The sequence below is a fragment of the Bacteroides sp. 3_1_13 genome, assembly GCF_001185845.1.
GTDB classification, from domain to species: domain Bacteria; phylum Bacteroidota; class Bacteroidia; order Bacteroidales; family Bacteroidaceae; genus Bacteroides; species Bacteroides xylanisolvens.
Genome location: NZ_KQ236955.1, coordinates 548,507 through 606,177 on the forward strand (window position 1 = coordinate 548,507; position 57,671 = coordinate 606,177).

The window sequence follows — 57,671 nt, forward strand, 5'->3', positions numbered from 1 at the left end:
TAATATATCTTGTCGAAGCTGACGCCCATCTTTTTATAGGTTTCGTCGAATCCGGCGTATACCCAGTTGTTCATCATTTCCCACAATCCGCGTACTTCCGGATCGCCAGCTTCCCACTTCACCAACATTTCACGGGCTTCCTGCATCAAAGGAGATGCTGCCTCGGCTTTCGCCTTAGCCTCATCTTCACTCATTCCTTGTGCTGTAAATCCGGCCATCAGTTCTGCCAGTTCCGCTTTATAATGTTTGTCGAAAGAGACATAATAATCGCCTACCAAATGGTCGCCTTTCTTTCCGGAAGTTTCCGGAGTTTCGCCGTTTCCATATTTCTTCCATGCCAGCATGGATTTACAGATATGGATACCACGGTCGTTTACGATATTAGTCTTTACTACCTTGTTGCCGTTGGCAGCTACAATGTTAGCCAATGCGTTACCTAAAAGGTTGTTACGCACGTGTCCCAAGTGAAGTGGTTTATTTGTATTCGGAGAAGAATACTCGATCATTACCAACGGAGAAGTTTCGGTAGCTTTTACCAGACCATATTGCTCGTCAGCCTGAATCTCATTGAGCAGTTCAATCCAGGTAGCCGATGCGATAGTCAGGTTCAGGAAACCTTTTATCACATTAAAGGCAGCTACAGCCGGTTCATTGGCTTTCAGATATTCACCGATCTCCTGTGCCGTCTGTTCCGGTCCTTTTCTCGACATCTTCAGAAAAGGGAACACGACCAGTGTCAAATGTCCTTCAAATTCTTTCTTCGTTTTTTGCATCTGCACCATTTTTTCAGGGACTTCCTGACCGTAGAGTGCTTTCAGTCCGCTGATAACGGACGCTACAAGTTTATCTTCTATCTTCATAATCAAGTTATTTCTTGCGCGCAAAGATACAAAAAAAGGAGACGCATCGCGTCTCCTCTCCTAATTTCTTTCAACTATCTATCTTATTCAACAGCTGCAGATAATTCAGCACCAGCTTTAAATTTAGCTACTTTCTTAGCAGGAATAGTAATAGTTGCCTTTGTAGAAGGGTTAATACCAGTTCTTTCAGCTCTTTCGCTTACAGAGAAAGTACCAAAACCTACGAGAGATACTTTGTCACCAGCTTTCATAGCATTAGTAACTGAAGTGATGAAAGCATCAAGTGCTTTTTTTGCATCGGCTTTGCTCATTTGAGCTTCAGCAGCCATTGCACTAATAAGATCAGACTTATTCATAATACGTAAAATGATTAATTAATATATTTGTTACACAAAAGATTATCCCACAATGGATTGATTCCACAAATATAGCCGAACAAAACAACATATCAAATAAAAACATAAAAAAAACGCAGCAAATTATTGAAAAAGAGCTAATAGGAAGCGTTTTTCATGCTTTAAAACAGAATTTATTCGTACTTTTGCGTCTATTATCTAAATATTCAGAAATTAAAATGATGCCAACTGTAACTAAAAACCTGATAATTATCAATGTACTAGTATTTTTCGGGACAATCGTAGCCCAACGTTACGGCCTGGATTTAACAAATTATCTGGGATTACATTTTTTCCTCGCAAGTGACTTTAATCCGGCACAGCTTATCACTTATATGTTCATGCACGGCGGATTCAGCCACATTTTCTTTAATATGTTTGCAGTTTTCATGTTCGGACCGATTCTCGAACAAACCTGGGGACCCAAACGTTTTCTCTTCTACTATATTCTCTGTGGTATCGGTGCGGGACTTATCCAGGAAGGAGTGCAATATATTCAATATGTGATAGAACTTAGCCAACATACACAAGTGAATTTGATCGGATATGGCGTTATCCCTATGGAGCAATATCTGAACATGATGACCACCGTAGGTGCCTCGGGAGCCGTTTACGCCATTTTGCTGGCATTTGGTATGCTGTTTCCTAACAATCGGTTGTTCATCTTTCCGCTGCCTTTCCCTATCAAAGCGAAGTTCTTCGTGATAGGATATGCCGCAATTGAATTATGGGCAGGGCTTGCCAATAGCGCCGGAGATAATGTTGCTCACTTTGCTCACCTGGGAGGAATGCTATTCGGATTGATCCTGATTTTATATTGGAGAAAAAAAAGCAATAACAATGGGACATATTATAGCTGATTTAAAGGAGACATTCAGAAGAGGAAATATTTTCATCCAACTGATTTATATCAACGTAGGCATCTTTCTGATCGGCACGTTGATTAACGTTTTCCTACGACTTTTTGAGGTAAATACCCCCGATATATTCGGTATATTTGCCTTACCGGCATCCTTTATCGGATTTATTCATCAACCGTGGTCGCTATTTACTTATATGTTTATGCATGCCGGTATCCTGCATATTTTATTCAATATGCTCTGGCTGTATTGGTTCGGAAGTTTGTTTCTCTACTTTTTCTCGGCCAAACATTTAAGAGGGCTATATGTATTGGGAGGTATCTGCGGAGGTTTACTGTATATGATCGCCTACAATGTATTTCCTTTATTCAGTTCGCAAGTGGTAGGCTCAACATTGGTAGGAGCTTCGGCTTCCGTATTAGCCATCGTAACCGCTACGGCTTATCGTGAGCCTAATTACAGGGTGCAACTTTTTCTTTTCGGCGCTATCCGTCTCAAATACCTGGCACTGGTTGTCATCGGAATCGATGTATTATCCATCACTTCAAGTAATGCCGGAGGACATATCGCCCACCTAGGCGGTGCTCTTGCTGGACTTTGGTTTGCTGCCAGCCTAAATAAAGGAACTGATTTGACTTCCTGGATCAACTGGATTCTGGATGGTTTCATCTCCTTGTTTCAGAAGAAAACATGGAAACGGAAACCGAAAATGAAGGTACACTATGGAAACAGTGCCACCGGTCGCGAGAAGGATTATGATTACAATGCCCACAAAAAAGCACAGTCTGATGAAGTGGACCGTATTTTGGAAAAACTAAAAAAATCCGGTTATGACAGTCTGACAACTGAAGAAAAGAAAAGCTTGTTCGACGCAAGCAAAAGATAAAAGAATGGAACATATTGGCAAATTTGTCGCATATCTGATACTTGCTGTCAACGCTCTCTTCGTGGGAACGTTGATATTAAGTGCTTATAGCCCTTACCTTAACCCGAAAATAAACCCACTTGCTTCCAGCTTGGGACTTGCATTTCCGATATTCCTGACGATTAATCTGATTTTTATCGGCTTCTGGGCATTCGTCAACTACCGCTATGCGCTCTTGCCCGCCATCGGTTTTCTGATTTGTATTCCGCAAATACGGACTTATATTCCTTTTAACTCCACCACTAAAACCATACCGGAAGGAAGCATCAAAATCCTATCCTATAACGTAATGAGTTTCAACAATCTGGAGAAGAAAGATGGAAAGAACCCTATATTATCTTATCTTGTAAATAGCAACGCCGATATTATCTGTCTGCAAGAATATAACACCGCTACCAACAAGAAATACCTGACGGAACAGGATATTAAAAAAGCATTGAAAGCCTATCCTTACCAATCCGTCCACCAACAAGGGAAAGGAGATGTGCAACTTGCCTGTTTCTCCAAGTTCCCCATTCTCTCGATACATCCCATCGAATATGAAAGTAATTATAACGGTTCCATGAAATATGTACTGAATGTAAATAACGACACTCTTACATTAATCAACAACCACCTGGAATCCAACAAACTCACCAAAGAAGACAGAGGGATGTATGAGGATATGATTAAAGACCCGAATGCCAAGAAAGTAAAAACCGGACTTAGGCAATTAATCAGAAAACTGGCGGAAGCATCGGCTATCCGGGCTTCACAAGCTGATTCTGTGGCTAAAGCCATTGCAGCATGTAAATATCCGACAACTATCGTATGCGGCGATTTCAACGACGGTTCTATCTCGTATACACATCGCATCCTGACTCAAAAACTAGACGATGCATTCACACAGTCCGGTAAAGGATTGGGCATTTCCTACAATCAGAACAAGTTCTATTTCCGCATAGACAATATCTTGATCAGCCCCAACCTGAAAGCCTACAATTGCACGGTAGACCGGTCTATCAAAGCATCAGACCACTACCCGATCTGGTGCTATATCAGTAAACGATGAGAACTGAAAACTCTAATAAAAAACACTTATGATGATTAAAAAGACACTAACCATTTTAGCAGTAAGTTGTATGATGTACTCCTGTGCTACGAAAACAGAAAGCAATCCTTTCTTTACAGAGTTTCAAACCCAGTACGGTGTTCCTTCTTTCGACAAGATTAAATTGGAGCACTATGAACCCGCCTTCCTGAAAGGGATAGAAGAGCAGAATCAAAACATCGAAGCTATCATCGAAAGTCCGGAAATTCCGACATTTGAAAATACAATTGTAGCTTTGGATAACAGCGCACCTATCCTGGACCGTGTGAGCGCCATTTTCTTCAATATGACAGATGCGGAAACGACTGACTCACTAACCGCACTTTCCATCAAACTGGCACCGGTTCTTTCGGAACATGATGATAATATCTCTCTGAACGAGAAACTGTTTAAGCGCGTGAACGACGTCTATCAAAAGAAGGATTCGCTGAACCTGACATCGGAACAAGAACGTCTGCTGGACAAGACTTATAAAAGATTTGTCCGTTCCGGAGCAAACCTTAATGCCGAAGACCAAACCCGCCTCCGCGAAATCAACAAGGAACTTTCTACACTCGGCATTACTTTCAGCAACAATATACTGAATGAGAATAATGCTTTCAAACTCTTCGTTGACAAAGAAGAAGATCTGGCAGGATTGCCCGAATGGTTCCGCCAAAGCGCCGCTGAAGAAGCAAAAGCAGCCGGACAACCCGGAAAATGGCTATTCACCCTGCATAATGCCAGCCGCCTGCCTTTCCTGCAATATTCAGAAAATCGCCCGCTTCGGGAACAAATATACAAAGCTTACATCAACCGCGGTAACAACAACGACGAAAACGATAACAAGGAAAATATCCGTAAGATCGTTTCTCTCCGCCTGGAAAAAGCTAAATTATTAGGTTTCGACTGCTATGCAAACTTCGTTCTCGACGAAACGATGGCAAAGAACGCCAGCAACGTAATGAGCCTTCTAAACAACCTTTGGAGCTATGCACTGCCAAAAGCAAAAGCGGAAGCTACCGAACTTCAGAAATTAATGGATAAGGAAGGCAAAGGAGAAAAACTGGAAGCATGGGATTGGTGGTATTATACCGAGAAACTACGGAAAGAAAAATACAACCTGTCCGAAGAAGATACAAAACCTTACTTCAAGCTGGAGAATGTGCGCAATGGCGCTTTCACTGTAGCCAACAAGCTATATGGTATCACTCTTACCAAGCTCGAAGGTGTCCCTACCTACCATCCTGATGTGGAAGTCTTTGAAGTGAAAGACGCAGACGGTTCGCAACTCGGTATCTTCTACGTCGATTATTTCCCACGCTCCGGAAAAAGTGGCGGCGCATGGATGAGCAACTACCGCGAACAACAAGGAGATACCCGTCCGTTAGTATGCAATGTTTGCAGCTTTACCAAACCGGTAGGCGATACTCCCTCTCTATTGACAATGGATGAAGTAGAAACTTTGTTCCACGAATTTGGCCACGCTCTGCATGGACTGCTGACAAAATGTGAATACAAAGGAACATCAGGCACTAATGTAGTACGCGATTTTGTAGAACTTCCTTCTCAAATCAATGAACACTGGGCTACTGAACCGGAAGTACTGAAAATCTATGCCAAACATTATCAGACAGGAGAAGTGATACCCGACGAAATCATCGAAAAGATACTGCAACAGAAGACTTTCAATCAGGGCTTCATGACTACCGAATTACTGGCTGCCGCCATCCTCGACATGAACCTGCACACCGTAACAGATGTAAAGAATATAGACATGCTTGCATTCGAAAAAGAAGCCATGGACAAGCTCGGTCTCATCCCCGAAATAGCACCGCGTTATCGCGTGACTTACTTCAATCATATCATTGGTGGTTACGCAGCCGGATACTACAGCTACCTATGGGCCAATGTACTGGATAATGATGCTTTTGAAGCCTTTAAAGAACATGGTATCTTTGATAAAAACACCGCCGACCTCTTCCGTCACAACGTATTGGAGAAGGGCGACAGCGAAGACCCGATGGTGCTTTACCGGAATTTCCGTGGAGCGGAACCAAGCTTGGAACCGCTACTGAAAAACAGAGGAATGAAATAATTCAGTAAAAAAGCCCTTAAACATCAAATATTTGAGGGCTTATTACACATGAATGTGAAAAAAAAACTATATTTGCAGCCTTGTATACGGCAAAAAGAACTTGTGTACGACAGAATTTAACTGAAAATTAAATTAAAAAAGTAATCATCATAAATTAAAAGTAAAATGCAAAACAAAGGATTTGTAAAGGTTTTTGCGGTATTACTCACGCTGGTATGCGTGTTCTACCTCTCCTTCTCCTTCGTAACACGCCATTATACCAACAAGGCGAAAGAAATTGCGAACGGCGACCCGAAAGTGGAACAAGACTACCTCGACTCTCTCTCTAACGAGAAAGTAATGCTGTGGAACTGGACACTGAAACAATGTCGTGAGATGGAGATTAGTTTAGGTTTGGACCTGAAGGGTGGTATGAACGTTATCCTCGAAGTTTCCGTACCTGATGTTATCAAAGCATTGGCAGACAACAAGCCTGACGAAGCTTTCAACAACGCATTGGCGACAGCTGCAAAACAGGCTGTCAACAGTCAGGATGATGTTATCACCCTGTTCATCAGAGAATACCACAAAATTGCTCCGGACGCAAAACTTTCCGAACTTTTCGCAACACAACAGTTGAAAGATAAAGTTAACCAGAAATCATCAGATGCAGAAGTTGAAAAAGTGCTGAGAGCAGAAGTAAAAGCTGCTGTTGAAAACTCATTCAACGTTCTTCGTACCCGTATCGACCGTTTTGGTGTTGTTCAACCGAACATCCAAAGTCTGGAAGACAAAATGGGACGTATCATGGTGGAACTTCCGGGTATCAAAGAGCCGGAACGTGTGAGAAAACTTCTCCAAGGTTCTGCCAATCTGGAGTTCTGGGAAACTTATACAGCTAGAGAAGTTCTCCCTGCCATGCAATCTGCAGACGCCAAATTGCGTGTTATTTTAGCTGAAGGAACAACAGCTGATACAGATACTATTGAAGCAGTCCTTACCGAAGCCACTCCGGTTGAGAAAAAAACTGTAAGTGCTGCCGACAGCCTTGCAGCTGCCCTGAAAGGTGACGTAACTGCTGAAGATAAGTCTGCCGCAAATATGGAAGAAATCAAAAAGCAATATCCTTTGCTGTCCATACTTCAGTTGAATTCTAGCGGACAAGGTCCCGTTATTGGTTATGCCAACTACAAAGATACTGCTGACATCAACAAATATCTGGCTATGCCGGAAATCAAAGCTGATCTTCCAAAAGACCTTCGCCTGAAATGGGGTGTTTCTCCTTCTGAATTTGACAAGAAAGGACAGACTTTCGAATTATATGCTATCAAGTCTACCGAACGTAACGGCAAAGCTCCGTTGGAAGGTGACGTAGTAACTGATGCGAAAGATGAATTCGACCAATACAGCAAACCGGCTGTAAGCATGACAATGAACTCTGACGGTGCACGCCGCTGGGCTCAGTTGACTAAGCAGAACATTGGCCGTTCCATTGCTATCGTTCTTGATAACTATGTATATTCTGCACCAAACGTAAACTCTGAAATTACAGGTGGACGTTCACAGATTACAGGTCATTTCACTCCTGAACAAGCAAAAGACTTAGCAAACGTATTGAAATCAGGTAAGATGCCGGCTCCGGCTCACATCGTACAGGAAGATATCGTTGGTCCGTCACTGGGTCAAGAATCAATCAATGCGGGTATTTTCTCATTCGTTGTAGCCCTGATTCTGTTGATGATTTACATGTGCTCTATGTACGGTTTCATCCCAGGTATGGTTGCTAACTGCGCGTTAATCCTCAACTTCTTCTTCACGCTAGGTATTCTTTCATCCTTCCAGGCTGCACTGACAATGTCCGGTATAGCCGGTATGGTATTGTCACTTGGTATGGCTGTGGATGCGAACGTACTTATCTATGAACGTACAAAAGAAGAGCTTCGTGCAGGTAAGGGTGTGAAAAAAGCACTTGCCGACGGTTATTCAAATGCATTCTCGGCTATCTTCGACTCTAACTTAACATCTATCATCACAGGTATCATCCTGTTTAACTTTGGTACCGGTCCGATTCGTGGTTTTGCTACGACATTGATTATCGGTATCTTGGTATCCTTCTTTACCGCAGTGTTCATTACTCGTATCGTTTATGAACACTTCATGAACAAAGACAAGTGGTTGAACTTGACATTCACAACCAAGATTTCAAAGAATCTGATGACCAATACACATTTCGATTTTATGGGTACAAACAAAAAGTCCCTTATTATCGTCAGTGCAATCATCGTTGTTTGTATCGGTTCATTTGCCATCCGTGGTTTGAGTCAGAGTATCGACTTCACTGGTGGACGTAACTTTAAGGTACAATTTGAGAATCCTGTAGAACCGGAACAAGTTCGTGAATTGATCTCTAGCAAATTTGGCGACGCCAACGTAAGCGTTATTGCTATCGGTACAGACAAAAAGACCGTACGTATCAGTACAAACTACCGTATCGAAGATGAAGGCAACAATGTAGACTCTGAAATCGAATCATATCTATATGAAACCTTGAAGCCGGTATTGACTCAAAATATCACATTGGAAACTTTCATCGACCGTGACAATCACACAGGTGGTAGTATCGTAAGCTCACAGAAAGTAGGTCCGAGTATCGCAGATGACATCAAGACAGGCGCTATCTACTCTGTAGTATTGGCACTGCTCGCCATCGGTTTGTATATCTTGCTCCGTTTCCGCAACATTGCTTACAGTATCGGTTCTATCGTAGCTTTGAGTTGCGACACCATTATGATTATCGGTGCCTACTCACTATTCTGGGGTATCCTGCCATTCTCTTTGGAAATCGACCAGACATTTATTGGTGCTATCCTGACAGCTATCGGTTACTCTATCAATGATAAGGTGGTAATCTTCGACCGTGTACGTGAGTTCTTCGGTTTATATCCGAAACGTGACAAACGAGTATTGTTCAACGACTCTCTGAACACAACGCTGGCTCGTACCATCAATACATCATTGAGTACATTGATCGTATTGCTGTGTATCTTCATCCTTGGTGGTGATTCAATCCGCAGCTTTGCATTCGCAATGATCCTGGGTGTTGTTATCGGTACATTATCTTCACTGTTTATTGCATCTCCAATTGCATACAACATGATGAAGAACAAAAAAGTCGTAGTACCAGCTACGGAAGAATAATAAACTCCACAAATAGAAAAGCCTCTTCCGAACATTCGGTAGAGGCTTTTTCTATTGATTATTAAAACAAATAGAAGCTATAAGACGTTCATCTTAAAAGAAGCTATTGTTACACTTAAAACTTGATACAATATGAAAGCAAAACAATACCACTCTCATAGATTCTTCTGTAGTAGCCCCGAGGGGAATCGAACCCCTATCTAAAGTTTAGGAAACTTCTATTCTATCCGTTGAACTACAAGGCCGCTTCAAATTTGCTTGCAAAGATAACGGTTTCTGTCGATTTAACAAGAATAAAAATGCAGGTTCCTTTCAGATATTTCAAATAATTGGCGTCAATAGGACAATAAAGTAGGATTTATTTTGATAATTCGATTAACTTTCCGACCTTTGCGCTCACAAATTGAAAGTAAAATCAGTTTTCAAATTAAATATAGTAATTAAAGTTATGGCAGACGAAATGATGGTTAAAGAATTGGAGGAAGTAGTAGTACGTTTCTCCGGCGACTCCGGCGACGGTATGCAGCTGGCCGGCAACATCTTCTCGAACGTGTCGGCTACAGTGGGAAATGACATCTGTACATTCCCTGACTATCCGGCAGACATCCGCGCCCCGCAAGGTTCGCTAACCGGTGTTTCCGGTTTCCAGGTCCACATCGGCGCCGGACAAGTTTACACTCCCGGAGACCGTTGCCACGTATTGGTGGCTATGAACCCTTCCGCACTGAAAACACAAATCAAATTCTGTAAACCGCAAGGACTTATCATCACCGACTCCGACTCATTCGAAGCCAGAGATTTGGAAAAGGCACAATTTAAAACCAACAATCCCTTTGAAGAATTAGGAATAAAACAGGAAGTATTGGAAGTTCCTATCTCTTCCATGTGCAAAGAGAGCCTGAAAGACTCCGGATTGGATAACAAATCAATTCTCCGTTGCAAAAACATGTTTGCACTCGGATTGGTTTGCTGGTTGTTCAACCGTAACCTTGCTGCTGCTGAAAAAATGCTGCGCGAGAAATTCGCCAAGAAACCCGAAATAGCAGAAGCTAATATTAAGGTATTGAACGATGGCTTCAACTACGGAGCAAACACTCATGCTTCTGTCTCTACTTATAAGATTGAAAGCAAAGCTCCGAAATCAAAAGGACTTTATACAGATATCAACGGTAATAAAGCAACCGCTTACGGACTGATTGCCGCAGCTGAAAAAGCAGGTCTGGGGCTCTACTTGGGTTCTTATCCTATCACTCCGGCTACTGATATTCTGCACGAATTAGCCAAGCATAAATCATTGGGAGTCAAAACTGTACAGTGCGAAGATGAAATAGCCGGTTGTGCTTCTGCAGTTGGTGCTGCTTTTGCCGGTGCTTTGGCAGTGACTACGACTTCCGGCCCCGGTGTTTGCCTGAAGAGTGAGGCGATGAACCTTGCTGTAATCGGTGAACTTCCATTGGTGATTGTCAATGTACAGCGTGGCGGTCCGTCTACCGGTCTTCCTACTAAATCAGAACAGACCGACTTATTACAGGCCCTTTACGGACGCAACGGCGAAAGCCCGATGCCTGTAATCGCCGCAACATCGCCGACCAACTGTTTCGACGCCGCTTATATGGCATGCAAGATTGCCTTGGAACACATGACTCCGGTTGTATTGCTGACTGATGCTTTCGTAGCTAACGGTTCTGCCGCATGGAAACTCCCTAATCTGGATGAATATCCTGCCATCAATCCTCCGTATGTGACCCCGGATATGGCCGGCAACTGGACTCCTTACCAACGTAATCCGGAAACAGGCGTACGCTACTGGGCTACTCCGGGAACTGAAGGATTTATGCACCGCATCGGTGGTCTTGAAAAGAGCAACGAAACAGGCGCTATCTCTACCGAACCCGAAAACCACAATAAGATGGTTCATCTGCGTCAGGCCAAAGTGGATAAAATTGCAGACTATATCCCCGAACTCGAAGTGTTGGGTGACGAGGACGCAGACTTATTGATTGTTGGCTGGGGCGGCACTTACGGACATCTTCGTCTGGCTATGGACTATATGCGCGAACATGGAAAGAAAGTGGCTTTCGCTCACTTCCAGTACATCAACCCGCTGCCGAAGAACACAGCCGATGTATTGCATAAATACAAGAAAATCGTGGTAGCTGAACAGAATCTGGGACAATTCGCAGGTTATTTGCGCATGAAAGTGCCCGGATTGAACATCAGCCAGTTCAACCAAGTGAAAGGACAGCCTTTCGTTACGAGAGAATTGATAGATGCATTCACTAAATTATTGGAGGAATAAAAGATGAGCGATAAAGTATATACCGTACAAGATTATAAATCAGGTCAGCCACGCTGGTGTCCGGGATGCGGTGACCACGCTTTCCTGAATTCACTGCACAAAGCCATGGCCGAATTGGGAACAGCTCCGCACGATATTGCCGTAATATCGGGTATCGGTTGTTCTTCCCGTCTGCCTTATTATGTAAATACATACGGTTTCCACACCATCCACGGACGTGCAGCCGCTGTTGCAACAGGAGCCAAAGTAGCTAATCCTAATTTGACTATCTGGCAGATTTCCGGTGACGGTGACGGTTTGGCAATTGGTGGTAACCACTTCATCCATGCATTACGCCGTAACGTCGACCTGAATATGATTCTTCTGAACAACCGTATCTACGGTTTGACAAAGGGACAATATTCACCGACTTCAGAACGCGGACTTGTCACCAAATCATCTCCTTACGGAACAGTGGAAGACCCGTTCCATCCGGCAGAGCTGGCTTTTGGCGCCCGCGGACGTTTCTTTGCACGCTGCATTGCAGTAGATGGTGCCGCTTCTGTAGAAGTGTTGAAAGCAGCAGCCAATCACAAAGGTGCTTCTGTTGTAGAAGTTCTACAAAACTGCGTGATCTTCAACGACGGAACTCACGCCAGCGTTGCCACCAAAGAAGGACGTGCCAAGAATGCTATCTATCTGGAACATGGCAAACCTATGTTATTTGGTGAAAACAAGGAGTTCGGATTGATGCAGGAAGGCTTCGGGCTGAAGGCAGTGAAACTGGGTGAGAACGGTATCACAGAAAAGGATATCCTTATCCACGACGCACACTGCCAAGATAATACGCTTCAACTGAAACTGGCTTTGATGGAAGGTCCCGACTTCCCGATTGCACTCGGTGTAATCCGTGATGTAGACGCTCCGACTTACAACGATGCTGTCGTTGAACAAATCGAAGAAATCAAAGGCAAGAAGAAATATCACAATTTCCAGGAGCTGTTGATGACTAATGAGACTTGGGAAGTGAAGTAATTCACTGCTCATCAATAATATAAAAGCTGGAGGAAGGATAAAACAATCCCTTTCTCCAGCTTTCATTATAAATACACCTCAAGTTTACTTAAAGGTCATCTTCAGTCATCCCACAGCATACTGGGCGTCACCCCACAAGCCGTGATTTGTTTCATGCCATGAAACCATTTGTTTCTCACCGAGAAACGAAATGTTTCAAGCAGGGAAACAAAGTGTTTCACGCCGAGAAACAAACAGTTCCAAACAGGGTTGGAACTAAACGGCTGCAATGAAATCAAAAGCGCTCCATTATCTCCATACACATACGCCCGTTATGGTAAGGACATTTCCAAAATCCGGCTTTATCATCCTCACGGTTGACAGTCCCATCAGCCGAAAGGCTCCAGTACCATTCACCGAAGCAAGCCGAGCCATGTACTTGAGTTACTCAAGCCTCCTACATCATTTCACTGAGTTTGAAGTATGATTAAAACATTTCATTAAATCTATAAAAGTTTGAAGTATAATTAAAACTTTTAGGCGTATGAACTTCCCTCGAATCCTTAAAAAAAGAAAAGGTTATATTGACCGAATAAAACCTTTTATGCAAAAATCTGTAATCAAGGTGTTAACAGGGCAACGCCGTGTAGGCAAAAGTTTCCTCCTTTACCAGCTTATTGAAGAAATTTTAGCAGAAGAACCGGATGCGAATATTATCTATGTCAATCTTGAAGATTTTACATTCAGTTCTCAACAAACAGCAGAAGATTTACACCCGTACATCATTTCTCATAGCAAAGAAAAAGTTAAGAATTATATCTTTATCGATGAAATACAAGATATTCCCGGGTTTGAAAAAGTCATCCGTTCGCTCCTACTCAATGAAGATAATGATATATACATTACAGGTAGTAACGCCAAGATGCTTTCAGGAGAACTCGCCACCTATTTAAGTGGCAGATATATCGAATTCAAAATATATAGTCTCTCCTATTCTGAGTTTCTTGAATTCCACGGATTAACTGAAAGTGAAACGAGTTACGAATTATATAGCCGTTATGGCGGACTTCCCTATTTATTAAATCTCCCTCTCGAAGATGAAACGGTCAATGAATATTTGAAGAGTGTATAGTCCACGATTGTATTTCGTGATGTTGTCAGTAGATACAAGTTACGCAATACTTTGTTCCTTGAGAAACTGATTCAATTTTTATCCGAAAACATAGGCAATCTCTTTTCGGCAAAGAATATCAGTGATTATTTAAAATCACAACATACCACCATATCAGTTAACCAAATACAAAGCTATACGGAATATTTAAACAATGCTTTCCTGATCCACCGGGTAGAGCGGTATGATTTGATTGGAAAACGTGTATTTGAGATAGGAGAGAAATATTATTTCGAAAATATGGGGATCCGGAACATTGTCATCGGATATCGCATTACAGACAAAGCTAAAATATTGGAAAATCTAGTGTATAACCACCTTTTATACAAAGGTTACGATATTAAGGTTGGTTATTACGGAGATAAGGAAATTGACCTTATCGGAGAAAAGAATGGAGAAAAACTATATATACAGGTCGCTTTAAAAATAGATAGCGACAAGACAGCAGAAAGAGAATTTGGAAACCTGCTAAAGATACAGGACAACTATCCCAAAATAGTGGTAACAGAAGATACATTCAGCGGAAACAGCTACGAGGGCATACGTCATTGTCCCATACGCCAGTTCTTAATGGAGTAAACCATACGATATACGAAAAATAAATGCAGTACACCATTAGGTTACCACGAGCAATCAAATCGCCTTTGGTGTGCTGCATTTACATTTGAGTCAAGTCATCTATAATACCATGGGGTTTGCTGCAAGACAGGCGGCAATGTCCATTGTTAGTTAGTAATAGACAGCTCGGTTACCTTATACGGATGCTTTACTGCTGCATGGGCAGCTTTCTGGGCAACAGCTTTCCTCGCCTCATCCAACCCTTCCGGGGCATAAGGATTCCCGACTACATTGTGTTTGAAGATGCGTTCGAACCAGGTACAGGCAGCGGTATAACGTCCAATCTTCACATCCAGATGATAGCCGTCCCGATTCAGGTGGTCGCCGATGAAAGAGGTGCGCGCATTTTGTATGGCAGTGCCCGAAGGGATGACAATCTTTATCTTATTCGCCTTAGCCGCTTTCTTCACTGCATCGGCAATAGCCTGATACATGGTCAGTTGATTGCAGTTGTAGTTTTTAAATCCACTATGCTTGGAAGTAGACGCATACGCCCAGGTTTGGTGCAGCATCAGCTTTGTTTTTTTTGGAAGGCGTACTTTTACATATTCTATGAGCTCGGGAAGAGAGGCTTCATACGTCTCATACATTCCCGAAAAAGGACTTGCCTGTTGCAGGCTGACGTAATCCCAGTCTTCATCTGCCAGCACCGCTTCCAAAGACATCTTGCCCTTTTCCCGTTTCTTTCCATCCGTACCGATTTTCCGGTAGGCATAGGCAGGAGCATTGTCACGGGCATTTTTCACATGACGTTCCAGGGAACAGCCGCCGATAAACATATTGCCGATGATGGTTGAAATGCCTTCGGCTTCTGCAAGTTCATGCAGATATTGCTCCACGGCATCCTGCGAGAAGCTGTTGCCGATGGCAAGTATCCTGACCGTTTTTTGCTGTGCATACGTTCCTCCGGCAAGAAGGAGCAGTATGCACATACAAATCACTACATTTCTATATTGCTTCATTATATTCAAATATAACTAAACTTATCGGTTATTTCTCTTTTTCATGTAATAATCTCTCATCAGATACCACGCTTTCTTACGCATACCCTGGTCGGATATGAGTCCTTTGCGGTTCCAGCCATCCTGATTGGTGGGGTGGAAACGGAATGGGGAACGGAAGTCGAACAGAATCCAGGGAGAAACGCCACGCAGGTTCGGGATATTGTCGAACATACGGATATTGTCTCTGTACAAGCGTGCCTGGTATTCTTCACTCCAAGAGCTGACTACGTTCTCATCACCAGACTGACCGTACAATGCTTCGCCGCCAAATTCCGAGATAATCAACGGTTTGTCCGTCACGACTTCCCATATAGCGTCTTTCGGTTCCACAGGCCACGGATGATACCAGCCCATATATTTATTGATAGCTACGACGTCCAGTTGGGAAGTAAAAGAATCTTCCATTACAAAACGCTGTTTTTCGCTATTGAAGTGCACAAGGTCGAAAGCGGCAACATACAGGCGGGTAGTGTCCAGCTGCTTTCCCGTTTCGAGCAAGGAAGTAAGGAATTCATTCCGTTCTTTGGAAGGCTGTGTTTCATTGGCAACACCCCAATAACCTACCGCGCAACGGTTTTGATCGCGCTTAATCATTTCAGAAAGCATCCTCTGCGCTTTCTTACGGGTATCATCGTCTGTAAAGTCAATGCCTTGCCAAATGGGAATCTCCTGCCAGAGAAGGAAGCCCATCTTTTCCGCCAGGCGTACCGTGTACTCATTCTGCGGATAATGAGCCAGGCGAATCATGTTCACGCCAAGCGCTTTCGCTTCATTCAGCAACATGGCTGCATCGGCTTCCGAGAAAGCACGCCCCATACGTTGCGGGATTTCTTCGTGGAAAGAGATACAGCACATAAATGTCGGCTTCCCGTTCAGGTAAATGTCAGTTCCTTTCACGGTGATATTGCGGAAGCCTATTTGCTCTTCCACACGGTCGATACTTGAAGAGACGGTCACGCCATAGAGTTTCGGTTCTTCAGGCGACCAGCGTTGCAGCTTCTTCGCATTCAACACGGTTTCCGCCTTTCCTTCCGCATCGGTGGTGAGCTCCGCGTTGATTTTGAGTTCGGGGATGGCAACTGTTACTTTCTCACCTGCTTTTTTATCAGAAAGACGCACACGGGCAATTATCCGGTCGGGAGCATTTTTATCCAGTTGGATAAAATAATCTTCTATAAATGTCCGGGGAGTTTTCACCAGCAGCACATCTCTTGTGATGCCGCCATAGTTCCACCAGTCGAATGCCATAGCGGGAATGGCGTCTTTGGTACGGCGGTTGTTCACTTCTACCGCCAGGAAGTTGTCACCGTCTTTCAACAGGTCTGTCACTTCCACTTGGAAAGGAGTAAAACCGCCTTCGTGCTCTGCTATCTCTTTTCCGTTCAGGTAGACTTTGCAACGATAGCTGACAGCACCGAAATAAAGAAACTGGCGTTTGTCTGCCAAGCGTTTGGCATCAAAGTGACGGGCATACCATACAGTGCCTTCGTAATACTTCAATTCGGGCGATTGAGAGTTCCAGTCACCCGGAACATTAAGACGCAACCCGCCTTCAAACGCGTATTCATAGAAATCGATATTTCCTTCCGGTTGCCGGTTCTCATAGATTTTCATCCGTTGCCCCTGGTCGTACAGGTCGATGATAGCATTCCATTTACCATTCAGCGAATGGATGTTGCGACCATATACATTCGTTATCAGCTCCTGTGCCGCAACGCTTCCAGCAAAAACGATTAGCAACAATAGACATAGACTTAATTTCTCACCTGTTTTCATTTAAGTATGTTGTTATAATTAGTGTATATAATAAGTTCAGGCACGGATTATACGGATCTCACGGTTTTTAGAATAGAATAGGTAAAACAACAGTGTTAATCCGTGTAATCCGTGCTATTTCGATTTATTTTTCAGGAAATTCATTACCCAGTTCCAGGCTGCGCTCCACTGTTCGGCATAGGCATAATGAGCGGTCGTCTCAGCTACAAACAGCTCTTTCGGAGCATTAATCACGTTGTAAGCGGAGTAAGTGGTAGTAGGCGGACAAACCATATCATTATAACCAAAAGTATAGAATCCCGGAACTTTGACCTGCCGGGCAAAGTTCACCACATCAAAATACTGAACGGTTTGAATCTTTTCCGGCGTCCGGTTCTTCGCATCCTTAAACAAATGCGGCCAACCGCCTGCACGACCGTGGGTATAACCCGCCATATCACACAAGGCTGGATAGAAAGAAACCAATCCCTTGACACGAGCATCCAGTCCGGCAATTACAATGGAAAGCGCACCGCCCTGACTTCCACCGAAGGTTGCCAGGTTACCGTTAAATTCGGGAAGTGTGTAAATGAAATCAATGGCTCTCACACAGCCTGTATAAACCCGTTTGTAATAGTACTTGTCCCGATTGTCCATATTGAACGAGTGGTAATTCTTCAAAGCACCGTTATAAAGCCGATGATACACATCTCCCGTCAGGTTGACCGGAATGCCGTGGATACCGATTTCCAAAATGATAAAACCTTTTCCGGCACGTTCGGCTTCTCCGTTATAGGCACGGATACCTGCCCCCGGCACTTTCAGAATCGCCGGATATTTCCCGGAAGCCTTCGGAACACAAAGGATGCCGTACATACGGGACGCATAGTCATTGTTCGCGAAGGAAACATGATATACGTTCACCTTATCTGTGCACCTTTCCGGCAGTAAAGTCATTATCGGTTCCAGTGCCCACTTTTCTGCGGCTTCTTTGGTACTTTTCCAAAATTCCAGAAAGTCGGCGGGCAACGGAGTGGTCGGTTGCAATTTCTCAGGAGAGAAGCCGACGGTAGCCACGCCTTCATACTCACGCCCTTGGCAAGTGACGAAAGCGCGGCAACGCAGGAATCCTTCTTTTTTCATAGTCCCTGCGTTAATTTCAAGCTTTTCATTCTTCAAAGGCTGTTTGCCTGTCTGATGAGGTTTCATCATGTCTTCCGAAATCTCATAGCGCACTTCCAGATTATCCTGCGGGATATTGCATTTCAATACCACTACTTTGAATTTCACTTTTTCTCCCGGTTTATACAGCCAATTGGTGTGGTCGGGAGTGACCTGCACTTGAACCAGTCTTTCCTGTGGCTGCCCCCATGCAACTATCTGCATGGAGACAAATGCTATCAGGAGAAGAAGAAAACGTACACTTTTTATCATAGTTCCCTATTTTATTTCATTTGTCATTGCTATATTAATATTCCATTTATCAGCTATTAATACCCATTGTCTCAACTATTAATACCTATCCGCCCAACTATTAATACCTGACAACTCAACTATTAACATCCAACAGCAGAGATATTAATGCTCTTCTCCACACATCATAATACTCTGCGAATCAGAAGTTAACACATCATTCGTGATTAGCGTAAAATGCAGATAGCCGCCTTTTTATGGTTTTACTTCGTATTGATAGAGTGCGAAAGAGTTCTTGTCATTTAGCTCGAAACTTACTCTACCCTGTGCGCCGACTTTTGCGGCAAACTTTTTGCCACTTCCCATTACAGGGGTAAAAGTAACTTTCTTACCCTCAGGAAGCCAAGTGTCAATAGTCCCCCTGGCTTGCTCATTATCTTCGCGGTAAACCACAAGATAGCCTTGCGTGCCGGAGACGGTCGATTGGAATCCTGTCCACGAGCGTCCCGAAGGTTCTTCACCAATAGGCAGTATGACGCCTTGATGAAACCGGAGTTGCAAAGGTTGGTATTTCTTGAGCAGAGATGCCGTAATATAAGCCTCTTCGGGCAGGTTCGAAGCCTCCATCCAAGCCAACGGCTGTGCCGCCAAGGTGATGGCAAAGAGGTAATCGAAACTGTAACGAGCGGGGGCAAAAGGGTCGGCAACGTCATACTTGTCGGCATTGCGCCATTTATTAAGGAACTCTATCTGCATCTTCTCCGCCGGTACATAGCGGGACAGCATCCAGAGGTTGCGTAAGGTGCGATAAGGGTAATAGTTGCCCCAATCGGTATAGCGGTTTTCCAGAAAGATGTTGCCGTACTCGTTCATATAGTGATACCCGCCGCGACGACCGGCAGTGGCATCGAGGTTGAAAATCACTTCATAGTTGGTTTGCTCCAACACGGTATCAAACAGTCGGCGTAGATTCTGTTCGGCTGTCTTGGTAGGTATCTGCAGGCCGTCTATCTTAAAACAGCAGATGCCGTACTTCTTATAAAGTCCGATAATGGCTTGCGCATCTTTTTGCCAATCGGCAAAATCATTCTGTATGCTGGGATTGAACCATAATCCGATGCGAATACCCAATTTCTTGCCTTTCTCTACAATAGGTTTCAGCCCATGAGGGAACTTTGTAGGGTTGGGCGTCCAGTAATCGCCACTTTTCCAGATATCCTTAAAACTACCTCCGGCGGTCTTTGAGTTAGGGCTTTTTCCGCTCTGCCAGCCATCGTCCAGTTGAAAGAGGGTGATGCCCATGCGTGCGGCACGGTCTAGTTCTGCCAGACAGAAAGCCTCATCTATTTTGGCATCCTGGCTACGGTCGCCCCAGGTATTGAGCATAATCATCTCATCCTGTACGGCGGTGTGGTGGCGCAGTTGTTTCTGATAGAGGCGCAAGGCAGTAAGCGCTTCTTGCTCGCCGCCGGTATAGATACCAGTAACGCATCCATAAACGCGGGTCCAGCTATCCGGCTTTACATCATGAGACGCAATGCCCAGCCCCACTACCATAAAATCGCTAAAGTCCGCCACGAAGTCAGAACCCGGATAATGTAATTGAGTACTGCTGCTAGGAGCCTCTTTCAAAAAAAAGAAGCCTTGACGCGTAACTACGTCATGAGCAAAAAGCAAATTACCACGATACGTATTGCGACGGTAAGGAAGCCAGGTACGCCCGGTCACCAGATTGTCGTTCCAATCGGTGTAGTCGAAAAACTCTATTGTGCGGGCACTCCAATGATTGCCGGATAGTTGCAACCTGTCGAGCGTGGGAGTTTTCACCCCCGTAGCCATATCGGCCGTGTGCTCTATATTTTTACGGTCGGCATTAGAGCGGTTATCCTCCTTATTCTGATAAAGTTCCACTTGCCCTTTCAGATAGGTATCGCAAGCAATGGCGGGACAGTCTGCATAAATGCGATAGCGACGCTCTATATTCAGCGAACCGATAGTGCAAGCCACGGTAGCCTGCAGATAACTGGCGTGGATGCCATTCGTCGGTATCTCGTTCACGGTGAATGTGGCGTCCGTAGGGATACCTTTCACAATCGAGAAATCGGGTTGTTTGCCCTGTACCGGAATGTTTTTTCCGTGTTGCTTGTCAGTAAGGCTGATGGTAACAGGCGCACCGTTATTCCACAGCATGACGCGTTCCATATAGTTATTGCCCATACGTAGCGTGTCACCTTTCAGAAAAGCGTAATACTGTTGTCCTCCCCAAAGCGGCAAGGTACATATTGCCGATAGAAATATCGTAATAATATTTTTTTTGCTCATAGTTTGTCTACGGTTTGATGTAAGCTCCCGGAACTTCCAACAATTTGTTGGGTTCGTTGAAGCGTTGGTTATCGGGCACATCGCGTTTGCCCAGACCCGCTTGCATAAGTTGCTTCAGTTCCGACAGGTGATGATGATAGATGTCGCGCGGTTCTACACGATGCTTGTGGCAGAGTCCGGCTGCCATACCTACTACTTCACCCATCATGCCGGTAGTACGCATCACACGTACCGTACCCAAGGCTACATGGGTGCAGCTCATATTGCGGCCTGCCATAAAGAGGTTGTCCACATTGCGCGAATAGAGACAGCGATAGGGAACGGCATAAGGATGAATCCAACGATGCACCGTGGCCGACTTGAATTCATTGCCGGGAAAGCGGACACTGTTCACGCTGTCGGGGAAGTGAAGGTCGATGCTCCAAGTGGTGGTAAACGAAGCATCCTCGTGCGCCACATTCTTGTCTATATCGTCCTGTGACAGTACGTAGTCGCCCAAGAGACGGCGTGATTCACGTTTGCCTGAAACATACGCCACCCAGTCGAGGGAACGGTTGGCATACTTCTTATGGTCTTTATAGTGATTTTTCAGATAGCTCCAGTTGGAATATATCACCAAAAGTCCATAGTCGCGTACACGTTCAGCTTCGCTGACTTGATTACGGTTCATACCCGTTTCCCATTTCCACTCGCCCATGGTTACAGGCTCACAGTTTTCAGCGTCAAAGCGCACGCCATATTCAAAATGAGGAAATGAGGTTTTCTTCTTCATATCCTTACTATACCATTGTATAGAAGCCCCCATCACCAATGAGTCGGGTTGCTCGGGAGCAAGGCTCTCGCCATATTCATCGCGACCTTCACGCCCCATAGCCCAATCGGCACCGGCTAAATAGCCTATGGTAGCATCACCTGTGCAGTCGCTAAAGAGAGGAGCGGTAAGTTCAGTTTGTTCGCCCGTCTCGATGTGCTGGATAGTGACTGACGCAATGCGGTCTCCTTGCATCTTCACGGCTACCGCACGCTGAGAAACATAAAGAGTAATGTTCTTTTCGGCATCTATAAAGTCTTCCTTCTTCCGGTCTTCATAGTAGTCACCCGGTTGGGCATTGCCGGAGCGTTCATGACCGAATTCACGTATCATACGCCCCAATCCCTGATTAGGCCCCATTTCGATGATACCGCCGAGATGTACACGAATCTCTGACGAGTTATTGCCGCCCAATACAGGACGGTCGTTCACTAGTGCTACCTTACAACCTAATCGGGCAGCAGATGCGGCAGCACACATTCCGGCTATTCCCCCTCCTACTACCACAAAGTCGTATTGATGAGCGGGCACCGTCTGTTGTTGTCGCAAGCGGGCACGAAGTGCGGCTGTCTCTGCCGCATCCCAGGTAGCGGGCTGCGTGTTCGCATCGGTCGTTAGGTAAATGGCATCGCAACGACCGTCGAAACCGGTGAGGTCTTTCAGCGCAAGGGTGGTAGTCCCCGCTTTCAATACTGCCTTTCCGGCAAATTGCCATTGCCAGGAATTACCTGTATGTCCTAATGTAGCTTTCAGCAATTTGCCGCCTAAAGCCAGGCGGAACTTTCCGGGGCCCTCGGCATCGGTCCAAGGTGAAGTCCAGTTGTAAGTACGGGCATATACGTAGTAAGTGCCCGCCTGGGGAATGTTGATTTCTGCCGTAGCATCCGCCACAGGGATGCCCATGCCATGTGCCATGAGATAGGGCGAACCCATCTGATCCATGAACTGCTGGTCGAGCACCCAGCCGCCTCGCTGGCTGAAACTTTCAGCTTCGATGAGCAGTTCTTCGGCTACAGCCACAAGGCTACAGGCTACGGCTATGCATGTCAATAAGAATTTTTTCATCACAGTACAGCGTTTTTATGATTATTGTCTACTATCTTCACAGAGGGAACAGATTATCTCGCCATTTTATAAATTTCATTGCCTGCCATCAAAAAAGCACCAACTCCATAAACCTCCGTCATGTCACGAGTCACTTTCTTCGGGTCGGCACCGATTTGCTGCACATAACCCAGTTTCCCATTCGGTTCCACAGCCGAGACTAATGCATTCCAGCCTTTTATCATTACAGGAAGATAAATTTCCTTATCCAATAAACCTTCGTTTATTCCATAAGCAATGGAATAGACAATGAAAGTAGTGCAACTCGTTTCCGGTGATGGATAAGAGGCAGGATCCAAGAGACTGGCATGCCAAAAACCGTCCGGATGCTGCAATCCGGCAACACGTGTAGCCAGTTTTACAAATAATTCCTCATAGAATTTGCGGTTCTTATCTTTCTTGGGCAGTTCCTTTAATATTTCAACCAGACCACCAAGCACCCAACCGTTGCCACGTCCCCAAAAGACTTTCTTGCCATTGGCTTCGCGCTTATCAAAATAACGCCAGTCACGGTAGAACAAGTTTTCTTCTTTATCGAACAGGTAATCATAAGTCGCTTTATACTCACGATTCATAAATTTGATATATTTTTTCTCTCCGGTCAGCATATACAGTTTGGCATATACAGGGGGAGCCATAAAGAGAGCATCACACCAAGTCCAACGTTCCAAGGTCTTTAAGTCTCCCTCCACCAGCTTGAAACTGCCTTCGGACGGATGATTGACAATCCATTCCGTACGGGCGAGCGTAGGGATAATCATTGCTTCGTCTTTGTACTTGCGGTATAAATCCAAAAAGGACTGTGATACAGCGATGTCATCAGCATGGTAAAACCGTTTGTCCGGCTGCCAACAATTCCGCCGCCCGATACGAGTCAGCCACTTATAATATGTATCATCATTGTCTTCTTTTTCAGCCAATTCCGCCCAATCCACCATGCCGACATAAAGAGCACCTTGCGGCCAGTTCAAGTCGTCATGTTCAGGAGCGGGGTGTGGATTGGCAATCTGCCAATCCGCCACCTTTCGCATAATAGACTTTATTTCTGCTTTTTGAAAAGGAATCTCTGTTGCCATTATAAAAACGGAACATAACAGAGACGCTCCCAATAAAAGTGTTTTTTTCATTCTATATTTATTTGTTTATCATTCGGTCATTACAGTTCAACTGTAGCCTTTAAAGGCAATTGACTGGAAGCAGGCCCGACTAAGATCTCAAAGTCTCCTTTTTCCACTACAAAGCGGTGTTGATTCATATCGTAAAAAGAGAATGCATCCTCATCCAGCACAACAGAAACCCGCTTCTTCTCCCCTTTCTTCAAGAATACCTTTTCATATCCTTTCAGTTCTTTCAACGGACGGGGAACAGAAGACTGTATATCATGCACATACACCTGTGCCACTTCCGAAGCATCCATCTTACCTGTATTCTCTATATCAAAGCTAACGGTAACCTGATGCTCACCCGTTTTCTCTGCAGCCATATTACTATAAGCGAAAGTAGTATAGGACAAACCGTAGCCAAACGGATAGAAAGGTTCTTTTCCCGAACGGTCGTATCCACGATAACCGACAAAGACACCTTCGGAATAGTCTACACGCTTAATCTCCGCCTTTAAGTTCTCGTAATAACTGCCGTGCACCGGATTATCTTCCCATTTCCGCTCGATAGAAATCGGTAGCTTTCCACTTGGAGAAATCTTACCGGTCAGGATTTCAGCAATTGCCTGACCGCCTTCCTGTCCCGGATACCAGGCCATAAGAATCGCTTTTGCGGCATCATACCAGTTGGTGAAATCCACACCGCCACCAGCGTTCAGTACAACCACAACATTGGGATGCATGGACGCAATCTTCTTGATAAACAATTCCTGATAGCGAAGCAAGGCAAACGGACGGTCAAAGCCTTCGCCTTCGGTATTACTATTGAAACCTGTGCAGAACACAACATTATCCACCTTTGCCAATCCTTGACGAAGTTTCGCCTCATTAAGGCTATAAGCATTAAAACGAATGATGGCCGAAGAAATATTATCAAAGAATTCAATCCGGAAACGGTACTCCTTACCACCCTCAACCGGCAGTTCAACTTCACGGCTAGAGTATGAATGATTTCCCCAATCTCCTGTAATATGCTTGTCATTCACAAACAGACGATAACCGTCATCACCACCGATATGAAGTTTCAACTGACCGTCAGTTTGTGGCATGTAGCAGGCTGTCCAACGGACAGAGAATCCATCTGTCGGAAAGCCGTCCAAAGGTGCTCCATATCCCCAGTCATAATCAACAGAGGATTCCGTGCGTATTACTTCAGGCTGGCCCGAAAGAGTCTTGTTTTTAAAGTATTCAGCTTTGAAGCCTTTCATCTGACGATTAGCATCAGTATAAAACTCATGGACAATATCTTCATAAATCACATCATCCGTCAATAGTAACAGATTCTTTTTCTTCAATTCCTTCAAGCCTTGAGCCACTGAGACGGTAGAAAAAGGAGTGACAAACCCACTGCCACCACCGGTAGGAATCAAATTTGCATTAGGCCCCATCACGGCTGTCTTCCCTTTCAGCGGGAGCAAGTTTCCTTCATTCTTCAACAGGACTACACCCTCGCGCGCCAGTTCTAAAGCTGTCTGGCGGGAGAAAGGATTATCCTCTGCGATGTTGCTGTCTTTCTGTTCCTTATCCAGCATACCATAAGCAATCAGAGTTTGCAGGATGTGTTGTACTTTCAGGTTGATGGTTTCTTCTGTCACTGTGCCAGTCTTGATAGCAGGCAACAGATTCTCCAAATTCATAAAACGTCCTTTCGGCATTTCGAGGTCAAGTCCGGCGTTAGCAGCGCCTACGGCGGAATATACAGAAGTCCAGTCCGACATCAGAATACCTTTGAAGCCCCAAAGATTGCGCAAGACATCAATATTCAGCCATTTATGTTCGGTGGCATGGACACCGTTCAACAAATTGTAGCTGTTCATTACGGCGCCGACATTGGCTTCCTGTACAGCTTTTCGGAAAGCCGGGAAATAGATTTCCTGCAAAGTACGTTCGTCTATGTCAGAGCTGGCATGATGGCGGCTCCATTCCTGGTTGTTGGCAGCAAAGTGTTTGATTGTAGCAATGACTCCTTCCGATTGTACTCCCAGGATATATTGTTTCGCCGTTTCACCTGTCAAGTAAGGGTCTTCACCGAAGTATTCAAAGTTACGGCCGCACAACGGAGCACGATAGATATTCACGCCCGGGCCCAACAGGATATTAACTCCTCTTGCCTTGGCGTCCTGTCCCAAGCCTTGCCCTAACTTATAAAGTAATTCCCGGTTCCAAGTAGAAGCGGAAAGTATTCCGGAAGGATATAAAGTGCTCTTGGGAGCATGATTACGAATTCCCTGCGGCCCGTCAGCCAACTTGATTTCAGGTATTCCCAAACGGGGAATGGCACGCAGAGAAAAACTGGTATATCCGGAGATATACTCTATTTTCTCTTGCAAAGTCATTCTTGATACAATGTCCTTCGCACGTTGTTCGGCTTGGGGAGTGATTGTTTGTGCACAGGTTAATATGCTCCATAGCATACATAAACCTATGCCTCCTATTTTCTTTTTCATGGTGATTCTGTGTTAATATAGCATGTGTAAAAAACCAACTTAGCTATCAGCTCTTCACACACTTTTGTTCTTTACATTTTTAGTCTATCAGTTCTATTTTAACGGTCTTTCCTTGTACCAGAATATGATATTCGCCGGCTTCAAGGAAGCGTTTACCATCCTCATTGACAAAACCGAAATCACGTTCCAGGTCGATGTCGAAACGGAAAGTCTTCGTTTCGCCGGCTTTGATAAGTTGTTTCTCAAAGTGTTTCAGTTCTTTCACCGGACGGGTGATAGAGCAATAAGGATCGGAAATAAACCAATGAACAGTCTCTGCTCCGTCGCGGGAACCGGTGTTGGTGACGGTCACTTCTGCTGACAGTTTATCGCCACGCTTCACCTTAGTGGCAGAAGGGGTAACAGTGCCATACTTAAATTCGGTATAACTTAATCCATGCCCGAACGGATATAACGGATCGCTTGTTATATCTTTATAAAATCCCTGATGTCCGCGTCCGCTCTTGCGGCGATTATAATAAATAGGAATTTGTCCTGTGGAGTAAGGGAACGTCATGGCTAGTTTACCGGAAGGGTTGATACGTCCGGATAAAATTCCTGCCATTGAACGCGCACCATTTATTCCCGGTTGCCATATCTCCAATATAGCATCACAAAGAGGTTCCATGCGATTTAACTCCAAGGGACGTCCATTAGAAAGCACCAATATAACAGGTTTACCAGCCTCCTTTAGTTCTTTCACCAATTCTTCCTGAATCTGTGGCAAAGCAATCGTAGAACGGGAAGCATTCTCACCACTCCAGGTAAGCATCTCGCCCAAACAAACAATGACTACATCAGACCAACGAGCAACGTCCAATGCGCCAGCAAAACCTGAACGGTCATTGCCCTGCGGTTTGCATCCCATTGCATAACGTAATTCGGCGTCTCCTCCAAACTCGGCAGTCAACCCATCATAGAGCATTTCCACATCCGTATCTTTTCCATGTCCGCACCAGGAACCCAATAAGTCCCAACCATTTTTTGCCATTGGACCTACTACGGCAATCTTTTTTTTGTTTGTAAGTGGTAATATCTGATTGTCATTTTTCAACAACACCATTGATTCTGCTGCTAGTTGAGCGGCCACAGCCATACTTTGCGGACGGAAAAAACGATCCTTCTCATTAGTAACCGGAGTATAAGGACGTTCGAACAAACCCAGACGAAATTTTACACGCAATACCCGACGAACTGATTCGTCAACTTGTGCCATTGTTACCTTACCTTCCTCTACAAGCTCTTTCAGATGACGATCGTAGGCATGAGACATCATATCCATTTCAAGCCCCGCATTAAAAGCATACTGAGCAGCATCTTTCTTTGTAGCGGCTAATCCCTGATTCTTTAACTGTTCCACAGCCCCCCAGTCAGACACAATGAACCCGTCATGTTTCCAGCGTTTCTTTAATATCTCGGTCATGATATAAGGATTAGCTGACCCGGGTACTCCACTGATGTCATTGAAAGAACTCATCAAAGTGGCCGCACCAGCTTTCACTCCCATCTCATAGGGCAGCAGATAAGTATCCCAAAGAGTTTGAGCTGAAATTTCGGTATAAACATAATCTCGCCCAGCCTCCGAAGCACCATAACCTACATAGTGTTTCAGACAAGCAGCCATACGGTTCTCTGCTGACATATCATCTCCCTGATACCCACGCACCGAAGCAGCGGCAAACACTCCATTTGTATAAGGATCTTCACCATATCCTTCGGCTACACGTCCCCATCGAGGATCACGTGCCACGTCGATCATGGGAGAAAAAGTCCAATCAACCCCAGACATGCGGGCTTCTTGTGCAGATACCGCACATGCCTGTTCTACCAATCCCGGATTCCATGAACAGGCCTGCCCCAACGAGATAGGATATATGGTGCGAAATCCATGAATAGCATCGTAGCCAAAAATGATGGGAATGCCCAAACGAGATTCTTCCATCGCTTTTTTCTGCATACTATTACGCAACTCTGGATTTATATCAAAGTAAATCAAAGAACCAATCTCTGACGGTACTTTTTTCACTTCTTCGCCAACATTATTCACATTGTTATTTCGTCCCAATGTATATTGGTTTAGCTGCAAAATCTTTTCCTCCAATGTCATACGCGATATTAAATCATCAATACGTTTTTCAATTGGAGCTTTGGCATCCTTATACAAAGGAATACTCTTTTTATCTTTTGACGAAAGAGAATGTGTGACTCCCAATAGGCACAATCCCAAAATCAAAACTTTTTTTCTCATCAATGTTTTCGTCAGTTAATTATTATTTCTAGTTTTCAGATGTATATCAAGCAATACGTAAGCAAATAATTATTCCAGCCATTCCATACACTTATCATTTACCTAAGTACCAATCACTTACAATCAGTTCATTGGAGATATATGCCCAACACGTTGGATCTATAGATCCAATATGCAGCATATATAGATCCAATACGTAGCATATATATGGCTAGCATCTTGGAAATATACCCCCAACGAACCGGAGAACTATGACCTGTCAATACACTCATTACCAACAATTAATGTATCTCGTAGCAATTGACTATGACTTACCGAGCGGTAACTTCAAATAATTTCAACCAGCCGGCAGATGTTACATTGTTCTTTACAGCAAGGTGAATTCCAATCTCATTCTGCTTTGCCGTGTCAACAATCCCAACAGCCCACATGTATTTACCTGCCTCCACGCCTTCAACCCGGGTTGTAAACGTATATGATTTAGCCGTACCTTTCACCCAATCACAAGCTTCCGGTTCTCCATCAACAAATACATACTTCGGTTTATCATTCTTGGTGTCCAATAAAGCAAAAGCCACTTTATATTTATTCTTCCACTGGGGAATATTCGTCGGACAATATCCCCAACCAAAATTATTCCAACGGTGCGCTATTTCAATCTGTTTACCATTAGAGATAGTTGTAGGCAAAGAAATTCTGTCCGGAAATAAACGGTAGCTTCCTTCTGTACAGAATTGTTTAACTAATTGGAAAGCTTCATTAAACCATGAATAAGTTTCTCCATTGCGAAAGTCTGAATTATAGCGTAAATCCATCATATTGACGCAGGCTGTTTTAGCCTCATCAAACTCACCCTGACGTACTTCTGCATAATTGGCATATCCATCTCCCTGAATCGAGTTTCCATGAGAATTTTTCACCCAGCCACCTTCCATTACTACAGGAACGAGATACTTCCACTTGGCTATAAAATTGCGTTCCCAAGTAGAATAGTAAGTTTTCATACCAAACGCATCGTGACGTAATGAATACCCTTTAGCTACTGCTTTTCCTATTAATCTTTCAGTATCTTTATCATAATTATTGCCGTCCCATTCCTTACTTGTACCTATCCAACGATGATAATTTACAAACACAGGAACTTTATCAAATACTTGAGAATATAAATCTGTCACCCAATCGAAAACAGCCTCACGAGTCGGCAGCTCCGGTTTTCCCAACTCACGCACCTGATAGTACCATACACTATGATACTCTCCCCATTTTCCAAATCCTGAACCACTTACAAACTGTACTTTGTCGGGATCATTAAAATCCTTAGCCAAAGCCCTGATAAATTTCTCATAATATTTCTGGAAAATAGGATCATCCGGATAGGGAGACCATACTTTTACTGAACCTGTTTGTGTCTCATATCCTTTCGCGCCAGCCTCTTTTACAAAATTCGGAGTAAAATTATAGTGCTTATCACGGCTATCCACCACAAAAGTAAAGGCCAATTTCATATTTCTTTGCTTAGCTCCCTCTATCAACATCTTCAGTCGCTTAGCCGAAGGGGTATCACAATCGGAGTTCCATGCATATTTTCCTTCTTCAGGATTAAAATCAGCCCAGGCACCACGAAGGTATAAGGTATTTGCATAATCAGAGACCTTTACAGTGCCTTCCGATGACGGGAAATTATCATAATCCTGCCAGAATGTGGAAGATAAACCATCACCAATACCCGCATATAATACCCATCCGGAAAGAGGATTATGCAAAATGATATTTCGATTCTGCTTTACCATGACAATGCTGTTTCCAGGAATAGAAGTATCTTCTACCAAACCATCATCACCATTACCACCTCCTTCTTCATCATTATCACTGCCACAAGCGACTAATGATATAGCCATAGAAAAAATAAGCCCACAACTTATTTTTCTCAAACTGCACATATTTTGAAAATTAATCTTCATACCTATAGCTCTTATTTTTTTATGCTTACTTTCGACAATTTTAACCAGCCCGAATCCAATATATCCCCTTTGGCGGCAATGTCCAGCCCTATGAGATCTTTATTACTCCGGTCAACCAGGCCCACAGCCCAAACATAAGTACCCGTTTCAACTTTGGACATATCCGGCTCAAATACATATTCAGCGGGACTTCCTTTTATCCACTTCGATAAATCAGTATTCGTATCCACAAATGTATATCGCACCTCATTCGTTTCAGAATCGAGCAAAGCGAAAGCTACTTTATATTTTTGATTCCATTGCGGAATATTAGTAGGACAGTACCCCCATCCCAAATTGTTCCAGCAATGTTTAATAGTCGGAGTTGTTTTTTTAGAGACTTCTAACGGCAAAGAGATTTCACTGGGATAGAGCCTATACCCCCCTTCCCGAAGGAATCGGCGTACTAAATCAAAAGCATCTTTAAACCAGGACTCTGTATCGCCAAAACGGAAATCCATCATATTGACATGTGCCTCTTTGCTGTCATCAAACTCACCGCGTCTTACGTCCTCGTGTGAATCCTTGCGATATCCTCTAGGATCCTGCCAATAACTATGTGATTTGACAATCCAGCCACCTTCCATAATAATGGGGCAGATATTACGATATTTTTTTGCGAACCTACGCTCCCAACTGCCATAATAGGTTGTCATGCCAAATGCATCATGACGCAATGAATATCCTTTCTTGATTGCTTCTTCCAACATTTCTTCACTGTCAGCAGCAAAATGTTCATCATCTACCCAATCTTTTCCCGCACCAATCCATCTATGGTAGTTAATTACTACTGGAACTTTATCAAAAGCTTGAGAATATATATCTGTCACCCAATCGAAAACTGCTTTCTTTGGAGTATCATCACCTGTTGAATAAATCATTGTATGATATTCTCCCCATTTCCCAAGTCCGAATCCATCTATAAATTCAACTTTCGAAGGATCGTTGAAATCTTTAGCCAGAGCCTTCACAAATTTAGTATAGTACTTCTGAAAAACAGGATCGTCAGAATAAGGTGACCATTTACCTTTATTCATAAATCCTTTTGCACCGGCATCTTTTACAAATTGAGGAGTAAATTCTGTTCTCTTATCACGACTGTCAACTACAACACGAAATGCCAAACGCATATTCCGCTGATAAGCTCCTTCAATATATGCTCTTAAATTAGAATCAATTTTCCAACCATATACATCTTCCTGTGGATTAAAATCTGTCCAACTAGCGCGAATATAAAGCGTATGAGCATAATCTGTCACACTAACATTGTGTCCTAGTTCAGGAATATACATATGGTCATACTGTGCCCAAAAATCTGCAGCATCCACTCCCATACTTGCATAGAGCACCCATCCTGTAAGCGGGTTATGAAGAATACGCAAAGAATCAGGCTGAATCGTAACTATGTTATTCTCCGGTAGTTCCTTATCAAATGAAACGGCTGAATTCTCGTCTCCGAAAACAGGAGATAAAAGGAACATAAACAGACAAAGAGACACAATTACTCTATAATAACTAATCTTTCTTATAACCATACTACTAATTGTTTTTTAAAGAGTGCTATATCATTGTTCTCTTTATTCATATAAAAATCACGAGATTGATATAGCACTCTTAATTTTATCCTGCTTGATTATCTCTTATCAAAGAATACTGTCAGTTCTTTAATATCTAATTCTATGTAATTAACTCCTACAGGTACACTAAAGAAGGCATAGCGGTTATGAGATTGCCCTCCGACTACAGTCTGTTTCTGATTGTAGTCACTCTCTGCAATATCAAGGCAACCGTCATAAGATCCTCTGATGGCATCTGCTGTTGAACCAAAGGTATAGCAACCTGCACTTTGCGGTCCGACTTTAAAGTTCAATCCACCCGGATGTGCATTTCCATCTTTGTCTTTAATGGAATTCTTTCTGGGTAACTCCGCTCCTTTGTATATAAACAAATAAGGATTTGCCAAACTAGGTGTCATAGAATGAGCCATAGTGAATCCTGTATCACCAGTGCCATCTTTAGCCCATCCATCGTATGGTCCCCAAATAAAGACTCTTTCAATAGTGGTAGTCATCGTATTATTATTCCATGTCCACGAAACAACCATTGGTTTAGGATCTGTTTCGGGGGAGTAAATCGTAACCTTTTTAGTATTTATGTTAATCACAACACGATAGACACCCGCAGTCTTGATATTCCAATGATAAGCAAGTGCAGCTGCTTCCGGACTCATTGTCGAGATATTCATTGCTGTACCATCTGTAAAATCGCCCGATTCTTCGGGAGCAATAGCCATATCTTTCTGTCCATTAAACAAGATCGGGAAATAAATAGTACCAGGTTGCAGTTCTGCATGGAACGCATATTGATTTTCATCTTCTATCGTGCGAGTCATCTCTACATCTGCACTAACACAAGTTCCGGCAATATAGATTTTATCAGCTTCTATAAAATTACTAGCCAAACCTATAGTAACGGTACGTGTTTCAAAATCTACCACTACACGATACTGCCCATCTTCAGGAATCACCCAATATCCAGCATTATCTATCCCCTTAATTTTAGCTTCCATTGCTCCATCAGTAATCTGTTGTTCTGCAGCAACTGGTGAGATGGCATTAATCTTATTTTCATCTTTCCAAACAATCGGGAAGTGAAGATTACCTGCCTTCAAGTCACAAATGGAAACATAACGCTTCGGCTGACTTTCCATTGGCAAGATTTCAAGATCTTCACCATCAACAGCTGTGCCTGACATATAAAGATGGTCTGCTACAAAAGTCTTTTCAGAATACATCTTTACTTTTATAGTAACTGTAGAAACTTCCGGTTTTACAAACTTAGGTCCTTCTACAGAACCGATAATACGGGCTTGTAACTTTACTAAATCACCAGGCTGCTGCTTCCACTTTGACACCAATAAACTCTGCAATTCTTTATGAGTATAACTTTTAGAAAAATCATCATCAATATACTCCCTTATCATTGTGTTTGTTCCAAAACTGTTATTTTCCAGATCCATTTTATAAAGATAGGAAATATAATAGTCAGAGCCTATTGGGTCAGCTTCCGTCCAGTTTAACGTCAATGCAACCTCATCCGGGGTATCTTCCTTGAGTTCTATTTCATAATCAGAAGGAGTAAGAACTAAACTTGTACGATTGTCGAGCGAATTAGTAGCATCGTCATCATCATTGCATGCTACTATGAAACACGAAGCAAGTGTCAGGAAGAAGAACCGTAAAAGGTTCTTCTTAAATATATATCCGTTTTTCATATCTATATTCAATATATTAATATTATAACTATTTATTGGTTTCCGACGGTCCAGTCAGGAGTTTGTACCAAATTCCAATTCTTATCAATATCGTCCTGTGGAATAGGCCACCAATAGCTTATAAACTTACGTGTCTGATATACTGTACGAGTATAATATTTATTTCTATAGTCCGCATCGGATACTTTAATATAAGCATTCATGCCATAAAAATCACCATCCAATACTTTCTCGGCTAATTTCCAGCGACGCAGATCATTAAAACGAAGTCCAGATTCACAATTCAATTCCACACGCCTTTCTTGACGAATTAACTCGCGCATTTCTACAGGATCTGATGGGGCTGTTATCTTGCCTTCTTCAGCTGAAACACTATATTCGGGAATACCCGCACGCTCACGAATCAAATTGACATATTTCAGAATCTCTTTTTGATTGGCAGTATAAGTGCCCTTCTCAATGCTATATTCATTCAACGCCTCAGCATAACTTAAATAGATCTCTGCTAAACGACATAATGCACCATGACGGTTTTTATAATCTCCACTACCTTCTTTGGGATTTGCAGATGGATCTACTCTCTTACGTACCAGATAGCCGCTCCATGGAGCGTCATGAGAAGGACCACCGTCTTTACCATCCATATAGAAATCTGTATTTCTCTTACCACCAATATGCCATTGTTCGTTATGCAGTACTGAAATATAAAAACGAGGCTCGCGGTCACAATACATTTTATAGGTATTGGCATCTACAACTACATTTTCATCTTTATTACGATCTCCTTCTGAAGACCCATACTGCCACTTTGTAGAATAGGTCTCTTTTTGCGTACTAAAGCCTGTCTCTGAATAATTAGCATCAGGGTTAACTTTAGGAGAACCATCCGAATTATAACCTATAATAGGTCTTTGACCGTTTCTCATGAAAAAAGCATCAACCAAAGATTGGGTTATTCCGATCGCTCCCACTCCATTAATACCCAAACCACGTGGAATACAGTTTTTATCATACCATCCACCAGAATCCATTGTGCGAACAAACAGTAATTCTCTGTTAGCTTCGTTCCATCTCTTCATCACTGCATTCTGATAAGAAAGAAAAGGATCAATATCACCGTTATCCAAATATTCATAATGCAAATGATAGCCAGCGGCTTCCGCCTCATCGATAACCAGTTTACAAGCATCTACTGCTCTTTTCCATCGTTCCGGATCATGTGCAGAATTAAAGATAGGGGTTCCATCAATGTTTTTTATATTCGCCAATGCAGGATTACCATTCACCAAGTCGCTAGCAGCAAATAATAACATACGAGCACGCATTGCCAAACATCCAACAGAAGTCACACGGCCATATTTCTTATCTTCAGTTTGAGTGGCAGGCAATTGTTTTGAAGCTTCCAGCATTTCTTGATCTGCCCAATCAATTACATTATAAAACGGCTCTTGTTTCAACATCAGATCATCAGCCGAAGTACTTTCACTAGCCTCGCGAATAATAGGAACTGAACCATAAGCTATAGCCATCATAGAATTATAATAAGCTATAAAGAAACGGCATTCAGCTTTCATAAAGTCTACTTCTTCAGCCGGTACAGCCTCCAATGGGTGAGCATGTTTTATAAACAAATAAGCAGAACGAATATATTTGGGATAAGTATTCCAATAAGCAATTACCCCGGGATTGTCTGCTGTCCAGTTACCTTTTTGATATTGAATGGCTTTAAATCCTTGCGCTTCCCAACCAACTGAAGGAATCAGTTCATCAGCTATGGCATCCGGACCATCATAAGTATAATATTCGGGCAGGCCGCGATAAATATATGCCAGCCAACGTTCCATATTCTTTTTATTCTCAAATACTGATTCTAAATCCAACTGGTCATCCGGTTGCTTATTCAGATAATCAGAACAAGAAGAAAAAGTAAATGTCGTAATAATACTTAGTACTATAAATTTTAATATGCTATTTTTCATATGCGCTATTATTAGAATTTAATTTCAAAACCTGCAGATAACGATTTCATAATTGGGTACGCAGCCCCTGTAGTATTTTCGACTTCCGGATCCCACAAATCAAATTTTGAGAATGTTAAAAGATTTGTTCCTCTCACGAAAAGACGAATGCCTGATATAACTGTAGTATTTCTCCACAAATTCTTTGGTAAGGAATAACCAAGTTCAATGTTTTTTAAACGTAAAAAACTCATATTCCGCAGCCACCATGTAGATGGTTGGTTATTATTACTATTTATACCGTCATCCAATCGCGGATAAAATACGTTCTGACTTGGGTTGTCTACAGTCCAACGATCATTTGCATTAGTAAACATATTGCCTGTCACTCCTCTATTGGCACCCGGAATAATGCTTGATCCTAAAATATTCCAACTACGACCTATTCCTTGAAAGAGAGCTCCAAAATCTAGATCCTTATATTTCATATTCAGTCCAAAGCCATATACTATCTCCGGATCTTTTGTTCCTCCGATTGGCGATTTATCAAATACGTCCACTTTACCATCACCATTGACATCCCTGTATCTGATATCTCCCGGGCGGAGTTTGCTTACAAAACTTTGAGTCGGAATTCCTTCTTTCAGTTTACCTGTACTTACGTCTTCAAAATCGTCTTCTGTAAACAAACCTTCTGCTATATAGCCAGTTAATTGCCCTACCGGATGTCCTGTTTCAGCACGGTTAGTACCAACTACTGCACTAGGTTCATCCTTTTCTGTTATTTCATTATGAGCATAGGTAAATGTTCCCATTAAGCTGACAAATAAGTCTTTGCCAAACTGTTTATTAACATTTAAGGAAACTTCTACACCCTGATTAGTCACTTTTCCAAAATTCTTCCAAGGCTGCTTCATAAATCCAGCCGTCATCGGAACAGACTCACGTGGCATAAATATATCTTTACGGCGTTCGTCGAAATAATCTAATTGCAAATCAATCATACCATTCAGGAAACCTAGCTCAACCCCCAAATTCATCTTATTAACAATCTCCCACGTCAAATCTTGTACAGCAAACTCACCTTCCGCCATACCAGTTAAACCATAACTACTATCCAATCCCCATTTATACATGTTTAATGTATCATAGTCATCGGTAATTGTAGAAAGGTACGCAAAACGGCGTCCACCTAAATTAGCATTACCTACCTGACCATAAGACGCACGCAATTTCAATTTAGATATGACCTTACGCAATGGTTGCATAAATGCCTCTTCCGATACAATCCAGCCAATTGCTCCTGAAGGGAAAAAGCCATAACGTTTACCTTTGGCAAAATTTTCAGAGCCATTATAGCCAAAATTAAATTCACCTACATATTTACCCGAATAGGTATAAGATGCACGTCCTGCCAATCCCTGATTACGGTAAGGCAACTTGCTTCCATCATCATAATTACGACGATTAAACAATAACATTGCAGCAACGGAATGTTTCTCTGCGAATGTACGGTCATAAGACAAAGTTGCTTCCATATATACGCTCTTATTTCCATAGTCACCGCTTTTTGAGTAATCCAAGAAATTAGTACCATTGGATTTTGATGCTATAATCAAATTACCTTCATCATCACGTCCTGTAGCAGGTACATAATAATCCGGTGTCTTTCCACGAGAAACAGTACCTGAAGAAAACCTGTCAAATGAGAATGTACCTTTTACTTTCAATCCCGGAAGTAAGAATTTCAAATCTTGTTCTACAGAAAACAGTGTTTCAATCTTACTGTCGCTTCTTCTTTTATATCCACTTTGAGTAGCCCATGCCCAAACGTTTGGCTCCTCTGTTGTCGGTATCTGTCCACTGGAATACTGTGCAGGGAAAGCATGAGGTACAGCAACGAACGCTTTCTGGAAAATTTGAGATACATCTTTCGTTGTAGAATTTCTATCTTGCAAATATCCACCAATATTAAAACGTAATTGCGTAGTAGGACTTAATTTCAAATCCACATTAGAACGAACGTTATAACGTTGCAATTTAATAGTAGGATCCCAATCATAGCTTTTATCACGTTTCAAAATACCACGTTCATTATACGCAGCAGCAACAAAAGAATAACGTAATGTCTCTGTACCACCAGAAATATCTACTGTTACACGCTGATTCGAAGCATAATCATTTGCGATTGCATCCATCCAATTCACGTCCGGATATAAATCAGGGTCATAACCTGCACGAGTTTTTGCAATACGATCTGTATATTTAGGCTGTTGTCCTGTATCCATCAAGATATCATCCAAAACCTGCATATAATCTGCCGCACCCAAATACTCGGGAAGTTTAACTGGCTGTGTAGCTGCAAATTCAGCCTTTACAGTCACACGAGGTTTACCAACTTGTCCGCGTTTTGTATTAATTAAAATAACACCATTAGCTCCCCGCACTCCATAAACAGCACTTGCAGCAGCATCTTTCAACACAGAAAAAGATTCTATCTCTTCAGGATCAATATTATTCAAATCGCGTTCTATACCATCAATCAAAACCAATGGGTTTTGTCCGGCATCCTGGAATGTACTAATACCACGAATCCAGAAAGAAGAATTATCATATCCCGGTTCACCAGAACGTTGCACAGCTAATACACCGGCAACTGTACCAGCCAGATTATTACTTATTGAACGAGTAGTAGAAACCTTTAACTTAGCAGGCTCAATCGTTGTGATAGAACCAACAACAGACTCTTTCTTTTGTGCGCCATAGGCAACCACTACAACCTCATCTAATTGACCAACATCTTCTACCATTTGTACATTAACAACCTTCCGGTTATTAACTACCTCTTCTTTAGGAACAAAACCAATATAACGGAAAGAAAGCACAGATTTTCTTTCAGGAACAATAATACTATAATTACCATTCATGTCTGTCAATGCATGCACTGTGGAATCATTTTTCAAAATGATTGTTACACCAATCAAAGGCTCACCTTTTTCATCTGAAACGTTACCTGTTACCTTAATACCCTTTTGTTGTATAGTTTGTTGTACTTTAGGAGCTTCTGGCACCGAAATAGTAATTTGTCTTCCCGACATCTTATAATTCAGTCCTGTCTCTGAGAACAACTCTTTTAATACAGCATCTATTTTCTTATTGGAAACTGAAATGGAGACTTTGTTATTCAGATTTTTCTGAACATTAGCAGAGTAAATAAAAATATACTTACTATGTTTTTCGATATAATCTAAAATATCTTTAACTGTAACATTCTCATACTGTACTGAGAATAAATCTTCTTCGGAATTCCAACTAATAGAATTAGTACCGAATGAAGAGAATGGAATCATAAAAAAGACGTTTATAATGCAAAAAAGCTTAAGTCTTTTCTTTAAGTGTAAAAAAATAGTTTTCTTTACCATAAAAATTTCTTTTTAGGTTAACAATTTTGGATTTATTGATTTAACTAGGGAATTACTATCGGGTAAATACGGCAATATTTATCCGATTTTTTTTGTCATAATGGCAGTCTGTTCTTCATAGGCAAACATATTAAAAGATTAATTAAAAAAATTATTTATTTAAATATATACTAGTATCACTTTTTTCGATCGTGAATGGCAGGGTTTGCTGAATACATTCAATCACCTCGTCTATATCATCTTTCAAATCTAATTTCCCATACACTTTTTCTTTACCAATAATTGGATCACATTGAATAGATATACCATAGTAGATGCTTAGTCTTTGAATGATCTGCGACAAATCATTACCATTCAATAACATAATCCCCTCTACCCAACTAATATACTCTGCTACATCAACTTGCTTTTGATAAGCAATTGTACCATTTGCTATATTCAACAGATCATTAGGATTCAAACGTGCTTTCTTTTCATTCTTATCAGTAACTTCTACCGCACCTTCCACCAATACAATATTAGTTGTTCCTCCTTTATAATTCGAGATATTGAACCTCGTTCCTAACACTTGCAGTTTAAAATCATCAGACTCCACTATAAAAGGATGTTTCTTATCATGCGCAACTTCCAGGAAAACTTCTCCTTGGGCATAGATTTTACGAATGTCTCCTTTAAAACAACGAGGATAAATCACTTTTGACTGGGAGTTAACGACCAGCCGAGTCCCATCAGACAATTCTACTCTAGCCCTTTTCCCCGCAGGAACAAGTAGCTGATTATATTCTTGTTCCTCTTTGGTTTTCTCTTCTTTCTCTTTTATCACTTGTGAATTGACAGCAACTTTCCCCTCTTTCGAATACTTAATGAAAACATCTTCATCCAAATTAAGCTGTTCCTTGGAAGTAATAAGAGTCACTTCCTCAACAGATTGGCTATCCATTTCTTCAGCAATAGCCTGGAAGTCTAAATTAACACTTCCATTATGATTAAAAAAATAAATAGTTGAAATGCAAATCAAAAAGGAAGCAGCAATAGAAGCTGAAGCAACTAAGAAATATTTCTTTCTGCGCTTCATAGCATCTTTTCGCATCTTTCGTTGAGTCTTCTCTATGATAGAAGATGAATCAATCTTTTCCTGCACACAATTTTCCCAAAAGAATTTCAACTTCTCAGCATCAGGCATAGAAGTAAAATCATCCTCAATATTTTCTTGAGAATTCAATTTACTAAATAAATCTGCGAGACGATGGTATTCTTTCAAGCTCATAATCCTATTTTAATGTTGTTCTATAGATAAAGACGCAACTAAAAAAAAAATCTCCCAGTCAAAAATGATTTTTTTTCATTTTTCGGGTAAAAAGAATAAAAGTGGAGTTAGCTATGTGAAAAAATAAGGCATTAATAAGCAGGAGAGTAAAAAACTTAGCTCTTGCGAGATTTCATATTCAATCTTTTAGCAATTTCATCTAACGCAAAAGCAATATGGTTATTGATAGTCTTCACTGATATGTTCAACATATCTGCAATATCTTTATAAGGAAGCCCGTCTATTTTTGCTAAGAAAAAGACATGTTTACACTTGGGAGGAAGTTGTTGAATGGCGTCATTAATTTTAGCCATTTCTTCCTTACTAATCATCTCCTCGGCTGGAGATTGAACCGGCTCAAAAATAAAATCTTCGATATCATCAAATGACAATTCATACTTTCCAGTTTCCTTCCGCAAAAAAGAAATCGCTTTTCGATAGGTGATTGTCTGGATCCAAGCATTCATATTGCCAATTTCAGCCAGACTTTTTCTATTTTTCCAAACTTCAAAAAAAACATCACTCACAATCTCTTCAGCTGACTCCTTCTGGCCAAGTAGCGCAAATGTATAGTGATATAAACGCGAAGAATAATGCTCCATAAAACGATTGAAAGCAATTTCATCGCCGTCTACTATTCTACATATTTCATTATTCTCAAGTTTCACAGAAGTATTTATAGATTATTTCCAATTAACAAAATTGAGCCAAATATAGCAGTATCGTATCAATTATGAAAATAAAACACCATAAAAAGGAATTAAAAGTTATCAATTATAGAAAAATGGCTATAATAAAAACATTACCATTTAGCTATAAAAGTCTCTTACTTAAATAACGTACAGGATACCATACAGAGAGAAAACCAACGGCTAAAACTGTGATAAAGATTAATACGACATCCCAAGCGTGAACGCTGACAGGATAGGCGTCTACAACAAAAGTACCACCACCGCCTCCCAATGAAATTATACCAAATCTCTGTTGGATAAAACATAGGATTAAGCCCAGGGCAATACCGGAGATAGCGCCAAAAAGAGAAATGAGACGTCCTTCAAAGAGGAATATTCGGGAGATGAGTTTATCACTAGCTCCAAGACTCCGCAAAGTTACTACATCATCCTTCTTATCCAAGATCAACATAGAAAGGGAGCCTATCACATTAAAACAGGCTATCATTAAAATAAAAGTGAGGAACAAATAAGAGATTAGCTTCTCTATCTCCATAATACGGAAAACATCTGCCTGCTGCTGATAACGATTCTGAACAACAAAATCATCACCTAGTATGTTTTCTATTTTAGATTGTACCGATGAAGTATTTACATTAGATTTCAATTTCAATTCCATCGCAGAGACTTCTGTTGTATAATCCAGAAGCTGACGAAGAAAATCGAGAGAAGTCAGAATATATTTTCCATCATATTCTTGCTGATTCACCACAAATACGACACCTGGAGAATACAGATAATCACGGTTAAAAGAAGCGCCTGGATTTGCCATGTTCACTTTGGCATTTCGCTTGGGAAGATATACCTGAAGAGGATCGACAAACTCCAAACCAGTTCCCAAAGTCGCAACCAATTCCACTCCCATGACGCCATAATTCACGATCGAATCATGAAGAACGAATTCTCCCGCGCCATAAAGTATGCTGTCTATGGCCGTCAACTCTTCAAAATTATCTTCCACCCCTTTTAGTACAACCATAGCCTGACGGTCCTTGTATTGCACCATTGCATTCTCTTCGAGCGTCTCTGTAAACACTTCCACTTCAGGAAGCTCACAAACGGCACGAATCCGTTCATCTTGTGCATCAAAGACTTTTCCTTCACGGACCGTAATTTTCAACTGCGGATCAAAAGCCGTAAAAAAGCTGGCCACCATATCCTGAAAACCATTAAAAACAGAAAGAGTGCAAACCAAAGCAAGCGTAGCAAGAGCCACTCCACATACGGAAATGCCGGATATGATATTAATAGCATTATGCTTTTTCTTTGAAAAAAGATAACGCCTGGCTATATAAAAAGGGAAGTTCACCTCTGCAATGAGTTATTTCACTTCAGCAATGAATCTATTTTCTCAATATAATCCAATGAATCATCCACGAAGAATTTCAGTTCAGGAATGATACGTAGCTGGTGACGTACACGAGTCCCAAGCTCATAACGAATGGATTTCATATTGTTATTGATATTCTTCACCATCTCTTCTGCTTTCTCTGAAGGAAAAACACTGAGGTAGACACGGGCAATACTCATATCAGGACTGATGCGAACTGCGCTAACAGAGACCAATGTACCCGGCATGGACTTTGTTTGAAGCAGGAATATCTCACTTAGCTCTTTCTGCAACAGGCGAGATATCTTATTCTGTCTGGTTGTTTCCATAAAGTTATTTACTGTTTTACAATTTACTACTTATTATTTTCTTCCTTATGATCGTTAATCCGTCACGCAAAGGAAGTATTACTTTTTCCACTCGCACATCTTGTGCTACCAAATCATTAAAGGCTTTAATACCAATTGTTTGAGCGTCCGTATTGCGAGGCTGTTCAAGCACATGCCCGTCCCACAAAGTATTATCAGCAATGATATATCCGCCTTCGGAAAGATACGCCAATGTCATCTCGTAGTATTCAATATACTTACGTTTATCGCCATCAATAAAAGCCATATCAAAAGTAACACCTAAACGCGGAACAAGTTCTAAAGCATCACCTATATAAAAACGAATTTTATCGGCAAACGGTGATTTCTCCAGCCATGGACGGGTAAAGTCCTCTTGTTCATCATTGATCTCAAACGTATGCAACAGTCCACCTTCCGGCAGACCTTCCGCCAAACAAAGGGCGGAGTAGCCGCTATACGTTCCGATTTCCAATATCTGACGAGGCTGAATCATTTCTACAAACATCTTCAGCATCCGTCCCTGCAAATGCCCGGAAGCCATACGAGGACGAAGGAGCTTTACATGCGTATCCCGATAGAGCGATTTCAAGTAATCGCTCTCGGGATCAATATGCTGCAAAATATATTCGTCTATCGATTCGGTTTCCTGCATAAAACTTACCTCTTTAAAAATTAAAGATAACGGTTGTTGTTAGGTAATACAGTCTCCTCTGCATGCTTCAAAGCATCTTCCACTACATTGATTTCGAGGAATGAGGTCTTTGTCCCTGCCTTACCACTACTTAAATAACCAACCATATCGGAAGGCTGCAAACGGCCTTCTTTCAACAGACGGCGCAATGCCGCAAAGTAATATTGCTGTCCGTTAGCCAATTCCGGCATATAGATAGCTTCCACACCATAAGACAAAGCCAAATGACGCATTGTCTTTTCTTTATAGCAGATAGCCAGCACTGGATACTTTCCACGGAAAGCAGCCAGATTACGAGCAGTGCGTCCGCTATAACTATCAGTGATAATAGCACGTATTTTTAGCTTAGAAGTAGCTTTTACTGCTTGTTTAGCAAGGAACGCCGTAACATCATTACTATTCTCATCTAACGGAATACGGATATCATTTTCTTCCAGTTTATCTTTTTCTGCCTGAGCCGCAATTTTAGTCATCGTTTTCACCGCTTCTACCGGATACTTACCATAAGCGGTTTCTCCGCTCAACATCAAAGCATCTGTACGATAGTAGATTGCATTGGCAATATCAGTCACTTCCGCACGAGTCGGACGAGGATTATTTATCATTGTATGGAGCATTTGAGTAGCAACAATTACCGGCTTCTTTGCCAGAATACACTTGCGAATCAATACACGCTGGATTCCCGGAATACGTTCTTGAGGCACTTCGATACCCAAGTCACCACGGGCAACCATTACGCCATCTGCCACTTCCAGGATTTCATCGATATTATCCACCCCTTCCTGATTCTCAATCTTAGCAATAATCTTAATATCACTATTATGTGCATCCAGAATTTCACGTATGTCAAGTACATCCTGACGGTTGCGTACGAAAGAGTGAGCGATAAAATCAATATCCTTTTCGATAGCATAAAGAATATTGTTACGGTCTTTTTCCGTTAATGAAGGAAGATTGATGCGAACACCCGGGACATTTACGCTTTTACGGCTTCCCAAAGTAGCATCGTTCTTAACTTCACACAGCAAATAACCATCCGTCTTATCAATAACTTCCAGTTCCAGATCGCCATCATCAATCAGAATCGTACCGCCGATATTCAGGTCAGACACAAAGTTCGGATATGAAACAGCAATACACTCACGAGTTGTTTCCAAATCCGGATTACCTACAATCTTTACTTTCTCTCCTATTTTATATGGAATCGGCTCTGCATTAGCCGTCGTACGAACTTCCGGACCTTTTGTATCCATCAAAATCGCAATACGGTTGGACACAGCACGTACATTTGCAATCAAAGCTTCAAAACCTTCACGGCTAGCGTGCGCTGTATTCATACGCACTACATTCATCCCAGCTTCAAACAACTGTTTTATAAAATCCACATCACAACGTCTATCCGAGATGGAAGCCACAATCTTAGTCTGTTTCAATAACATAGTCTTTCTACCTATTATATATTATTACCTTATTTATTATCTATCCAATAAAGCCTCCAAAGCCAAACGGTACGAATTTAGCCCAAAGCCACAAATCACTCCTTTACAAGCACAAGCAATCATCGATACGTGCCGAAAAGACTCGCGACTATGCACATTGGAAATATGCACCTCAATCACCGGAGATGTCACAGAACGAATAGCATCCTGCAAAGCTATGGAAGTATGTGTATACGCACCTGCATTCAAGATTATACCATCCACATCAAATCCCACCTGCTGTATGCAGTCTATCATTTCTCCCTCGATGTTCGATTGAAAATAGTCGATCTCCACGTCAACGTATCTTTTGCGAAGATCAGCCAAGTAATCTTCAAATGTAACGCTTCCGTAAATGGAAGGTTCACGCTTACCCAACAGATTAATATTCGGGCCATTAATAATTTGTATCTTCATCGCGCAATCCTGTTTTTTTATACCTTTGTATCTGAAAGAATGTGCAAAGGTAGAAAAAAGAAATGGAAATCAACGAAAAAAAGCATAAGAAGGAACAACAAGAGCTGATAATCAGGAAGTATCAGCAGTATCTCAAACTGGAAAAGTCCTTATCTCTTAATACGCTGGATGCCTATCTGACGGATCTGGACAAACTGATGAGCTTTCTGACATTGGAAGGGATTTACGTATTGGACGTATGCCTGTCCGATCTTCAACGTTTTGCGGCCGGATTACATGACATCGGTATTCATCCCCGTTCACAAGCCCGCATTTTATCAGGAATCAAATCATTCTTCCGTTTTCTCATCCTCGAAAACTATCTGGAAGCAGACCCCAGTGAACTATTAGAAGGCCCTAAAATAGGTTTCAAACTTCCTGAAGTACTGACTGTGGAGGAAATTGACCGGATTATCTCCGCCGTCGACCGCAGCAAAGCTGAAGGACAGCGAAACAGAGCTATTTTAGAAACACTATACAGCTGCGGACTTCGGGTATCAGAACTTATCACCCTTAAACTATCCGACCTCTATTTTGATGAAGGCTTTATCAAAGTAGAAGGAAAAGGAAGCAAACAACGACTCGTACCGATCTCCCCCCGGGCCATTAATGAAATAAAGCTTTACATCACAGACCGTAACCAGATTGAAGTGAAAAAAGGGCATGAGGATTTCGTTTTCGTCAGTCAGCGGAGAGGCAAAGGTCTTTCCCGAATTATGATCTTTCATATGATAAAAGAATTAGCACAAAAAGCGGGCATTACCAAAAACATCAGTCCGCACACTTTCCGGCACTCCTTTGCCACTCATTTACTGGAAGGTGGAGCTAATTTGAGAGCCATTCAATGTATGCTCGGACATGAATCCATTGCGACAACGGAAATCTATACCCACATCGACCGCAATATGCTTCGTAGTGAGATTATCGAGCATCACCCACGAAATATCAAGTATAGGAAAGAAAAAGAGGAGTTATTTCATTAAATTATGATAAAATCGCCCCCTTATCTATATAATTATATTAAGAATTAATATCTTTGCGTTACTTTTTCTGTGTGAGCAGAAGGAGGTTGGCAAATAGACGATATTTCAATTACAAACATTTAATTTATACCTAAAATGACTAAGAAGTTGTACTTGCCTTTACTCATGGCAATGGTTGTTGCATTATTCTCTTCTTGCAGCAAAAAAATGGGTGAATTGTCAGCTGATTACTTCACTGTTACTCCGCAAGTGCTGGAGGCAGTAGGTGGTAAAGTTCCTGCGACCATCAATGGTAAATTTCCTGAAAAGTATTTCAACAAAAAAGCGGTTGTAGAAGTTACTCCGGTTTTGAAATGGAATGGCGGCGAAGCTAAAGGCCAACCAGCTACTTTCCAAGGTGAAAAAGTGGAAGGTAACGACCAGACTATCTCTTACAAGATGGGCGGTAGCTACACAATGAAAACTTCTTTTGACTATGTTCCTGAAATGGCTAAGTCAGAATTGTATCTGGAATTCAAAGCTACTATCGGAAAGAAAGTGGTGACTATTCCTGCTGTGAAAATAGCTGATGGTGTAATCTCTACTTCTGAATTAGTAAACAATACATTAGGTAACGCTAACCCTGCATTGGGCGAAGACGCTTTCCAACGTATCATCAAAGAAAAACACGATGCCAACATCATGTTCTTGATCCAACAAGCTAACATTCGTTCCAGCGAATTGAAGACTGCTAAAGAATTCAACAAAGAAGTAGCTAACGTTAACGAAGCTGCTAACAAGAAGATCAGCAACATCGAAGTTTCTGCATACGCTTCTCCTGATGGTGGTGTAAGCTTGAATACTACTCTTGCTGAAAACCGTGAAGGCAACACAACTAAGATGTTGAGCAAAGACCTGAAGAAAGCAAAAATCGATGCTCCGATCGATGCTAAATATACTGCACAGGACTGGGAAGGTTTCCAAGAACTGGTTTCTAAATCTAACATCCAAGACAAAGAGTTGATTCTCCGCGTTATTGCAATGTACCAAGATCCTGCTCAAAGAGAAAGCGAAATCAAGAACATCTCTGCTGTATACAAAGAATTGGCTAACACAATTCTTCCTCAATTGCGTCGTTCTCGTTTGACTTTGAACTATGAAATCATCGGTAAGTCTGACGAAGAAATCGCTAAGTTGGCTTCTTCTAATCCTTCTGAACTGAACGTAGAAGAATTGCTGTATGCTGCTACACTGACTAGCGATCCTGCTAAGCAAGAAGTTATCTACACCCAAGCTACCAAACAGTTCCCGAACGATTACCGTGGTTACAACAACTTAGGTAAATTAGCTTACCAAGCTGGTAACATTGACAAAGCAGAATCTTACTTCAAGAAAGCTGCCAGCGTTAATGCTACTCCTGAAGTTAACATGAACTTAGGTTTGATCTCTTTGATGAAGGGTGACAAAGCTGCTGCAGAAGCATACTTCGGTAAAGCTGCCGGCACAAAAGAACTTGGCGAATCTATGGGTAACCTGTACATCGCTCAAGGTCAATACGAAAGAGCAGTAAACTCATTCGGTGACTCTAAGACTAACAGTGCTGCTTTGGCTCAAATCCTTGCTAAGGACTACAACAAAGCTAAAAACACGTTGGCTAACGTAGAAAGACCTGATGCTTACACTGACTACTTGATGGCAGTTTTAGGTGCTAGAACTAATAATTCTTCTATGGTAACAAGCAGCTTGAAGAGCGCAGTTGCTAAAGATTCTTCATTAGCTAAGAAAGCAGCTACTGACTTGGAATTTGCTAAATTCTTCACAAATGCAGATTTCATGAACATCGTTAAATAAGAGAATTACACTCTATTTTAAATATTAAGAATTGCCTGTCATTATAAATGACGGGCAATTCTTTTTTTTTATCTGTAAAAACCGTACTTTCGCAGAAAAGAAATCAAAGCAATGAAAAAGAGTAGCATTTTAATCCTCATAATCATTTGTCTATGCAGTTGTGGTAAATCTTCAAAGAAGGTTAGCATAACCGGGGAAATCAAAGGTCTGGGCACAGATACGCTTTATCTGTATGGAATGGACGAATCATTCGACCGGATAGATACCATTTTCGCGAAGAACGATAAATTCTCTTATACAGCTTCAATAGACACCATTACTTCTGCCTTTTTACTTATTGACAATCAGACAGAATATCCAATCTTCCTTGACAAAGGAAATCAAATCAAAATAAAAGGAGATATCAATCACCCGGAATATCTGGATATCAATGGTAATATATATAATGAAGAGTTTACAACCTTTCAAAAAGAACTAAATAGCCTGCCTACTCCATCCGAGAAAGATTTAGAGCAAAAAGCAGAAGAATTCATCATGAAGCATCATTCTTCTTTTGTCAGCCTCTACTTGTTGGATAAATACTTTGTTCAGAAAGATTCGCCCGATTTCAACAAAATAAAGAAGCTAATTGAAGTCATGACAGGAATATTGCAAGACAAGCTGTATATCGAACAACTCAATGAAGCCATCTCACTGTCAGAGAAAACAGAAACAAGCAAATATGCTCCCTTCTTCAGTCTATCTAACATAAAAGGGGAAAAAATTACCCGGTCATCAGAAGATTTCAAGAAAAAGAACCTGTTAATCAACTTTTGGGCTTCATGGGGAGATAGCATTTCCAATCATCGAAGCAATACCGAGTTAAAAGAGATCTATCAGAAATATAAGAAGAACAAACATATAGCCATGCTCGGTATTTCCCTTGATATGGATAAACAAGAATGGCAGGATGCTATAAAACGTGATACGCTCAATTGGGAACAAGTCTGTGATTTTGGCGGACTAAATTCCGAAGTAGCCAAACAATACGCCATCAAGCAAGTTCCCAGCAACATTCTTCTGTCGGCAGACGGTAAGATTCTCGCGAAAAACCTCAAAGGAGAACAATTGAAGAAGAAAATTGAGGAAGTAGTCACTGCTGCTGAAGAAAAGGAAAAACAAGACAATAAGAAGAAAAAATAACTAGTAATCAAACGTGTTAATTAAAGTATTCGGAGCGGCTGTTCAAGGGATTGATGCAACACTCATCACAATCGAAGTCAACAGCTCACGCGGCTGTATGTTCTATCTCGTCGGCCTTCCGGATTCTGCGGTCAAAGAAAGCCATCAACGTATTATTTCCGCATTGCTGGTAAATGGCTATAAAATGCCCACTAGCAATATAGTAGTTAATATGGCACCAGCCGACATCCGAAAAGAGGGTTCAGCTTATGACTTGCCTCTTGCCATCGGATTGTTAGGGGCTAACGAAACAATCTCTTCCGAGAAGTTTTCCCGCTATTTGTTAATGGGCGAACTAAGTCTGGACGGAAGTATACAACCTATCAAAGGTGCGCTTCCCATTGCTATCAAAGCGCGCGAAGATGGTTTCGAAGGACTAATCATCCCCCAACAAAACGCACGGGAAGCGGCCGTTGTCAATCAATTAAAAGTATACGGAGTCAGTAATATCAAGGAGGTCATCGAATTCTTCAATAATGAACGCGAATTAGAGCCGACTGTTGTTAATACACGGGAAGAATTCTATCAACAACAGACGAACTGTGACTTGGATTTTGCAGACGTTAAAGGGCAAGAGAATGTAAAAAGGGCACTAGAAGTTGCAGCAGCCGGAGGGCATAATTTAATAATGGTAGGTGCTCCGGGTAGCGGTAAATCGATGATGGCCAAACGCCTTCCTTCCATTCTTCCTCCTCTTTCACTGGGTGAAAGTCTGGAAACCACCAAGATACATTCAGTTGCCGGACAACTGAAACGCGGTTCATCATTGATTTCCCAACGCCCATTCCGCGACCCTCACCACACAATTTCCCAGGTGGCGATGGTTGGCGGAGGTAGTTTTCCACAACCCGGAGAAATCAGTCTGGCACATAATGGGGTACTTTTTTTAGATGAATTGCCGGAATTCAACCGAGGAGTGCTGGAAGTGTTGCGTCAACCATTGGAAGACCGCCAGATCACCATTTCCCGCATCAAAAGTACTATCAGCTATCCGGCCAATCTGATGCTGATCGCGTCCATGAACCCTTGTCCATGCGGATACTACAATCATCCGACAAAAGCATGCGTATGCAGTCCCGGGCAAGTACAGAAATACCTGAATAAAATATCCGGTCCGTTATTAGATCGTATTGACATTCAGATAGAGATTGTTCCCGTACCTTTTGATAAGATTTCCGACCAAAGACAAGGGGAACCGAGCAGTATCATTCGGCAACGAGTGATAAAAGCCCGCCAAATGCAGGAAAGACGATATGCCGAATGTACGGGTGTCTATTGTAATGCACAGATGAACAGCAGACTGCTCGCCATGTATGCCCGACCGGACGAAAAAGGACTGGCGCTATTAAAGAGTGCTATGGAGCGACTGAACTTGTCTGCCCGAGCCTACGACCGAATCCTAAAAGTAGCCCGTACAATAGCCGACCTGGAAGGAATGGAGCAAATACGACCGAGCCATCTGGCAGAAGCTATCAGTTATCGGAATCTCGATAGAGAGAATTGGGCAGGATAATTGCAGCGAACATCATACAGAATGAAATTATTTCATCGTCAACGCTATCTTTTTTCATATATTTGTTTTACATTTGTGACAAACAAATATGAAATAAATATGAAAACATCAATCACAAGTCTTTTAATGATATTTTGTTTCAGCATACTGACCTATGCACAAACTCCTCAAGACAGAGCCACTGAATTAAAGGAACAAGCGCAGAGCAGCCTTCATCAAAAAGATTACATCAAAGCGCGTTACTTATTTAAAAAAGCATACGAAGCTTTTGCAGCCCGCGAGAACTATCCACAAGCCATCGAATGTGGCGTTCAAGCCAATGCGCTATATGTCAGAGAGAACTTCTACAAAGAAGGGTTCGAACTTTGTCGCGATATGGATCAACTTATATGGGCCGGAGAACAAAATCAGAAAAAAGTCTTTCATAACCTGCGCTTCCTCGTAAGCAAGGAGCGGTTGCAGATGTACACTGCACTCAAGAATCCGGCACAGGCCAAAATTCAACTGAACAAACTGGAGGAAACGGCCAATCTTGCCAAAAACGACTCGTTAACGGAGACATTACTATATACAAAAGCCAACTATTATTATACTTTCAATCAGAACGCACAAGGCGATGCCTGTTTCCGCAAACTTATCAGCCAATATAAGGAAAAGAAAAACTATGAAAAAGTGAGTGAGTGCTACAAGAATCTTATCGGCATCGCCCGCAAAGCCAATAATGCCCCCTTGATGGAGCGTACCTACGAAAGTTACATTGTCTGGACGGACTCCGTAAAAGCATTGACAGCTCAAGACGAACTAAATGTATTGAAGAGAAAATACGATGAGAGTCTACAGACAATACAGGAAAAAGAGGATACGCTATCTGCCAAACAGTATATTATTATAGGTCTCTGCGCCCTTGTGGTTATCCTTATAGCCGGATTAGTCATACTGGCTGTCATATTGCTGAAATTCATCGCCGGCAATCGTAAATTAAAGAAAAGCGTGAAGATAGCCAATGAGCATAATGAATTAAAAACCAAATTCATACAAAACATATCTTCGCAAATGGAGCCTACCCTGAATACATTGGCCCATTCGGCAGAAGAGCTGTTGCAGAAAGCTCCTCAAGAAGCCGGCCAGATGCAGGGACAAGTGGCCGCTCTGAAAAAATTCAGCGACGACATTCAGGAACTGTCTTCTTTAGAGAACTCATTGACTGAGTTCTATGAACTAGGAGAAATCAATGTAGGAACTTTCTGCGAAAATGTGATGGATAAGGCTAAGGAGTATATAAAAACAGAGGTTACTCCGTCGGTCAATGCACCGAAGCTTCAAGTAAAAACAAACAAGGAACAACTGGAACGTATTCTTCTCTACCTACTAAGAAACGCCGCCATCTATACCGAACAAGGACGCATCAGCCTCGAATTCAAGAAACGTGGCGCACACACGCATCAGTTTATCGTGACGGATACAGGAACAGGTATTCCGGCAGAACAACAGGAAAATCTTTTCAAACCTTTCACGGAAGTGAAAGACCTCACTACAGGAGATGGACTAGGGCTGCCGATCTGTTCACTTATCGCTGCAAAAATGAATGGTAGCCTGACGCTAGATACAGGCTATACCAAAGGAACCCGTTTTATCCTGGAGCTTCACGTGTAGGTTTTGCATATACAAGACTATTTGTATCATTAGTCCATATTTATAAAAAGTATTGTCCTTCTTCTTTTAATCTTTTACGTAAAAGAGCAATATCAATTTTGTGAACGTCATTCCTTGTCTGTTTGATAGCATGCACAGCAGCCATTCCGGCGGCTTCACCTGTCACCAGGCAAGGAGGCATGACCCGCAGACTTCCAAAAGCCTCCTCATCAGTGGAGATACAACGGCCTGCAGTTAATACATTCTTCAGTCCTTTAGGCGTCAGGCAACGATAGGGAATTCCATGCGATTCGCCTTTTTTATAACGTGTCTCTTTATGTCCCGGTTTATGGACATCAATATAGTAACAGTTACGCCCGATCTCATCTTCAAATGTCTTACGCTCCATCCAGTCTTGTACGGTGAAGATATAGTCTCCTTCTAGACGCCATAATAGCCTATTTCTAAATTATTACTTTCCCATAAAAATCTCCGCACGTCCCGGTGTGAACAACTCCCATAAGGAGGCAACAGTCCATCCCGGTGCAAAAATGTCATTATAATATCCCTTTCCATTCTTTCCGTAATCCCAACTGGTATGCTGAACGACTTCCGGATAATAACCTATCTTGGCAATACCGCACATGTGTCCTTCATAAGGCAATAGCTGCCGCATAGAAGTTGAAATCACCTCTGCAAAATTTGAAAAACGAGATTCATTATACTCTTTCGATAACCAGCGAAGTACATCGGCAAACTCAAAAACAAACACGTCAATATGATTATTCTCTACGGAAACATTTCCCCAACCACGTGTTTTCAGACCAATGTCACCTAGCATCTGCCCGGGCGCGAAAGGAACATCCCACAAATAATACCACGATAATGCAAAATAAGCGGCTTGCTTCGTCAGATCAGCATAATGCTTGTGTTCTTCTCCCTTAGTAACCAAGGAAAGATAATAAGTAGCAGTGGCAGCATAAAGCGAAGCCTCTTTATCTTCACAATTCGCATCCAGGGTAGATGAAAAATAATCCGCTTTAGAGATCAGTTCTTTTTCCAGATAATCCGCAGTTCGCTTAGCGCTATCCAGATAACGTTTATCTTTGAAGTACTCATATCCCATCACCAAAGGTAATGTAGCCGAAGGAGTACTTCCTCCACTCTTGTCTACGATAGAAAAATCATCCCGAAACTTCCGCGGAAAACTACCATCAGTATTCTGCAATTGCAGGAACATATCCAACATTTTTTTCAGCCGTTGCTCCCATTCCGAATGCTTACGTCCTTTTTCTTTTTCATAAGCCAGGAAATGAAACATTGCATAAAGCCCTTCCGATTGACGACGAATACTGTGGACCGGATCTTCAAAGTTATTGTCAAAGTTGACCGATTCCTTAAAGAAACCGGCTTCTGTAAATCCGTTCTTCAGATAACTGTCGAATATTTTAGTACTGTTAGTCTTTAAATCCTCCCGATTACATTCCCAACCATATTCCCAGGCGTTGAACGCATTAAGAAGAACACGACCTATAAAACCAACTTCCGCCTGCCCGTTAGAAATACACTGGTCCGTGCGGAGATGTATACCCGAATTATAAACCAATGGATATTTATCCACAAAACTGCTTACAAAAAATTGGCTAAGAGTTTGCTTCATATATTCAATGGAGTAAGAAGTATCTACTGGCTTGGGCAAATATGTATCATAACAATATTCCCAAGTATGCCGCACAAAATCAGAATAATCCTTAGCTTCACCTTCAGTAATTTGCCAAGTCAACAAAATCGTTTCTCCTTTTTTAAGATGCTGATAGGCTGTTACTGCCGGAGCCAATGTCAATTTACGGATATAACTTTTAGGGGCTTCTCGATAGGGAAAACCAAAAGAGAGCATAGATGCACCCTGACGATTCTCAAATCCGGTAAAGCCCAAAGAAGTTTTCCCTGAAAGAATGATTTCACCTTCTTTATGCGTAGCCAGAGCATCCATAGAGAAGTCACCCAAATGGTTTACTATCATAAACCGCTTTTCTTTCTCGCAAAAGATCCCCGTAAGCGGCGCACTCAATCTATCTTCGCGAACCAACCAACTATCTGATGTATGAAACGAGGGAGCTTCCTTAGGAGAACGTAGATTGCGGCGATACCAGAATCCAGGCATATAAAACTGACAGTTATCATGACGATAACCCGTATTCATCCATTGGTAATAGTTGAAGTAAACATCCTCTGCGGCAGTAAGTTGCACTGTCAGCCGCGTACATCCTTGCTGTTCTTCCACCTTATGAAAGACTGACACCGGAAGTTTACCTTCCGAACGCCATTCATAGTCAAAATAACTATTCTCCAACTTGCCTGGATACAGTTTGTAATCCACAGCATCATTACCTGGAACCTTTAAAGATAGTTCTACGTTCACATTTTCAGGAACATACCTTACCGCTCCCATACAGACAGTACCAAACAGAGCTACCGCACAACCTACAAATAACCTTAATATTGTTCTCATACCTATTATATATGTTCTATTATACTTCCATTCCCATTCAATACCTAATGAACTACCGGCCAGTATACCGCATAACGTTCAAAATGAACTTTATAAAAAGGTTCCAGTACTATATTCTCATAACCTTTCAAGTTTATGCTAAACTTCAATGTATTTCCTTCAAGAACAGCCTTTACATGAGCCGGAATCTGCTTGGCAGATTCTCTGAAAGCCGGGATTTTTGTCATCTCTATCTCGTTCATTGCCGTATTATTCATCTTTCCCCAAAAAGTAGCGGGCAGATTTTCCGTTCCCATACGTCCGGCAAGCACGTAAGGCCCATATAACAACGCGATATAACGGTCGGTGCCTATTAAGTTTTCCGTGTATATATGCATCGGAAGTCGCAATGTAATCACATTCTTCCGTTCCCATACCCTGTCTATTATCCAATATCCATCACTACCAAGCAGGGGCTGTTCTTCCTTTCCATTAATCATGAAAGTGGCTTTATCAGTCCAATCCGGCTTACGAATGCGTAGAACCAGTTTCTGCTTTTTCTTTAAATTTAATGCAAAGTCAACCTGTTCGGACTCGGGAATCCGGTTTCGCTGAATAAGTTCAACTCCACCTTCGTGCCAAGAGAGAGCTGAAGGAATGAACAGATTCACTCTAATTTCTTCTTCTTCATGAACATTTGTCACTTTATGACTGTAGATAAACTTACCCAATTTTGCCGGGCTTTCTAGTCCGGTATGTCCACAACACCAGAAGGAACTGTCTCGTGAAGCATAGATACGATAATGCCCCGGCCGCATAGAAGTAAAATAACAGCACATACCTTTCACCGGATCATATGCTGACAAAATATGGTTGAACAAAGTCCTTTCATAGTATGCCGCTTTAGTCGCATCTGGCTGCTGGCTGAACAGAGATTCAGTCAAACGCAACATATTTACAGAATTGCACGTTTCCGGCCCGCTAATATGGAGCATTCTCTCTATAAACTCTTTCTTGGAAAAGAAATGCTCTCCAGTACTGTTTCCACCTATCACCCAAGTATGGTTTTGCGTCACAATATCCCAAAAATTAATAGCTGCAGTAAGAAAACGTTGATCACCAGTAAACATATAGTACTTATGAAAACCTGTAAATTTCGGAATCTGCGTATTGGCATGCCAGCCAAATAAAATATCCTTTCCCTCGGACAGAGGAACCCACATAGCCCGATCATTCAAACGAAGAGCCCAGCCAAGAAAGCGCTCCTGTCCTGTCAACTCATAAGCCTCGACATAAGATTCATTAATCGAACCATGTTCACAAACTAATAATTGTTGAATCTGTTCATCCGTCAGTTTGTCTAATACTTGATAGCCAAACCAATCAGCCAACCGAATCAACATCGGCAACGCTTCTTTCAAGTCACATTGGGTATATGCAGCAGCAAGCCCAAGCAACATCTTATTAATCAAATAAACAGGAGCCCAAGCACCATTGACCGTAGGGTTATTGGTCTTTATCTTCCCTGATGCCACTTCCCGGAATAGCTTTCTACCATCTTTTACCCCTAACAAAAAACCATCTTTGCCAGCTTCCTGACAGAGTTTCAATTCTTTCAGTACATATTTCAATCGTCTTAGCAGTTCTTTATCACCTGTCGACTGATACATCATCGATACTGAAGAAAGATAAAACCCGAGAAATCCTCCTCGTAAAGGACCTGCTCCCCATACATCCTGCGATTCCCAGCCGGCATAAGGTTCAGCTTTCGACGACAACCCCGCTTCTATCCGATAGAAATGAAGCAAAGAATCTGGATTCAGCCAAAGAAGATATTCTTTTCCTTTCTGTTGAAGAGTCTGGAAAGGGCTATCCAACAGACAAACTTCCTTCATTGGAAAATAAGCTTCCTTCTGTACAATCGCCACCGGATGATTCTGGGAGAACACCAATGTCCCTCCCAAAATCCAGCCCGACAATACCATAAACAATCTTTTTACCATTCTGTTATGATCAACCCTATCCATTTCAAACCCTTCTTTATAATTTTGGTCTCTTAGATTCAATCGAAGTAGAATTACCTTCCACCACAGGCCATCCACTTTTCCAATCAACCCTATCTAACAATAACACTCTTCCATGAGGATTGGCAACGCTCACCCCATGATACAAAATCCAATCATTACCAGCTTTATCCGTCATCAGTTCCGCATTGTGTCCTACACCGACAAAACTAT

The 57,671-nt window shown here is 42.0% G+C and carries 37 protein-coding genes, 1 tRNA gene and 3 pseudogenes (2 of these 41 running past the window's edge); 13 read left to right on the forward strand and 28 right to left on the reverse strand.

The window, feature by feature from the left end; genetic code table 11:
* Together argS and HMPREF9009_RS02145 are read right to left on the reverse strand one after the other, a co-directional pair.
* A protein-coding gene (gene argS / locus HMPREF9009_RS02140) for an arginine--tRNA ligase (RefSeq protein WP_049701322.1) crosses the window boundary here: on the reverse strand, nucleotides 1–860 show its beginning. The gene continues 958 nt to the left of window position 1, outside the view; the window shows 860 of its 1,818 coding nt (coding positions 1–860); its start codon is at nucleotides 858–860; the stop codon falls past the left edge of the window.
* An 83-nt stretch (nucleotides 861–943) separates the two neighbouring features.
* Nucleotides 944–1,216: an HU family DNA-binding protein gene (locus HMPREF9009_RS02145; RefSeq protein ID WP_004296482.1), complete on the reverse strand. Its 273-nt coding sequence runs from the start codon at nucleotides 1,214–1,216 to the stop codon at nucleotides 944–946.
* 221 nt (nucleotides 1,217–1,437) lie between these two features.
* Here HMPREF9009_RS02145 and HMPREF9009_RS02150 point away from each other — a divergent pair, with 221 nt between their 5' ends.
* The 5 genes from HMPREF9009_RS02150 to secDF all read left to right on the forward strand — a co-directional run bounded on the left by HMPREF9009_RS02150 (nucleotide 1,438) and on the right by secDF (nucleotide 9,384).
* A complete protein-coding gene (locus HMPREF9009_RS02150) occupies nucleotides 1,438–2,115 on the forward strand; it encodes a rhomboid family intramembrane serine protease (protein ID WP_049701323.1) in 678 nt (225 codons plus the stop codon).
* Nucleotides 2,096–3,001, forward strand: coding sequence for a rhomboid family protein (locus tag HMPREF9009_RS02155; protein WP_049701324.1), 906 nt, complete (start codon nucleotides 2,096–2,098; stop codon nucleotides 2,999–3,001). The genes HMPREF9009_RS02150 and HMPREF9009_RS02155 overlap by 20 nt, the downstream gene beginning before the upstream one ends.
* A 4-nt stretch (nucleotides 3,002–3,005) precedes the next feature.
* Nucleotides 3,006–4,091, forward strand: a complete 1,086-nt coding sequence (locus HMPREF9009_RS02160; RefSeq protein ID WP_049701325.1) for an endonuclease/exonuclease/phosphatase family protein — start codon at nucleotides 3,006–3,008, stop codon at nucleotides 4,089–4,091.
* A 31-nt stretch (nucleotides 4,092–4,122) separates the two neighbouring features.
* The gene (locus tag HMPREF9009_RS02165; protein WP_118218614.1) at nucleotides 4,123–6,207 is read left to right on the forward strand and encodes a M3 family metallopeptidase; all 2,085 of its coding nucleotides are present in this window, start codon (nucleotides 4,123–4,125) and stop codon (nucleotides 6,205–6,207) included.
* Between the two features lie 165 nt (nucleotides 6,208–6,372).
* Complete coding sequence (gene secDF, locus HMPREF9009_RS02170) at nucleotides 6,373–9,384, forward strand: protein translocase subunit SecDF (RefSeq protein WP_004317186.1); 3,012 nt, start codon at nucleotides 6,373–6,375, stop codon at nucleotides 9,382–9,384.
* A gap of 173 nt (nucleotides 9,385–9,557) precedes the next feature.
* Here secDF and HMPREF9009_RS02175 read toward each other — a convergent pair.
* Nucleotides 9,558–9,629: transfer RNA gene (locus HMPREF9009_RS02175), tRNA-Arg, on the reverse strand.
* A 203-nt stretch (nucleotides 9,630–9,832) separates the two neighbouring features.
* On the opposite strand from HMPREF9009_RS02175, the gene HMPREF9009_RS02180 reads away from it, so the two are divergent.
* A complete protein-coding gene (locus HMPREF9009_RS02180; protein WP_049701327.1) occupies nucleotides 9,833–11,683 on the forward strand; it encodes a 2-oxoacid:acceptor oxidoreductase subunit alpha in 1,851 nt (616 codons plus the stop codon).
* Nucleotides 11,684–11,686: 3 nt separating this feature from the next.
* Nucleotides 11,687–12,697, forward strand: a complete 1,011-nt coding sequence (locus tag HMPREF9009_RS02185) for a 2-oxoacid:ferredoxin oxidoreductase subunit beta (RefSeq protein ID WP_049701328.1) — start codon at nucleotides 11,687–11,689, stop codon at nucleotides 12,695–12,697.
* A 274-nt stretch (nucleotides 12,698–12,971) separates the two neighbouring features.
* Here the strand turns inward: HMPREF9009_RS02185 and HMPREF9009_RS25640 are convergent.
* Nucleotides 12,972–13,094, reverse strand: a pseudogene (locus HMPREF9009_RS25640) (N-acyl-D-glucosamine 2-epimerase); the annotation flags it as partial.
* 126 nt (nucleotides 13,095–13,220) lie between these two features.
* Here HMPREF9009_RS25640 and HMPREF9009_RS02190 point away from each other — a divergent pair.
* Nucleotides 13,221–14,426, forward strand: a pseudogene (locus tag HMPREF9009_RS02190) (ATP-binding protein).
* Nucleotides 14,427–14,572: 146 nt separating this feature from the next.
* Here the strand turns inward: HMPREF9009_RS02190 and HMPREF9009_RS02195 are convergent.
* The 20 genes from HMPREF9009_RS02195 to aroQ all read right to left on the reverse strand — a co-directional run bounded on the left by HMPREF9009_RS02195 (nucleotide 14,573) and on the right by aroQ (nucleotide 45,725).
* Nucleotides 14,573–15,427 carry a DUF4886 domain-containing protein gene (locus tag HMPREF9009_RS02195; protein WP_032842011.1) on the reverse strand — a complete coding sequence of 285 codons (855 nt, stop codon included), beginning with the start codon at nucleotides 15,425–15,427 and terminating at the stop codon, nucleotides 14,573–14,575.
* Nucleotides 15,428–15,448: 21 nt separating this feature from the next.
* Entirely contained in the window at nucleotides 15,449–17,245 is a 1,797-nt protein-coding gene (locus HMPREF9009_RS02200) for a glycoside hydrolase family 2 protein (RefSeq protein ID WP_008642463.1), read from the reverse strand.
* A 114-nt stretch (nucleotides 17,246–17,359) separates the two neighbouring features.
* Nucleotides 17,360–18,658, reverse strand: coding sequence for an acetylxylan esterase (locus tag HMPREF9009_RS02205; protein WP_049701329.1), 1,299 nt, complete (start codon nucleotides 18,656–18,658; stop codon nucleotides 17,360–17,362).
* 234 nt (nucleotides 18,659–18,892) lie between these two features.
* Nucleotides 18,893–20,959 carry an alpha-galactosidase gene (locus HMPREF9009_RS02210; RefSeq protein ID WP_049701330.1) on the reverse strand — a complete coding sequence of 689 codons (2,067 nt, stop codon included), beginning with the start codon at nucleotides 20,957–20,959 and terminating at the stop codon, nucleotides 18,893–18,895.
* A 7-nt stretch (nucleotides 20,960–20,966) separates the two neighbouring features.
* The gene (locus HMPREF9009_RS02215; protein WP_049701331.1) at nucleotides 20,967–22,835 is read right to left on the reverse strand and encodes an FAD-dependent oxidoreductase; all 1,869 of its coding nucleotides are present in this window, start codon (nucleotides 22,833–22,835) and stop codon (nucleotides 20,967–20,969) included.
* A 53-nt stretch (nucleotides 22,836–22,888) separates the two neighbouring features.
* Nucleotides 22,889–24,001 carry a glycoside hydrolase family 88/105 protein gene (locus HMPREF9009_RS02220; protein ID WP_008023255.1) on the reverse strand — a complete coding sequence of 371 codons (1,113 nt, stop codon included), beginning with the start codon at nucleotides 23,999–24,001 and terminating at the stop codon, nucleotides 22,889–22,891.
* Between the two features lie 29 nt (nucleotides 24,002–24,030).
* A complete protein-coding gene (locus tag HMPREF9009_RS02225) occupies nucleotides 24,031–26,481 on the reverse strand; it encodes a beta-glucosidase (protein WP_049701332.1) in 2,451 nt (816 codons plus the stop codon).
* 79 nt (nucleotides 26,482–26,560) lie between these two features.
* Nucleotides 26,561–28,768 (reverse strand): glycoside hydrolase family 3 N-terminal domain-containing protein, encoded by a 2,208-nt coding sequence (locus HMPREF9009_RS02230; RefSeq protein ID WP_049701333.1) that lies wholly within the window; start codon nucleotides 28,766–28,768, stop codon nucleotides 26,561–26,563.
* A gap of 311 nt (nucleotides 28,769–29,079) precedes the next feature.
* The gene (locus HMPREF9009_RS02235; protein ID WP_049701334.1) at nucleotides 29,080–30,729 is read right to left on the reverse strand and encodes a hypothetical protein; all 1,650 of its coding nucleotides are present in this window, start codon (nucleotides 30,727–30,729) and stop codon (nucleotides 29,080–29,082) included.
* A gap of 11 nt (nucleotides 30,730–30,740) precedes the next feature.
* The gene (locus HMPREF9009_RS02240) at nucleotides 30,741–32,303 is read right to left on the reverse strand and encodes a hypothetical protein (RefSeq protein ID WP_008642449.1); all 1,563 of its coding nucleotides are present in this window, start codon (nucleotides 32,301–32,303) and stop codon (nucleotides 30,741–30,743) included.
* A 98-nt stretch (nucleotides 32,304–32,401) separates the two neighbouring features.
* The gene (locus HMPREF9009_RS02245; RefSeq protein ID WP_008770559.1) at nucleotides 32,402–34,042 is read right to left on the reverse strand and encodes a SusE domain-containing protein; all 1,641 of its coding nucleotides are present in this window, start codon (nucleotides 34,040–34,042) and stop codon (nucleotides 32,402–32,404) included.
* A gap of 32 nt (nucleotides 34,043–34,074) precedes the next feature.
* Nucleotides 34,075–36,021, reverse strand: a complete 1,947-nt coding sequence (locus HMPREF9009_RS02250) for a RagB/SusD family nutrient uptake outer membrane protein (RefSeq protein WP_049701335.1) — start codon at nucleotides 36,019–36,021, stop codon at nucleotides 34,075–34,077.
* Between the two features lie 11 nt (nucleotides 36,022–36,032).
* Nucleotides 36,033–39,422, reverse strand: coding sequence for a TonB-dependent receptor (locus tag HMPREF9009_RS02255; protein WP_049701336.1), 3,390 nt, complete (start codon nucleotides 39,420–39,422; stop codon nucleotides 36,033–36,035).
* Nucleotides 39,423–39,573: 151 nt separating this feature from the next.
* A complete protein-coding gene (locus HMPREF9009_RS02260) occupies nucleotides 39,574–40,689 on the reverse strand; it encodes a FecR family protein (RefSeq protein ID WP_049701337.1) in 1,116 nt (371 codons plus the stop codon).
* 155 nt (nucleotides 40,690–40,844) lie between these two features.
* Nucleotides 40,845–41,396: an RNA polymerase sigma factor gene (locus HMPREF9009_RS02265; RefSeq protein ID WP_008642439.1), complete on the reverse strand. Its 552-nt coding sequence runs from the start codon at nucleotides 41,394–41,396 to the stop codon at nucleotides 40,845–40,847.
* A 145-nt stretch (nucleotides 41,397–41,541) separates the two neighbouring features.
* Complete coding sequence (locus HMPREF9009_RS02270) at nucleotides 41,542–42,768, reverse strand: FtsX-like permease family protein (protein WP_049701338.1); 1,227 nt, start codon at nucleotides 42,766–42,768, stop codon at nucleotides 41,542–41,544.
* Nucleotides 42,769–42,785: 17 nt separating this feature from the next.
* Nucleotides 42,786–43,118 (reverse strand): 30S ribosome-binding factor RbfA, encoded by a 333-nt coding sequence (rbfA, locus tag HMPREF9009_RS02275; RefSeq protein ID WP_004296522.1) that lies wholly within the window; start codon nucleotides 43,116–43,118, stop codon nucleotides 42,786–42,788.
* A gap of 16 nt (nucleotides 43,119–43,134) precedes the next feature.
* Nucleotides 43,135–43,791 (reverse strand): O-methyltransferase, encoded by a 657-nt coding sequence (locus tag HMPREF9009_RS02280; protein WP_008023273.1) that lies wholly within the window; start codon nucleotides 43,789–43,791, stop codon nucleotides 43,135–43,137.
* 20 nt (nucleotides 43,792–43,811) lie between these two features.
* A complete protein-coding gene (gene pyk, locus HMPREF9009_RS02285) occupies nucleotides 43,812–45,269 on the reverse strand; it encodes a pyruvate kinase (RefSeq protein ID WP_008023274.1) in 1,458 nt (485 codons plus the stop codon).
* 36 nt (nucleotides 45,270–45,305) lie between these two features.
* Entirely contained in the window at nucleotides 45,306–45,725 is a 420-nt protein-coding gene (gene aroQ, locus HMPREF9009_RS02290; RefSeq protein WP_004311171.1) for a type II 3-dehydroquinate dehydratase, read from the reverse strand.
* A gap of 62 nt (nucleotides 45,726–45,787) precedes the next feature.
* On the opposite strand from aroQ, the gene xerD reads away from it, so the two are divergent.
* From xerD to HMPREF9009_RS02315, 5 genes are all read left to right on the forward strand, one after another.
* Entirely contained in the window at nucleotides 45,788–46,747 is a 960-nt protein-coding gene (xerD, locus tag HMPREF9009_RS02295) for a site-specific tyrosine recombinase XerD (protein ID WP_004317151.1), read from the forward strand.
* 135 nt (nucleotides 46,748–46,882) lie between these two features.
* Nucleotides 46,883–48,577 (forward strand): tetratricopeptide repeat protein, encoded by a 1,695-nt coding sequence (locus tag HMPREF9009_RS02300; protein WP_049701339.1) that lies wholly within the window; start codon nucleotides 46,883–46,885, stop codon nucleotides 48,575–48,577.
* A 111-nt stretch (nucleotides 48,578–48,688) separates the two neighbouring features.
* Nucleotides 48,689–49,759 carry a TlpA disulfide reductase family protein gene (locus HMPREF9009_RS02305; RefSeq protein ID WP_049701340.1) on the forward strand — a complete coding sequence of 357 codons (1,071 nt, stop codon included), beginning with the start codon at nucleotides 48,689–48,691 and terminating at the stop codon, nucleotides 49,757–49,759.
* Nucleotides 49,760–49,772: 13 nt separating this feature from the next.
* Nucleotides 49,773–51,311 carry a YifB family Mg chelatase-like AAA ATPase gene (locus tag HMPREF9009_RS02310; protein WP_049701341.1) on the forward strand — a complete coding sequence of 513 codons (1,539 nt, stop codon included), beginning with the start codon at nucleotides 49,773–49,775 and terminating at the stop codon, nucleotides 51,309–51,311.
* Nucleotides 51,312–51,410: 99 nt separating this feature from the next.
* Nucleotides 51,411–52,964: a sensor histidine kinase gene (locus tag HMPREF9009_RS02315; protein WP_049702209.1), complete on the forward strand. Its 1,554-nt coding sequence runs from the start codon at nucleotides 51,411–51,413 to the stop codon at nucleotides 52,962–52,964.
* Between the two features lie 40 nt (nucleotides 52,965–53,004).
* Here the strand turns inward: HMPREF9009_RS02315 and HMPREF9009_RS02320 are convergent.
* The 4 genes and pseudogenes from HMPREF9009_RS02320 to HMPREF9009_RS02335 form a co-directional block, all read right to left on the reverse strand.
* Nucleotides 53,005–53,391: pseudogene (locus HMPREF9009_RS02320) on the reverse strand (FAD-dependent oxidoreductase); the annotation flags it as partial.
* Nucleotides 53,392–53,415: 24 nt separating this feature from the next.
* The gene (locus HMPREF9009_RS02325; protein WP_049701343.1) at nucleotides 53,416–55,455 is read right to left on the reverse strand and encodes a hypothetical protein; all 2,040 of its coding nucleotides are present in this window, start codon (nucleotides 55,453–55,455) and stop codon (nucleotides 53,416–53,418) included.
* Nucleotides 55,456–55,499: 44 nt separating this feature from the next.
* Complete coding sequence (locus tag HMPREF9009_RS02330; RefSeq protein WP_369798456.1) at nucleotides 55,500–57,419, reverse strand: glycoside hydrolase family 127 protein; 1,920 nt, start codon at nucleotides 57,417–57,419, stop codon at nucleotides 55,500–55,502.
* Nucleotides 57,420–57,474: 55 nt separating this feature from the next.
* Nucleotides 57,475–57,671, reverse strand: the 3' end of a protein-coding gene (locus tag HMPREF9009_RS02335) for a family 43 glycosylhydrolase (protein ID WP_049702210.1). 781 nt of this gene lie beyond the right edge of the window; 197 of the gene's 978 nt are visible here — the last part of the coding sequence; the start codon falls outside the window, past its right edge — the gene reads right to left on this strand; it ends in the stop codon at nucleotides 57,475–57,477.

Coding starts and splice junctions, on each gene's coding strand:
- HMPREF9009_RS02145 (WP_004296482.1), bottom strand. CDS start 1,216: ATGAATAAGTCTGATCTTATTAGTGCAATGGCTGCTGAAGCTCAAATG.
- HMPREF9009_RS02150 (WP_049701323.1), top strand. CDS start 1,438: ATGCCAACTGTAACTAAAAACCTGATAATTATCAATGTACTAGTATTT.
- HMPREF9009_RS02155 (WP_049701324.1), top strand. CDS start 2,096: ATGGGACATATTATAGCTGATTTAAAGGAGACATTCAGAAGAGGAAAT.
- HMPREF9009_RS02160 (WP_049701325.1), top strand. CDS start 3,006: ATGGAACATATTGGCAAATTTGTCGCATATCTGATACTTGCTGTCAAC.
- HMPREF9009_RS02165 (WP_118218614.1), top strand. CDS start 4,123: ATGATTAAAAAGACACTAACCATTTTAGCAGTAAGTTGTATGATGTAC.
- secDF (WP_004317186.1), top strand. CDS start 6,373: ATGCAAAACAAAGGATTTGTAAAGGTTTTTGCGGTATTACTCACGCTG.
- HMPREF9009_RS02180 (WP_049701327.1), top strand. CDS start 9,833: ATGGCAGACGAAATGATGGTTAAAGAATTGGAGGAAGTAGTAGTACGT.
- HMPREF9009_RS02185 (WP_049701328.1), top strand. CDS start 11,687: ATGAGCGATAAAGTATATACCGTACAAGATTATAAATCAGGTCAGCCA.
- HMPREF9009_RS02195 (WP_032842011.1), bottom strand. CDS start 15,427: ATGAAGCAATATAGAAATGTAGTGATTTGTATGTGCATACTGCTCCTT.
- HMPREF9009_RS02200 (WP_008642463.1), bottom strand. CDS start 17,245: ATGAAAACAGGTGAGAAATTAAGTCTATGTCTATTGTTGCTAATCGTT.
- HMPREF9009_RS02205 (WP_049701329.1), bottom strand. CDS start 18,658: ATGATAAAAAGTGTACGTTTTCTTCTTCTCCTGATAGCATTTGTCTCC.
- HMPREF9009_RS02210 (WP_049701330.1), bottom strand. CDS start 20,959: ATGAGCAAAAAAAATATTATTACGATATTTCTATCGGCAATATGTACC.
- HMPREF9009_RS02215 (WP_049701331.1), bottom strand. CDS start 22,835: ATGAAAAAATTCTTATTGACATGCATAGCCGTAGCCTGTAGCCTTGTG.
- HMPREF9009_RS02220 (WP_008023255.1), bottom strand. CDS start 24,001: ATGAAAAAAACACTTTTATTGGGAGCGTCTCTGTTATGTTCCGTTTTT.
- HMPREF9009_RS02225 (WP_049701332.1), bottom strand. CDS start 26,481: ATGAAAAAGAAAATAGGAGGCATAGGTTTATGTATGCTATGGAGCATA.
- HMPREF9009_RS02230 (WP_049701333.1), bottom strand. CDS start 28,768: ATGAGAAAAAAAGTTTTGATTTTGGGATTGTGCCTATTGGGAGTCACA.
- HMPREF9009_RS02235 (WP_049701334.1), bottom strand. CDS start 30,729: ATGAAGATTAATTTTCAAAATATGTGCAGTTTGAGAAAAATAAGTTGT.
- HMPREF9009_RS02240 (WP_008642449.1), bottom strand. CDS start 32,303: ATGGTTATAAGAAAGATTAGTTATTATAGAGTAATTGTGTCTCTTTGT.
- HMPREF9009_RS02245 (WP_008770559.1), bottom strand. CDS start 34,042: ATGAAAAACGGATATATATTTAAGAAGAACCTTTTACGGTTCTTCTTC.
- HMPREF9009_RS02250 (WP_049701335.1), bottom strand. CDS start 36,021: ATGAAAAATAGCATATTAAAATTTATAGTACTAAGTATTATTACGACA.
- HMPREF9009_RS02255 (WP_049701336.1), bottom strand. CDS start 39,422: ATGGTAAAGAAAACTATTTTTTTACACTTAAAGAAAAGACTTAAGCTT.
- HMPREF9009_RS02260 (WP_049701337.1), bottom strand. CDS start 40,689: ATGAGCTTGAAAGAATACCATCGTCTCGCAGATTTATTTAGTAAATTG.
- rbfA (WP_004296522.1), bottom strand. CDS start 43,118: ATGGAAACAACCAGACAGAATAAGATATCTCGCCTGTTGCAGAAAGAG.
- HMPREF9009_RS02280 (WP_008023273.1), bottom strand. CDS start 43,791: ATGCAGGAAACCGAATCGATAGACGAATATATTTTGCAGCATATTGAT.
- pyk (WP_008023274.1), bottom strand. CDS start 45,269: ATGTTATTGAAACAGACTAAGATTGTGGCTTCCATCTCGGATAGACGT.
- aroQ (WP_004311171.1), bottom strand. CDS start 45,725: ATGAAGATACAAATTATTAATGGCCCGAATATTAATCTGTTGGGTAAG.
- xerD (WP_004317151.1), top strand. CDS start 45,788: ATGGAAATCAACGAAAAAAAGCATAAGAAGGAACAACAAGAGCTGATA.
- HMPREF9009_RS02300 (WP_049701339.1), top strand. CDS start 46,883: ATGACTAAGAAGTTGTACTTGCCTTTACTCATGGCAATGGTTGTTGCA.
- HMPREF9009_RS02305 (WP_049701340.1), top strand. CDS start 48,689: ATGAAAAAGAGTAGCATTTTAATCCTCATAATCATTTGTCTATGCAGT.
- HMPREF9009_RS02315 (WP_049702209.1), top strand. CDS start 51,411: ATGAAAACATCAATCACAAGTCTTTTAATGATATTTTGTTTCAGCATA.
- HMPREF9009_RS02325 (WP_049701343.1), bottom strand. CDS start 55,455: ATGAGAACAATATTAAGGTTATTTGTAGGTTGTGCGGTAGCTCTGTTT.
- HMPREF9009_RS02330 (WP_369798456.1), bottom strand. CDS start 57,419: ATGGTATTGTCGGGCTGGATTTTGGGAGGGACATTGGTGTTCTCCCAG.